Source organism: Pseudomonas sp. Marseille-Q1929 (assembly GCF_017316265.1).
In the GTDB taxonomy this organism is placed as follows: domain Bacteria; phylum Pseudomonadota; class Gammaproteobacteria; order Pseudomonadales; family Pseudomonadaceae; genus Aquipseudomonas.
Genome location: NZ_JAFLWU010000032.1, coordinates 1 through 56,891 on the forward strand (window position 1 = coordinate 1; position 56,891 = coordinate 56,891).

The following is a 56,891-nucleotide window of genomic DNA, read 5'->3' on the forward strand; positions in this document are numbered from 1 at the left end:
GACCCCGGCATGCCAGGCGCGCTGCTCTTCGTTCACCAGGCGGAATACGCGCAGTTCCTCATAACCGGCGGCTCGGTAGCTGGATTCATCCGGGTCGGGCAATAGATAGTGCGCGCTGACGCCGTCGCTCGTCAGGGTGCGCAGGGATGAACCAAAGGGTGCGGCGGTGTAATGCAGGATCAGTTGGCGCACGGCCTCGCCGTTGCGTTCATTGAAATCCTTGGAGGGAAAACTGGTATCGATCACCAACATAAAAGCTGTCCTTTTCAGTCCAGGCCGACTCATTCAGCCCGTTCAAGCGCAAAAAAATTACCGCCATCCTGAAGGGTTGAATTCCAGGTGGGCGGTAACTATGTGGGGCTTGAAAGAAAAGGCTCAGCGCCGCAACGGCATGCCCAACTCAACCCGCAGGCCATCGGCCTGGCTGTCGAACTTCAACGAGCAAGAGCAGCGCTGCACAATCGCCTGCACAATCGCCAGGCCCAGGCCACAGCCTTCGCTGTTGCCATTGCGCCAGAAACGCTGGGTAAGGTATTGCAGGTCTTCGCCGGAGATCTGCTTGCCATGGTCACGCACGCGGAACACCACATGCTCGGCGTCGGCGGACACGTTCAGTTCCACCCGTGTATCAGCGGGCGTGTGGCGCAAGGCGTTGTCCAGCAAGTTGCGCAGCGCCGCGACCGCCAGGCCCACCGGCATTTCCACCGGGGTGTCGACGAGGTTGTCCGCCAGGGTCAGGTCGATGCGCCTGTTGTCGCCGGCGTTGGCGTCCTGGATGGCCAGCCGCGCGACTTGCTCGGCGCTGGATTGCAAACCATCATCGAAGGACAGGCTGCCTTCCACGCGCGCCAGCAACAGCAGTTGCTCCAGGGTACGGTGCAGGCGGTCGGCGCCCTCCTCGGCATGGGCCAGGGACTGGTCGCGCGCCGCGCCGTCGGTCATGCGCGCCACTTGCAGGTGGGTCTTGATCGCCGTCAGCGGGCTGCGCAGTTCATGGGCCGCGTCGCCGGTGAGGCGGCGCTCGCGTTCGATGGTCTTGGCGATGCGCTGCAACAGTTGGTTCTGGGTGTCGAGCAACGGTTTGAGTTCGCTGGGCAACGGGTGGATCTGCAACGGCTCCAGGGAATCAGCACTGCGCCGCATCAGCGCGTCTCGCATGCGGTTGAGCGGCACCAGGCTCTGGCCGATACCCAGCCACAACAGGCACAGGCAACCGAGCATCGCCACGCCCACCGGCACCGAAGCGGCGAGCAGGATCGACAGGTTCAACGCCTCGCGCTCCACCTGGCGGTCAGCGGTGGTGATCAACAAGTCGCCACGGGACAAGGTGAAACTGCGCCACGCCGCGCCATCGATGACCTGGTCACGAAAGCCACTGCGCATGGATTCCAGGCCCTCGTCCGGGGTCGTGTGGCTGCGGGCCAGGACTTCGCCGCGCAACGAACTGACCTGGCAGGCCATGCCGCCCGGCACATTCAGTGGCTTGGCGCCGAAATGCTTGCCCACACTGGAACTGGCCAGGCCCGGCATCTCTTCCATCAGCCCGGCAACCATACGCGCCGAGGCCACCAGGCGCTGGTCGAGGGAGAACATCATCTGGTTGCGCAGATCGTTGAGCATCCAGGCCGCCGCCAGGGCCCAGATCAACACAAAGGCGGCGCCCAGCTTGAACGTCAGGCGCAGGCGCAGGCTTTTCACGACGCGTCCTCTCCACCGTCCGCTGGCCCCAGGCGGTAGCCGAGGCCGCGCACGGTCTCTACGATGCCGTTGCCCAACTTGCGGCGCAGGTGGTGGATATGCACGTTCAGCGCGTTGCTTTCCAATTCGTCATTGAAGCCATAGACGCTGTCCTTGAGCTGCTCGCTGGACAGCACGCGGCCCTTGTTGTGCAGCAGCGCTTGCAACAACGCCTGCTCGCGGCGGGACAGGTCCACCGGTTCGCCGCCCAGAAAGGTCTCGCGGCTGCTTGGGTCGTAGGCCAAGCGGCCATGCTCGATCAGGTTGACGCTGCGTCCGGCCATGCGCCGCAGCAGGGTTTGCAGGCGCGCGGCCAGTTCGCGCAGGTCGAAAGGCTTGAGCAGGTAGTCGTCGGCGCCGGCTTGCAGGCCGTCGACACGGTTGGTCACGGAATCCCGTGCGGTGAGGATCAGCACAGGGATTTCCAAGCCCTGGCTACGCTGTTGTTGCAGCAGCTTGAGGCCATCTTCGTCCGGCAAGCCAAGATCAAGCACCATGATGTCAAACGTCGCCGCCTTGAGCATGGCCCGTGCAGCCGCCGCCGTGCCAACGCGCTCCACGGTAAAACCCTGGGCGGTGAGGCCGGCCACGATGCCGCTGGCGATCAGATCGTCGTCTTCGCAGACCAGTACGTGCATGCTGAACCCTTCATGAAAGATGGCGTGATTAAAAATGCAGCCGATTAAGTGCAGATTATGCCGCTAAAAGATCCATGCTCAGCGATTCCCTACACTCTAGAATAGCGCCGGTTAATCATCGGTTAATCAACGCCACACATTGTGTGCCTCACTTGCATCGAACTAAGGCTTGACCATGCGGCATCTGTTTATCTTTCTGCTGGTGTTGTTCGCGGGGTTCGCCCAGGCCGCGCCGGGCAATCCGTTTGAGACAAAACCCGACTTCCTCCCGGTGGCCAAGGCCTTCACCTTTACCTCCGAGCGCCTGGAAAGCGGCGAGACCCAACTGTATTGGCAGATTGCCGACGGTTACTACCTGTACCAGCAACGCATGAAGTTCGACGGTTTGGCCGAAAAACCCGTGCTGCCCCAGGGTGAAGCCCATAGCGACGAGTTCTTCGGCGAACAGCAAGTGTATCGCCAGGGCCTGGAGGTGAAAATTCCCGCCGGCGTCACCGGCCAGGTCAAGCTGGGCTGGCAGGGCTGTGCCGATGCCGGCCTGTGCTACCCGCCGCAGTCGATGACCGTGGACCTCGGCGGGGCAGCCAAGCCAGCAGTGGCTGGCGGTACGGCCGACGACCAGAAAATCGCCCGATTCCTCAGTGAACGGAATCTGTTCTGGAGCTTGCTGGCAATTTTTGCACTCGGCCTGGGCCTGGCATTTATGCCCTGCTCGTTGCCCATGTTGCCGATTCTCGCTGGCCTGGTGGTGGGCAGTGGGGCCAGCCCGCGACGCGGCTTTGCCCTCGCCGGCAGCTACGTGGTGTGCATGGCCCTGGTGTATGCCGCACTGGGTGTGGTCGCGGCCCTGCTCGGCGCCAACTTGCAAGCGTGGTTGCAGCAACCCTGGGTGCTCGGTTCCATCGCGACGCTGTTTGTGTTGCTGGCGCTGCCCATGTTCGGCTTCTTCGAGCTGCAACTGCCGGCCTTCCTGCGTGATCGCCTGGACAACCTCAGCCGCCAGCAAAGCGGCGGCAGCATGGTCGGGGCCGGCATCCTCGGCGCCCTCTCCGCCCTGGTGGTGGGCCCCTGCATGACGGCCCCCCTGGCGGGCCTGCTGTTGTATATCGGTCAGACCGGCGACGTGGTGTTCGGCGGCCTCGCGCTGTTCACCCTTGGCATCGGCATTGGTGTGCCGCTGCTGCTGCTCGTCACCCTGGGCAACGGCGTGCTGCCCAAGTCCGGCAGTTGGATGAACCTGGTCAAGGGCATCTTCGGCTTCCTGTTCCTCGGCAGCGCCGTGTTGATGATCCGCCCGGTGGTCGATGCCAGCCTGTGGCTCGGCCTGTGGGGCGCACTGGCGCTGGTCATGGCCTACTGCGGCTGGACCCTGGCCCGCGAATACGGCCTGGCCGCCAAGGTGTTTGGCGCCGGCTCCCTGGTCTTGGGCCTGTGGGGCGCCGTGCTGGTGGTGGGCGCAGCCGGTGGCAGCGATGACCTGTGGCAGCCGCTGAAGGTGTATGGCGGCGCGCCGGTGGCAGCTGCGCCCAGCGCCCACGATGCCTTCATGACCATCAGCGACCCAGCCGTGCTGCAAAGCCAGCTCGACAGCGCCAAGGCCCAGGGCCAGTGGGTGCTGGTGGACTACTACGCCGACTGGTGCGTGTCCTGCAAGATCATGGAAAAACAGGTGTTCGGCAAACCCGCCGTGATGGACGCCCTCAAGGACGTGCGCCTGCTGCGCCTGGACGTCACCGCCGACAACGCCGCCAGCCGCGAGCTGCTGGGCCGCTACAAAGTGCCCGGCCCGCCGAGCTTTGTGTGGATCGGCCCCGACGGTGAAGAACGCCGCGCCCAACGCATCACCGGCGAAGTGGATGCCGCCGCCTTCCTGCAACGCTGGACGCAAACCCGAGACGCCCTCTGATGTTGACCTTGACCATCGGCACCTTTGCCATCGCCCTGAATCACATTCTGCTGATCAGCGCGCTGATTCTCGCCACCCTGGTGGGTTGGCGCGTGGCCAAGCGTGGCGGTGAAAACCCGGAATCGGTGCTGTTCAGCCTGTTCCTGCTGGGCATGCTGGTGGCGCGGGTCAGCTTTGTGCTGCTGTACTGGAGCGACTACAGCCACGACTGGCTGCAAATGGTAGACGTGCGCGACGGCGGCTTCCTCGCCTGGCCCGGCATCATCGCCTTGATCCTCGGCGCCCTGGCCTACGGCTGGCGCCGCCCGCCCCTGCGCAAGCCGCTGGGCGCCGGGGTGGTCACCGGCCTGCTGTTCTGGGGCCTGACCAGCCTGTCCCTGAGCCTGTACGACAAAGGCGCACAATTGCCGGAGATTGCCTTGCGCAATGCCAACGGAGAAACCGTGCAACTGGCCGACTACAAAGGCGGCCCACTGGTGATCAACCTGTGGGCCACCTGGTGCCCACCGTGCCGCCGGGAAATGCCGGTGCTGGAACGCGCCCAGCGCCAACGCCCCGACGTGACCTTCCTGTTCGTCAACCAAGCCGAAAGCATGCAGAGCGTCAGCACCTTTCTCGCCACCCAGGGCCTGACCCTCGACAACATGCTGTTCGACGCCAGTGGCCGCCTCGGGCAGGCCGTGGGCTCCATGGCCCTGCCGACCACGTTGTTCTACCAGGCCGACGGACGCCTGATCCACAGCCACCTGGGCGAACTGTCCCAGGCCAGCCTCGCCCGTTCGCTCGAAGCCTTCGACACCGCCCCGACAAGGAAACCCACATGCCAAGCCTCCGCCACCTGCTGACCCTGCTGCCCCTGACGCTGGCGGCCACCCTGGCCCAGGCCGAAGACTGGCCCGCGCCGATCAAACAGATCGAAGCCAAGGGCGCCAAGATCCTCGGCAAGTTCGACGCCCCCAGCGGCCTCACCGGCTACGCCGCGCAATACCAGAACCGCGGCATGGCCCTGTACCTGACCGCCGACGGCAAGAACGTGCTGGCCGGCAACCTGTACGACGCCCAAGGCAACGACCTGAGCAACGCGCCCCTGGAAAAACTGGTGTACGCGCCGATGGCCAAGGAAGTCTGGGCCAAGATGGAAAAAAGCAGCTGGATCCAGGACGGCGACGTCAACGCACCGCGTATCGTCTACCTGTTCAGCGACCCCAACTGCCCGTACTGCAACATGTTCTGGGAACAGGCGCGCCCGTGGGTCAAGGCCGGCAAGGTGCAGTTGCGCCACATCATGGTCGGCATCATCCGCGAAGACAGCGCGGCCAAATCCGCCGCATTGTTTGCCGCCAAAGACCCGCAAAAGGCCCTGGAAGAACACGAAGCCGCCGGCAAGGGCAGCAAGTTGCAGGCGCTGGCAAAGATCCCGGCGAATATCGAGGCCAAACTCGATGGGAATATGAAGTTGATGGATGAGCTGGAACTGTCGGCGACGCCGGCGATTTTTTATCTGGATGACAAGGGTGGGTTGCAGCAACAGCAGGGGGCGCCGTCGCCGGAGAAGCTGGTGAAGATACTTGGGCCAAAATAATAAACGAACAGCTGGGATTAAGGCCCCCAGTATCCGGAGGCCTTTTTTCAACCCTTGATCAAATTTCTTCGACAGTTATTTGAGTTGTATCAAAGTCATTGATTGGATCTCTTCCCATCTGAAGATTATCAAGTGAAAGCCTTGTAGTGGAAGAAGTGACCAAGAAAGTACCCTGGATTAGCTCCCAAGGCCTACCAGGTGCTGTTATCGGAGAAATATCTACCCCTTGGGCGACAAGTACCAATAGAGCCTTTCTGCCAGTTCCCGGAGCGTAAGAATCGCGTATCCAGGCGCTAAACTTGTAAATGCGCCCGATCTCCAGCTGATTGAAGTCTTGGTATAGCTTCACACGCTGGGTGACAGGATCTTGAGTATTGGTGTACCCCCAGTCCTCTACATAGGTCCCGGACGGCGCTCCTGGCACCGCCCCCGTTTTAAGCCTCAGATCTCTGGAGTCGACAGCACCCGGCCCTTTTTGCCAGCCGTTCCAACCTTTCCCGGCTGGATCGAAGTCAGTGTGATGGTAGAACGGTTTACGGAACTGCAGATTCAACGCAGGGAACGCTATCGCCCTAGTCAAAACACCGCCGACATCAGGCGTCACCTTGTACTCGATAACCAAAGACGTTTCGTTACGCAACTTCTCCAGCTCTGCACGCGGGAGTAGTTTTTCCAGGCCATCGGAAAGATCACTTGCGGTGATCGGTTCGGCAATCGCCACATTGATGGTGTGAGGGGATCCACTCGCGTCGGCGGTGCCTATGCATTTGAGCCAACCGATCTGCCCCAACAGCATGAACCACCATTTTTCCACTGTGATACGAGCATCACCGACAAAGGTACGCAGGTCCAAGATCCCGCCTTGAGTGGCGTATGGCGTAGCCTCTGTCACTGCGGGCGTTGGCAAACGCACTGGCACACTGATCTCCAGCTCCAAGTCCGGCGAAGTCTGCTGCTTGCACCGGCTGGAAACACTGAAGCGGATCGGCACCGTTTTACCGATACCGTGAATCACCGCCTCACGCGGGATCAGGAAGTCCACGTAGCCCGGCGTGATATTCCCCGGCTTAGACCCCAGCGCCAGACACACTCCCGCCTGCTCCCAGCACAGCGTGATGGTGTGATGAGGGCTCATGCGGTCATATTCCACCCGCACCGTCACGCCATTCCGGCCATTCCATACCGTCAGATGATTGCCGATTGCCTCGCGCACGCTGGGTGCCAACAGCACCAATTCAGCCTGGATCATTTGCAGCTGCAACGGCCGGAACGCGATGGCTTCAGCCTTGTCTGCCAAACCTTGGAAATTCACCGCAAAATGAATGTCGAAGACCTCGCAGTCCGCCAGCTTTTCCAACTCGGCGCGGGCCAACTCGGTGCTGACACCGTCGGTGACCCACTCAGGCTTGAGGGGCTCGGCCACCAGGATGTCCCGGTAAATGGCAGTACCGTCCTCAGACTTGCCGACGATCCACATCCAGCAGATCTGTCCTGGCGCGATGTAATCCCACTGGGCGACAGTTGCATTGGCAGGGCCCGAAAAGTTGTTGAGGCACAACTTTCCATCAGTTTTTTCCTCGACGTCAATCCCGCTCAAGCCGACAAGCTCAAGGACTTGAACGGTCAATTTCTGCGAGGGCCACAAGTGGTCGCGCAGGACCGTGTAAGAAAGAACAACCGCCCTGCCAAAGTTGGCACTGAACGCCGACGCCGGTACGGGGAACACAAGCTTGGTCTCACCGTCCTGCACGTCCTGACAGACCAGCACCGGCGACCCCTGGCCCGGTGTTCCTTCGAATCTCACACACACATGATCACCAGGCTTCATACGGTCATACGTCACCTCGATATGGCCCCCGTCGACGGTCAAAGCCGGATTGAGAACGTAGCCTTGTCCCTCCACATAGACCGCTTCGCGCAGCTTGGGCGGCAACAAGTTGAGCTCCGGCTCTCCCAGCCGCAGGTTCGCTGTGGCACGGGGTATTTCATGAGCATTCGCCGGGATATGGGAAATGGCAGGATCTTCAGGCGGCGTACCGTGGGCGCCGTCATACGTGACACCTGCATGCACCGTCACTGACGACCAGTCTTGGTTCTCAGCCAACCACTCGCGCAGAATTTCCAACAGGAAGCAGAAACCTTGCTGTGCCTCTTCTTCAGCCACCACATGGTTTTCAAGAATCCAGTAAAAACGCCGTGGCGACAGGTGTTCGTTACCCACCGCCTCGACCCACAATCGCTGCCCGGCTGCAATGAACGGCCAGGCACATAGTTCAACACCGGCATTGCCAGGAAACTTGGCCATGTCCAGCCACCAGGACCCCTGGAAGAACACAAGATCGGTAAAAACCGGCTTTAGCATATCATTGGGGTCAATAACTTCGACCGTCAACTCCAGCCTCAGCGAACTGTCATTCCCGACTTGATACCAAATCGTTAGCGTCTTGGCGATGCAGTAACCCACCACCCAGGCCGGAATCGGTACCTCGACACCCGCACTGCCATTGCCTTGGGCTTTCGTCGTGAATACCGGATTGGCCTCCTGGCCTTTGATCGCCCAGAACACGTTGATTTGCGCGCCGCTGGCGGCCGCTGCGGTAATGATGACAGCTGTGCCGGCCGTCGAACTCATTGGCGGCAACGTGCTGTTGGCCGTGGAGTGGAGCACCTGCGGCAGTGGCAAATTATTGACTGGCGCAATGATCGGCGCATCGCCTTTCGGTTTCGACTGAGGTACCGAGCTCACGTTTTTTTTGGGTGTTTTAGGTTTTGCCATGACCAACGCTCCCATCCAAGGATAGATACCGGCGCACACCGGTGTACCGAATGGTTATTTACTCCTGAGGAAGCATGATTGCCTACTGTGAGAACTGACAGTTCAGACCGAAAGTCCCGGCGGCTGCGGCAGAGATAAATTCACATCTGCTGCACCAGAACCGCGACATAGCCCTGTGCCTGAGCGCCGCCGGCAAGGGCAGCAAGTTACAGGCGCTGGCGAAGATTCCCGCGAATATCGAAGCCAAGCTCGATGGGAATATGAAGTTGATGGATGAGCTGGAGCTGTCGGCGACGCCGGCGATTTTCTATCTGGATGACAAGGGTGGGTTACAGCAACAGCAGGGGGCGCCTTCACCGGAGAAACTAGGCAAGATCATGGGGCCGAAATAAGTTATTCCAAAGGCGAAATACAAGGCCTCCAACGCTCGGAGGCCCTGCACTGGCTACAAGTGGCCATTGCTGATCAAAGTTCCTCCACCGTCATCTGAGTCACATCAAAGTCATTACCTGCTATCCCCATCTGACGGTTTTCAAACGTGAGCAACGCCGAACTTGACGCTGCTGTGAACACGCCTTGGATAAATTCCCAAGCCCTACCCGGCAACGTTACTGGCGAAATATCCACCCCATAGGCCGTAAGCACCAACCGTGGTTTATTGCCCGCCCCACTGTTATCACGCACCCAAGCACTGAACTTGTACTGACGCCCCACCTCCAGCCCAGTGAATGTCTGAAACAGTTGCACACTCTGCGTGGCTGGATCGGTTGTGTTGGCGTAACCCCAGTTAAACAAGAAAATCCCGATAGATTTTCCAGGCACTGGACCTGCTTTTTCAACCAGATCCCTCGGGTCCGTAGCACCCGCCCCTTTTTGCCAGCCGTTCCAACCTTTCCCGGCTGGTTCGAAGTCAGTGTGATGGTAAAAAGCCTTGCGAAACTCCAGATTTAGCACAGGAAACTGGATTGCATTGCTCCTGACACCGGCCACATCAGGAGTCCCCTCGTAAGAAACCACCAAAGCGGTTTTGTTACGCAGTTTCTCCAGCTCCGTACGCAGGAGCTTCATATCCAAACCTGCATTTACTTCTGGCGCAGTAATCGCGTGGCCGGTCGCTACTTTGATGGTATAGGGCAAGCCGTTCTCGTCAGTCCCTCTGCATTCCAACCAGCCATGCTGAGCCAACAAAAGAAACCACCATTTGTTTACGACAACATCGGCATCACCCGCAAAGGTACGCAGGTCGAGGATGCCGCCCTGGATGGCGTAAGGAGTAGCCTGCTTCACAGCAGGTGTTGGCAAGCGTACAGCGACACTGACTTTCAGATTCAGAGGTGGTGAGATCTGCACCTTGCACGCGCTGGTCACGGTATAAGTGATCTTAATGGTTTTGCCCATACTTTCGATGACTGCTTCCCGTGGCACGAAGAAGATCGAGTCACTGCCAGGTTGGGCAGGCAACAACAAGCAACTGCCGTCTGGCTTGGACCAGCACACAGAGATGCTATGGTCCGGATGTTTTCCGACGTAATCAACCTCGACATGCACACCGTCGCGTCCATTCCAGACGGTCAGGTCATCGTCCACTGCTTCGGTCACCGAAGGCTTGAGAAGGTCCAGCGGTTCCTGCTCGACCTTGAAAGCCTGAGCAGGAAACTCGTGAGCGTTCTCCAGCCCGATCACCTCACAAAAGCTCACTGCAAAATGCAGCTCGAACTCGCTGCAATCGGCCAGTTTTTGCAGTTCAGCCCTTGGAATAGGCGCCTCCACACCTTCAGCCTTCCAATCGTCCGGCACAGGTTCATCCCATAAAATGTCGAACCGGTATGCACTGCCGTCCCCGTCCTTTCCCGTGATCCACATCCAACAAAGATTCGAACACTCGGCGTAGGCCCAAACGGGCACTGTGGCCAGTGCGCCCCCTGTGAATGTGCTGAGGTCCACTTTACCGTTAGTTGCTTCTTCAATAGTTGGATGAACGAACCGGGGCACCGATACGCTGACGTCCTGTGCAGGGGATGACTGTTCACTTTCGTTGAATGCAAGGGTGTAGGTCAGCGTCATCGACTTATTGAATAAACAGGCAACGATACAGGCCGATAGTTTGACCGACGCCGGATCCCCGTCGTGTTCAATGGCTACGCAACCTAGCGGTTTCTTCGCGAATCCCGGCCCGTCCACAAAAAAACAGACACGATCGCCCGCGTAGGTATCCAGGCCGGGAACATCGACATCGCCCCCGTCTTTAGTGAGTTCGGGATTAAGGTGCCACCCACCGTTGTAGTCCACAGACTGGCGCAGATGCGGAGGAGGCAAGTCCTGGTGCGGGTCCACCTGCAGCAGCGTGGTGGTACGCAAGTGGAAATCCTGGGCGTTGATAGGCAGTGGGTTTTCAAGAAGAGGGTCGCCTGGATCAGGAAATACAGGCCTGGTTCCATCCCAAATGACACCCAAGTGGGCCGTCAGCGCCGAATAGTCATCCAGCCTGGACATCCATGGGCGTGAAAGAGGAAACCTGAAGACATAACCCGCACGCGCCTCATGGGGCTGTACCACATGATCCAGTGCAACCCAGATGAAGCGATACGGCGGAATGTGCTGGTTACCGGCGACCGTGACAAACAACCGTTGCCCCGGAAAGATTAAGGGCCAGGCCTCGACTTTGACGGTTTCATCACCCGTGAAACTATGCATCCTCAGCCACCAAGTGTTCCACTCATTCTTGGAGTGCTCATACACAGGCCTCGATCCAACCAGATCCTCCTCCCTCAAAAACTGAACTTCCAGCTCCAGCACCAGGGAATCTTCCTCTTTGCCCCCCACAATAGCCGTGTACCACATCAGCACCGTGTGCCCGATCATCAGGCTGAGTAACTGCGGAGAAATCGGTACGACATCATCGCCGTTATCCACAAAGATGGGTTCGAATGCAGGCTCGGCCTGATCCTTGATAGCGATGAAAAATGTGCAGTCCGTCGCCCCCGTAGGTTGCGTCAGCTTGGCCTCAGTCCCATCGATCGCATCCATGGGGTAGAGCACGCTGTTATTGGCTGCGAACTTGACGATAGGAACAGGGAATTGCGCCTTGGGCTTTTTCGGTGGCCGAGGTGCAGTTTTGTCAGGTTGGGAAGATAACGTTTTTTTATGGATTGGTTTTTTAGCCACGATAAGACTCCTATCCAGCGTTAGATAACCGTCGAGGCTGGCCATGCTGGCCAGAGACTTCGGTTATCTAAGGCTTGGATCAGAAGCTTTGCCTACTGTCAGATCTGACAGTTCTTACCAACGGTCCCCTCACATCCCCTCCAACTCCGCCATCAAATCACTCAACCGATCCACCTTCTCCGCACTGATTTCATTGACGGCCAGCCCATCAATGTACTCAGCCAACTCCGCCACCGTGCTGCACTCGAACATCGCCCGCAACGGCACATCGCGCTGCAAGGTTTTCTGCACCCGCGAGGCAATCTGCGTGGCCAGCAACGAGTGCCCGCCCAGTTCGAAGAAGTTGTCCTGCACGCCGACCCGCTCAACCTTCAACACCTCGGCCCAGATCGCAGCCAGGGTGGTTTCCAGTTCGTTGCGTGGCGCCAGGTAATCCTGGCTCTGGAGCTGGCCGATCTCGAGCGAAGGCAACGCCTTGCGGTCGAGTTTGCCGTTGGCGTTCAGCGGCAACCGGTCGAGCCACAGCCAGTGCAGCGGCACCATGTATTCCGGCAATTCGGCGCGCAGGCGCTCCTTGATGCGGTCCAGGCGTTCGCTCGGATTCAGCGTTTCATCGGCAGCGACCAGATAGCCGACCAGATGCTTGCCGTTGACGCCTTCCTGCACGCCCACCGCGCCGTCGCGCACTTCCGGTTGCTCATGCAGGCGCGCTTCGATTTCCCCGAGTTCGATGCGGTAGCCACGAATCTTCACCTGATGGTCGATACGCCCGACGTATTCCAACACCCCATCACTGCGTCGACGTGCAAGGTCGCCGGTGCGATAGAGACGCTCGCCCGCTGTGCCAAACGGGTTCGGCACAAACACCGGCGCGGTGCGCAGCGGGTCGCTGACATAACCACGGCCGACGCCCGTACCGGCCACGCACAATTCACCGACCGCGCCTTGCGGCACCAGCTCCAGTGCGCCATCGAGCAGGTACAAGCGGTTGTTGTCAGTCGGCGTACCAATCGGCAGGTAAGTGCCACGGGTCGATGCAGCATCGACGCGGAAGAACGCCACGTCATCGGAGCATTCCGCCGGGCCATAGGCGTTCACCAGGCCAATCTCGGGATAACGCAGCAACCACTGGTGCGCCAGTTCCGGCGGCATGGCTTCGCCTGTCGGCAGCATCCAGCGCAAGCCATCGAGGCCGATGCGGTCCTGGGCCAACATGCCCTGGATCAGTGACGGCACGCTCTCCAGCACCGTAATGCCTTGCGCCTGGACATGCTCAAGCAACCCTTGCGGATCATGGGCCAGCGCGTTCGGCACGATATCCACCCGCGCACCAAACAACGGCGCGGCGAGGAACTGCCACACGGAAATATCAAAGCTTTGCGAAGCGGTCTGCGCGATCACATCCGCGTCGCTGAGATTCAGGTACGGCACCTTGCTCAACTGGTTGTTGAGCATGCCGCGCTGTTCGACCATCACACCCTTGGGTAGGCCGGTGGAGCCCGAGGTGTAGATCACGTAGGCGAGGTTGTCCGGGCCGCTGTAGATCTCGGGATTCGCCCCACGGGCCGGAACTTCTTCCCACACCAGCAACTGGCAGTCGAAACCTTCGAGCAACGCGATGGCCTGCTCGCGGCACGCCTCGCTGCACACCAGCAACGGCGTGCGACTCAGCTCGATAATGCTGTGTAGACGCTGGCTTGGCAGCCCAGGGTCCAGCGGCAGGTAACCGGCACCGGCCTTGAAGCTGCCGATGATCATGCCCAGCAGGTCGAGGTTACGCTCGCCCAGCAACGCCACCGGTTGATCCAGGCCCACGCCCGCTTCGATCAACGCGTGGCCCAGGCCGTTACTGCGCCGGTTCAGTTCGTCATAGGTCCACTGCTGGTCCAGGCAACTCGCGGCGATACGTTGTGGATGCGCGGCGACCTGAGCTTCAAACAGCTCGACATAGCTGCGCTCCAACGGATAGTCGTGCGCGCTCTGATTGCAGCCCTCTACGAGGAATTCACGCTCCTGCGCGCCAATCAGCGGCAGCTCGGCCATGTCGCCATGGAAGCCCTGCACCAGCGCCAGCAGCAGGCGCTTGAACTCGCCGAGCATGCCTTGCACGGTGGTTTCGTCGAAGTAGCGCTGGTCATAGGACAGGTGCAAACCGAGGTCATCGCCCGGGTAACACACCGCCGTCAGCGGGAAGTTGGTGTGGGTGCGCCCGGAATCCGAAGTGGCATTCAGGCTTTGCGCACGGTCCAGCACCGAGACTTCCACCGGCGCGTTTTCAAACACGAACAGGCTGTCGAACAGCGGCTGGCCCTTGGGCAATTCGCTATGTTCCTGGATCGTCACCAGCGGCAGGTATTCGTACTCGCGCAGTTGCATGTTGCTGTCGAGCAGGCCGCTCAGCCATTGGCGCACGCTGCATTTCTGGTCGTCCTCGGGCAGCTTCACCCGCAGCGCGATGCTGTTGATAAACAGGCCGACAGTGCGTTGCATCTCGGGCATTTCCACCGGGCGACCGGCCACGGTGACGCCAAACAACACGTCACGGTCGCCGCTCAAACGCCGCAGTACCAAGGCCCATGCCGCTTGGGCAAACGTATTGACGGTGAGTTGATGGGCCTGGGCTAGCTCGCGCAATTGCGCACCGTCGCGGGCATCGAGACGGGTGTAGCAATCCCCCACCACCATGCCGCCGTGGCCCGCGTGGTCGCGCATGAATGGGCGGTCACTCGGGATCGGCGTGGTGCGCTCAAACCCTTGCAGGTTCTGCTGCCACCACTGGCGCGCTTCGTCCAGGTTCTGGCGTTGCAGCCAGGCAATGTAGTCGCGGTAGCGCGGCGGCGTGGCCAGTTGCGCGTCGCGGCCTTCGCCGAGGGCCATGTAGATATCGAAGAAGTCATTCATCAGCAGCGAACGGCACCACGCATCGATGAGGATGTGGTGGTTGCTCATCATGAACCAGTAGCGCTCGGCGCCGACGCGGATCAAACGCAGGTGGAACGGCGCCTGGTTGAGCAGATCGAAACCGGCTTCGCGCTCGGCCTTGAGCAAGGCTTGCAGGCGCGGTTCCTGCTCTTCTTCGGCATCGGCGCTCCAGTCCAGGTATTCAATCGGCGTGCTGCCCGGTTTGTGGATCACCTGCAACATGTCTTCGCCCACGTTCCAGCAGAACGACGCACGCAAGGCTTCGTGACGGGCGATCACCGCCTGCCAGGCCTGGGCAAAACGCTCGGGGGCCAACGCGCTGTTGATGCGGTAGCGGTCCTGCATGTAGTAGAGGCCGGTGCCGGGTTCCAGCAGGGTGTGCAGCAGCAGGCCTTCCTGCATCGGGGTCAGCGGGTAGACGTCTTCGATGACGCTGGCCGGCACCGGCAACGCATCCAGTTGCGGCTGGGTCAGGTGCGCCAGCGGGAAGTCCGACGGCGTGAGGCCACCGGCATCGTCCTTGAGGCAATGGGCGATCAGGCTTTGCAGCTCGGCCAGGTACGCCTCGGCCAGTTCGCGGATGGTTTGCGGGTCGTGACGTTCGCGGCTGAAGGTCCAGCGCAGCACCAGTTCACCGCCATACACCTGGCTGTCGACGCTCAACGCATTGGGCAGCGGTGCGTCCGGGTCGTGGGCGAGGCCGGCGGATTCGTCCAGCGGATGGAACAGCGCCTCGCTGCCAAAGCTCTGGTCGAACTGGCCGAGGTAGTTGAAGGTGATCTCGGCGCTCGGCAGTGCGGCCAGGGTGTGCTGGGTCAGGTCGTCCGCAAGATAGCGCAACACGCCATAGCCCAGGCCTTTATGCGGCACGCCGCGCAGTTGTTCCTTGATCGCCTTGATCGAAGCGCCCTGCTCCAACTGCGGCGTCAGGCGCAACGGGTAAGCGCTGGTGAACCAGCCGACGCTGCGGGTCAGGTCGATGTCATCGAACAGGGTTTCGCGGCCGTGGCCTTCCAGTTGGATCAGCGTCGAAGGCTGCCCGCTCCAGCGGCACAGCACACGGGCCAGGGCGGTCAACAGCAGGTCGTTGACCTGGGTGCGATAGGAGCTCGGCGCCTGTTGCAGCAGCTGGCGCGTGTGCTCGGCATCCAGGCGCACGCTGACGGTGTCGGCATCGCGGTTGCGCAGGCTGCCGTGTGGACGGTCCGCCGGCAACGCGAGCGCAGGCCCGGCCAACTGCGCCTGCCACACGCCGAGTTCTTCACGCAGGGATTCGCTGCCGGCATACGCCTGCAAACGCGCGGCCCAGTCACGCAACGCGCTGGTCTTGGCCGGCAGGCTGACGGACTGGCCGTCGCTCAATTGGCGATAAACGTTCTGCAGATCTTCCAGCAACACGCGCCACGACACGCCATCCACCACCAGGTGATGGATCGCGATCAGCAGGCGTTGCTGGCCCTCGGGACCGTCCACCAGCAAGGCGCGCAATAGCGGCCCGTGTTCGAGGTCGAGGCTGCGCTGGGTATCGGTGAACAGCGCGGTGCAATCTTGCATGTCACGCACTTGCGCCTGCATCAGCACGCCGCCTTGAGGCACGGCCAAGTGCTCGGCGTGCCACTGCGCATCGCGCTGGGTGAAGCTCAGGCGCAGCGCGTCGTGGTGTTCCAGTACCGCCAGCAGCGCTTGCTCCAGGCGGTGCGGATCAAGCAGTTGCAGCGGCTTGAGCAGGAGCGCCTGGTTCCAGTGCTGACGCGGGGCAATCTCGGTGTCGAAGAACCAATGCTGGATCGGCGTAAGGCCCGAACTGCCGGTCAACACGCCCTGCTCCGCCGTGACCTGCTCGGAGCGCGTGGCCACGGCGGCCAGGCTTTGTACGGTCTGGTGCTGGAACAGGTCGCGCGGGCTGAAATGAATCCCCGCCTGACGCGCCCGGCTGACCACCTGGATCGACAGGATCGAGTCGCCGCCCAGTTCAAAGAAATTATCGTCGAGGCCGACTTGCTGCACGTTCAACACCGCGCACCAGATCGCCGCCAAGGTACTTTCCAGCTCATTGCGCGGCGCCACGTAGTGTTGGCGATTGGCTTCGGGGTCTGGCTGCGGCAAGGCGCGGCGGTCGAGTTTGCCGTTGGCGGTCAGCGGCATGCTGTCCAGCACGATCAGGTGCGCGGGCACCATGTAGTCCGGCAGTTGCGCCTTGAGGTGAGCTTTCAGCGCATCACGCAGTGGAGCGTGGTCGGCATCGCTGACCAGGTACGCCACCAGCTGTTTGCCGCTCGGCGAGTCCAGCGCCAACACCACCGCTTCGCGCACGGCTTCGTGTTCCAACAGACGGGTTTCGATCTCGCCCAGTTCGATGCGGAAACCACGGATCTTCACCTGATGGTCGATCCGGCCCAGGTACTCCACCAAGCCATCGGCACGTTGGCGCACCAGGTCACCGGTGCGATACAGGCGCCCGCCATTACGGGCAAACGGATCGGCGACAAAACGCTCCGCCGTCATCCCCGGACGCTGGTGATAGCCCTGCGCCAAACCCGCACCGCCGACGTACAACTCGCCGGTCGCACCTTGCGGCACCAAGGCCAGGTCGGCGTCGAGAATGTACGCCACGCGGTCGCCAATAATGCTGCCGATCGGCACGCTGCCAGCGCCCTCTTCCAGTTGCTCGGGCGCAAGGCTGGCCAGCGGCATCACCACGGTTTCGGTTGGGCCGTAGGCGTTGAAGAACACCTCGGGCTGGAACGCCGCACGGATACGCTGCAAATGCTCACCGGTCAGCGCCTCGCCGCCGGTGATACACATGCGCACCGGCAAGGTCTGCTGCTGGGTCGCCAGCCACTGCGCCAACTGGCTGCCGTAGCTCGGCGTGAAGCCGAGGATATTGATGCGATGACGGCGAATCAGCGCGCAGATTTCTTCCGCGTCCCACTGCCCTTGCGCCCGCAAGACCACTTGCGCGCCGCTGAGCAGCGGCACCAGCAGGCGCTCGGTGGCGGCGTCGAAATTGATCGAATAGAAGTGCAGTTCGCAATCGTCCGGGCGCATGCCGAAGCGTTCGATCACGGCCTGGCAATGCATGGCGATTTCACCATGGGCCACCACCACGCCTTTCGGCTTGCCGGTGGAACCCGAGGTGTAGATCAGGTATGCCTGATGCTGCGACAGATTGATAAACGGCAACTCATCCACCGGATAATTGCCGAGCACTGGCAAGTCATCTTCCAGGCACCAGCACGCCACGGTCGCCGGCAACTCGCCGAGGGCTTCGAACATCAAAGCATCGCTGAGCAGCAGGCCGATGTCGCTGTCTTCGATCATGTAGTGCAGGCGGTCCAGCGGGTATTCCGGGTCCAGCGGCACGTAGGCGCCGCCCGCCTTGAGGATCGCCAGCAGGCCGATGACCATCTCCAGGGAACGCGGCAGCGCCAGGCCGACGCGTACCTGCGGGCCGACGCCACGCTCGCGCAGCATCCAGGCCAGGCGGTTGGCGCGCTCGTTCAATTCGCGGTAGCTGAGGGTCACGCCAGCAAAGGTCAGCGCCGGCGCATCACCACGGGCCAGCGCCTGTTGGCTGAACAGTTGATGGATGCACTGGTCAAGGCGGTGCTCGCCCTGCTCTACGCCCAGGCTGTCCTGCAACGCGCGTTGCTCGGCGGAGCTGAGCAATGGCAGTTCGCTGAGACGTTGTTGCGGATCGGCGATCAGTGCTTCCAGCAAGTTGCGCCAATGCTCGGCCATGCGCGCAATACGCGGCTCATCGAACAAGTCGGTGCTGTAGGTCAGGCAGCAACCCAGGCGATGGTCGAGGTCGGTGACTTCCAGGTTGAGGTCGAACTTGGTCGCACGGGCATCGTTGGCCAGGTACTCGACGGTCATGCCCGCCAGTTCGCGGCTCTGCTGGAATTCCCAGCGCTGCACGTTGCACATCACCTGGAACAGCGGGTTATACGCCGCACTGCGCGGGGGTTGCAGGGCTTCGACCAAGTGGTCGAACGGCAGGTCCTGATGGGACTGGCCTTCGATCACGGTGTGGCGCACCTGCTCGAACAATTCGCCGACATTCATCTGCCCACTGAGCTGGCAGCGCAGCACCTGGGTGTTGAGGAACGCACCGATCAGCCCTTCGCTTTCCGGGCGGATGCGGTTGGCCACCGGCGCGCCGATGCGCAGGTCGGTCTGGCCGCTGTAGCGGTAGAGCAACACGGCCAGGGTCGCGGTCATGGTCATGAACAGGGTCAAGCCGCGCTCGGCGTTGAAGGCACGCACGCGGGCGGCCAGGTCATCGCTCAAGTCGAAGCGGTACAACTCGCCCCGGTGGCTTTGCACCGGTGGGCGTGGACGGTCGCCGGGCAGCTCCAGCAACGGATGCTCGTGACCCAGTTGCGCGGTCCAGTAGTCCAGTTGGCGCTGGCGTTCGCCGGATTCCAGCCACTGGCGCTGCCACACGCTGTAGTCGAGGTATTGCACCGCCAGCGGCGCGAGTGGCGAGGCGCGCTCGTCGATGAAGGCTTCGTAGAGCGCGCTGAGTTCACGGGCAAAGATGTCCATGGCCCAGCCTTCGGTGACGATGTGGTGCAGGGTCAGCACCAGGTAGTGCTCGCGTTCGCCGGCCTTGACCACGCAGGCACGCAGCAACGGGCCGGTTTCCAGGTTGAACGGGGTGTGGGCCTCATGGTCGGCCAGCTGTTGCAGGCGTTGTTGGCGCGTGGTTTCGTCCAGCGCCGAGAAATCCTGCCAGTCCATGCGCAGGCCGGTTTGCGCCGCGACCTTCTGGTACGCCACGCCATCGACACTGGGGAAGGTGGTGCGCAGGGTTTCGTGACGCATGATCAAGGCCTGCAACGCCGCCTCGAATCGCCCCACGTCCAGCACGCCACGCAAGCGCGCCATGCCGCCGACGTTGTACGCCGGGCTGTCCGGCTCCATCTGCCAGAGGAACCACATGCGCTGCTGGGAATAGGACAGCGGCACCGGTTGGCTGCGGTCGACCTTGGCGATGGCGGTCTGTTGGTTGCGTTGGCCCGACGCCTGGATCAGCCCGACCTGCGCGGCAAACGCGCCCAGCTCGCTGGCTTCGAACAAGGTGCGCAACGGCAGCTCGACGTCGCACGCCTGGCGAGTGCGCGAGATGATTTGCGTGGCCAGCAGCGAGTGCCCGCCGAGGGCGAAGAAATCATCGCGCAGGCCGATGCGGGGCAGGCCGAGGACTTCGCGCCAGATCGCTGCGATCTGCTGTTGCAGCGGCGTTTCAGGTTCGATGTGCTCGCGGGTTTGCCACACCGGCTCCGGCAGCGCACGGCGATCCAATTTACCGCTGGGGCTCAGGGGCATAGCGTCCAGGCGCATCAGCAGCGCGGGTACCATGTACTCCGGCAGCTCGGCGGCCAGGGCGTTTTTCACGTCCTCTTCGTTCAAATCGGTGTGGGCGGTGTAGTAGCCGATCAACTGCGCATCCCGCACCAGCACCACGGCTTGGGCGATGCCATCGAGGGCGAGCAGGCGCGCTTCGATTTCTTCCGGCTCCACGCGAAAGCCGCGCAGCTTGACCTGTTGGTCGAGACGTCCGAGGTATTCGAGCACGCCATCGGCGTTCCAGCGCACACGGTCACCGGTGCGATACAGACGTGCGCCGGCCGCGCCCAGCGGGTCGGCGATAAAACGTTCGGCGGTCAAACCGGCACGACCCAGATAACCCCGCGCCAGGCCGATGCCACCGATGCACAGTTCACCCGGCACGCCGAGGGGCAGCAGGTTGAGGTGTTCATCCAGTACGCGGCAGATCACATTGCCCAGCGGCCGGCCAATCGGCGAACGCTCGCCGTCTTCCGCGCGGCAGTGCCAGTGAGTGACGTTGATCGCGGTTTCCGTCGGGCCGTAGCGGTTGTGCAACTGCACTGCGGGCAACTGCGCCAACACGCGGTTGCGCAACTCGGCGGGCAAGGCTTCGCCACCGGAAAACAGGCGACGCAGGCTGGTGCATTCGGCCGCCAGCGGTTCGTCGATAAACAGCTGCAACAACGGCGGCACAAAGTGCAGCGTGGTCACGCCGTGCTGCTGCACCAACTGCGCGATACGGTGCGGGTCGCGATGCTCGCCAGGACCGGCCAGCACCAGGCGACAGCCCGTGATCAGCGGCCAGAAGCATTCCCACACCGACACGTCGAAACTGATCGGCGCCTTTTGCATCAGCACATCTGTTTCGTTGAGTTGGTAGGTGGCCTGCATCCACTGCAAGCGCTCGGCCAAGGCCGCATGCGTATTGCCCACGCCCTTGGGCTGGCCGGTGGAGCCGGAGGTGTAGATCACGTAGGCGAGGTTGTCACCGTGCAGGTGCAGGCCTGGTGGCTGGGTGGGCCAACTGTCGAGGTGCAGGCTGTCCATGGCGATCACGCACACGCCTTCGGCGGCGGGCAGTTGCTCCAGCAGTGAGGTCTGGGTCAGCAGCAGTTCGACGCCGCTGTCGTTGAGCATGTAGGCCAGGCGTTCGGCGGGGTAATCCGGGTCCAGCGGCACGTAGGCGCCGCCGGCCTTGATGATGGCGAGCAGGCCGATCAGCAGTTGCGGCGAGCGCTCGGCGGCGATGGCCACGCACACGTCCGGGCCGACGCCTTTGTCGCGCAGGTAGTGGGCCAGGCGATTGGCCTGGGTGTGCAGTTGGGCGAAGCTCAGGCTGCCGTCCTGCCAGACCAGCGCGGTGTTGTCCGAGGCCTGGGTGTTGAGCAAATCGGGCAGCCATTGCTGGGCTGGCGCACACGGCGCTGCGCCCCACGGCTGCGGTTGTTGTTGCATCAGCGGCAGGTCGCCGATGGCCTGTTGCGGTTGCTCGCACACAGCGTGCAGCAGGTTGACGAAATGTTCGGCCAGGCGCTCGATGGTCGCGGTGTCAAACAGTTCGTCGGCGTAGTCGAACGACAGGCTCAGGCGCCCGTTGCGGTCTTCTTCGCTGTGCAATTGCAGGTCGAACTTGGCTTCGCGGCTGTGCCACGCCAGCTCGTCGGCGAGCATCCCCGGCAGGCGGCGCAAGGCGCTGAGGTCGCGTTGCTGGTGGTTGAACATGACCTGGAACAGGCCTTGTTCGCGGGCCTGGGGGAAGGCTTCGAGCAGTTGTTCGAACGGCAGGTCCTGATGGGCCTGGGCGCCCAATGTGCTCTCGCGGGTGGCCGCCAGCAACTGGTTGAACGCCAGCCTCCCATCCAGCTCGGCACGCAAGACCTGGGTGTTGATGAAGAAGCCGATCAGGCCCTGGGTTTCCTGGCGCGGGCGGTTGGCGTTGGGCACGCCGATGCGGATGTCACGCTGGCCGCTGTAGCGGTAGAGCAAGGTCTGGAACGCTGCGAGCAACAGCATGAACGGCGTGGCTTCGTTGGCCTGGGCGGCCTGGCGGATCGCGGCGCTGAGGCGCGCGTCCAGGCGCACGCTGTGGCGCGAGGCGCTGTGAATATGCTGCGACGTGCGCGGGTGGTCGGTGGCCAGGCTGAGCGTTGGATGCTCTTCACCCAACTGGGTTTTCCAGTACGCCAATTGGCGCTGGCCTTCCCCTTCGGCCAGCCATTGACGCTGCCAGCTGCCGTAGTCGGCGTATTGCAGCGCCAGTGGCGGCAGCTCCAATGCCTGGCCTTGGCACGCGGCGGCGTACAGGCGGGAGAACTCGTCGATGAGGATGTTCAGCGACCAGCCATCGGCAATGATGTGGTGCAGGGTCACCAGCAACTGGTGATCTTCATCGTCGAGGCGCACCAGGGTCACCCACAGTAGCGGGCCTTTCTGCAGGTCGAACTGGGTGCGTGCTTCGTCCTCGCGGATCTGCTGTGCACGGGCTTCGCGCTCGGCGGCGGGCAGGTCGCTGAGGTCGATGATTTGCAGGTCGAAAGCGGTGCTGTTATCGACCCGTTGAAAGGCCTGGCCGTCGCGTTCGTAGAAGCGCGTGCGCAGGGCTTCGTGGCGCTGGATCAGTTGCTGGAAGCTTTGGCGCACCGCGTCTTCGTCCAGCTCGCCACGCAGGCGCAGGGCGCCGGGGATGGTGTAGGCGCTGCTGTGGGGGTCCAGTTGCCAGGTGATCCACAGGCGATTTTGCGCCAGGGATTGGGGCAGCTCTTCCTGGCGCGACAGGCGCTGGATGACGCCTTGGGCGACGCCACCGTCGTGCTGCAATTGCGCAACGCTGGCGGCAAAGGTCGACAATGTCGGCGCTTCGAACAGCAGGCGCAGGTTCAGCTCCAGGCCGAGGGTTTCACGCAGGCGGGCAATCACCTGGGTGGCGGTGATGGAGTTGCCGCCGAGCAGGAAGAAGTGATCGTCGGCGGCCACCGTTGCCAGGTTCAGCTGTTCGCACCAGATCGCGGCGATCTGGTTTTGCAGTGCGGACTCCAGCGCCGCGTCATTGGCGGGCGCTTGCAGGTCGGGGAATTGCGCGTAGCTGTCGAGGCTGCCATCGGCATGTCGCAGGCCGCACGCCGCGCGCTGCACCTTGCCGCTGGAGGTCTTGGGCAGTGCGCCGGGATTGAGCAACACCACCACGCAAGGCGCTTCTTGATAAGCCTCGGCGACGGCTTGGCGGATCGCCTTGATCAGCGCTTCGGGCGTGAGGATTTTTTGCACGCTGCGGCTGATTTCCGCCGCGACGCCGATGCCTTCCAGGCCGCCGTCATTCACCGCGAATGCAGCGACACGGCCCTTGCGCACCACCTCCACTTCGCGCTCGATGGTTTGTTCGATGTCCTGGGGGTACAGGTTGTGACCGCGCACGATCAGCAGGTCTTTCAGGCGCCCGGTGATGTACACCTCGCCAAAGCGGATAAAGCCCAGGTCACCGGTGCGCAGCCAGGTGCGGCCAGCGTGTTGCACAAAGGTTTTGGCCGTGGCTTCAGGGTTGCGCCAGTAGCCATGGGCGATGCTGGGGCCGGCGGCCCAGAGTTCACCGACGCAGCTGTCCGGCAGCTCTGTGAGGGTGTGCGGATCGGCGATCAGCACCGCGTGCTCCGGCTGGCTGGTGCCGCAACTCATGATCGCGCTGCCCTGCCCGGGTTCGGCGCGGTTGGCCGCCAGCGCTTGCTCATCGACGCGCAGCGCCGGGATGCCGTGGCCACGTTTGCCGCCGGCGACAAACAAGGTCGCCTCGGCCAACCCGTAGGAGGCGAAGAAGTTGTCTGCGGTGAAACCACACACGGCGAACTTCTCGGCGAAGCGCTCCAGAGTATCGAGACGGATCGGTTCGGAACCGGAATAGGCCACGCGCCATTTGCTCAAGTCCAGGCGTTCGAGGGCCGATTCGCTGACCCGCTCGCTGCACAGGCGGTAGGCGAAATCCGGGCCGCCGCTGATGGTGCCGCCGTACTCGCTGATCGCTTCCAGCCAGCGCAGCGGCCGGCCCAGGAAGTACGCCGGCGACATCAGCACGCACGGCACGCCGCTGAAAATCGGTTGCAGCAGGCCGCCGATCAACCCCATGTCGTGGTACAGCGGCAGCCAGCTGACGATCACGTCGTCGGGGTTGAGGTCGATGCCAAAGCCGCGACGGATCAGCACTTCATTGGCCACCAGGTTGCCGTGGCTGACTTGCACGCCCTTGGGCAAGGCGGTGGAACCGGAGGTGTATTGCAGGAAGGCGATGTCGTCGGGCTGCAGGTCGGGGGCGATCCAGTCGCCCGCATTTTCGAGGCTATCGACGCTTAACACCGGCGGTGCGTTTTCGATCTGCGCCAAGCCCTCGGCGAGGCTGGCGATGGTCAGCAACAGGCGCGGCTCGGCATCGCTGATGATCGACAGCAGGCGTTCCTGGTGATGGCGACGGGTGGACTCCGGCGGATAGGCCGGCACCGCGATCACCCCGGCGTACAGGCAGCCAAAAAACGCCGCGACGTAGTCCGGGCCGCTGGGGAACAACAGCACCGCGCGGTCGCCCAGCTCGGCGTTGGCCTGCAAGGCGGCGGCGATGGTGCGGGCCCGCTGGTCGAGGTCACGGTAACTGAGCACGACGCTGTGCTCGGCGGACTCGGCGAGGAAGCGCAGAGCCACCTGGTCCGGGGTCTGCGCGGCACGACGTTGAAGGGACTGGACCAGGGTACGGGGAAGTTCGAAGGCGTCCATCATGGGGTTCCTGCCTGAAATCGGCTTACGGGAAATTCGGGAAGTCGGGGGCGTTCAGCCGGCGATCAATTGCCGCGCGGCGTCATTGCGCCAGCGGGCCAGGTGTTCGTCGGCATAGCGACGGATGCAGCGCAGCACCGCGTTTTCGTGCTGCACGAGGAAGAAGTGGTGGCCGTCGAACATGTCCAGGGAGAAGCCGCTGGCGGCGTCGTCCTGCCAGTCGAGCAACTGGTCGGCGCGCACGCTGTCTTGCTTGCCGCCGAACACGTGGATCGGCAAGCGCAAGGGCGCGCGCTCGCCGTAGGTGAAGCTGCCGCAGAGCAGAAAGTCTGCGCGCAGGATCGGCAGCATCAGCGCCATCAGTTCGGGGTTGGCCAGGGCTTCTTCAGCGGTGCCTTGCAGTTCGCGCAGGCGGGCGAGCAGTTGGGCGTCAGTCTTTTCGATGGCGTATTCACTGACATCGCGGCGCGCCGGCCCAGCCGTGCCAGAGGCAAACAACGCGAGGGGCGCCGGCAGGTTGCGTGCGCGCAGGGCGTGGGCCAGTTCGAAGGCCAGCAGGCCGCCGAGGCTGTGGCCAAACAAGGCGTAAGGGCCGTTGAGGTCACGGCCGATCTCATCGGCGAGTTGCGCCGCCAGGGCCTTGATATCGCGCTGCAGCGGCTCGTCCATGCGCATGCCACGCCCGGGCAATTCCAGCGGGCACACCTGCAACCACGCCGGCATCGCCCGTCGCCAGCGGGCATACACCATGGCGCTGGCGCCCGAATAGGGCAGGCAAAACAGGCGCAGGGACGTCGGCGTACTCATCCGGCGAGTACTCCAAACTGAAACACGCTGTATGCACGATAAAAACCCATTTCGCCCTCCTGCGGGTGCTGATCCATGGCCGTTTTACGAACGGACCTGTCACCCAAGAGAACGGACGGAGTGGGCAAATAATTAGTCGCAGGCTTTGCGCGAGACGTGGTTCACAGCAAACCAGAAAGCATAAGATTAGTTCGCCTTCTCATTTGACAATCATTATCATTAAGCATAATTTGTTGCCCGATGTGTAGGAGGCCTCAGCAAGGACGCCCTCCCCCAACCTCTTTGCGACAAGGTGATTTTCCATGACGGAACAAGTATCCACAGGCAGGTGCGACTCACCTCTTCTGCAGGCTTTTGTCGACAATCGACTGATCCTGGTGAAGATCGCGGCACGTATTACCGGGTGCCGCTCCCGCGCCGAAGACGTAGTGCAGGACGCCTACTTCCGACTGCAATCGGCGCCGACGATTACCTCATCGTTCAAGGCCCAATTGAGCTATCTGTTTCAGATCGTGCGTAACCTGGCGATCGATCACTATCGCAAGCAGGCCCTGGAGCTCAAATACTCCGGCACGGAAGAGGAAGGCTTGAATGTGGTTATTCACGGCGCTTCACCGGAAACCTCGCACATCAACTTCAGCACCCTGGAAAACATCGCCGACGCCCTGACGGAGCTGCCCCAGCGCACCCGCTACGCGTTCGAGATGTACCGCCTGCACGGCGTGCCGCAAAAGGACATCGCCAAGGAACTGGGCGTGTCGCCGACCCTGGTCAACTTCATGATCCGCGATGCGCTGGTGCATTGCCGCAAGGTGTCGGGCAGCCATAGCGATACGTTTGCGCGCAGGGTCTGAACCCAACACTGCACCCAATGTGGGAGCGGGCTTGTGTGGGAGCGGGCTTGCTCGCGAATGCGGTGGGTCAGCCAACTCATCAAGTGACTGATACACCGCATTCGCGGGCAAGCCCGCTCCCACATTTGGATGTGTGATAACCCGTTCAGGGCGTTGGCATGACGTCGATGCGATACGGCTCGAAAATCTTCAGCATCTCGCCGTTCTCTCGCAAACGCTTGAGCAACCCGGCAAACGCATCGGCGGTGATCGGCGCCTTGGGCCGCAGCAACGCGTAGTGGTGATACACCTGGTCAATGCGCTCCGACACCAAAAACTGCCCCGCCATGTCCGCATTGCGCACCATGAAATCACTCAGGTACGAACGCGTCACCAGCGCGATATCGGCACGCCCGCGCGCGACCATCAGCAAGTTGCTGTCATGGGAATAGGTCAACGTGGCGTTGAAGTGTTCGGCCATGTACTTGGGGTCGGGGTTGAAGTTGGCGAAGGCGTAGTGATAACCGCTGAACACCGCCAGGCGTTTGCCCGCAAGGTCGGCGAAGTAGCCCTGCTCGCGCCCGGGCGCACGCTGGGCGACGAAGACTTCCGCATCCTCCAGGCCCATGTCGACGCTGGCGTGGGCGATCTTCTGCCAGCCCCATGCGGGGTTTTCGAAGATGGCCATGTCGACCCGGCCCTGCTCGAAGTCACGGAAACGGCGCGGAATGGAGGTGGGCACCAGCACAAACTGGTAGTCGCTCTGCGAGGCGTTCAGGGCCTCCACCAGTTGCGGCAGCAAACCGGTGTCGGCGCCTTGCTCAGGGCGTACGGTGTAGGGCGGGAAGTGCGCCGCGCCGATCCTCACCAATTGCGCAGCCGAAGCCGGCGCCCACCACGCGGTGCCCAGTGCCAAAAAGGTAACTCCTGCAGCCAGCCGCCATGGCGAAAACATTGAGGCACACACCGTTGAATACTCTGATGGCGATAAGCTAGGCGTTTTTGTCGGGAGAGACAACTTTCCACCGCCAAATTAATAGCTTGCTCATCAATCGGCTTTAAGCACCATCAGCAGCGCCTCTTCGGCCAACTGCTCCAGGGTCAGGCTGCCTTCGGCGCGAAACCAGGTGGTGGTCCAGGACAACGCCCCGGTGAGAAAGCGCCGGGTGATAAACACATCGCCGCGGATATAGCCGGCGGCCTTGGCCTCGCCCAACACCTGCAACCAGATGGCTTCGTACACATCACGCAGCGCCAGCACCTGCGCCTGGCCTTCGGCCGACAGCGAGCGCCACTCGTACACCAGCACCGCCATGGCCTCGCCGCTGCCGCCCATGATCGATTGCAATTCACAGCGGATCAGCGCCAGCACCCGCTCGCGCACGTTGCGCGCTTCTTCGAGGGAGGCGCGCATCATCGCGGTGTTGTAGTGGATGGTTTCTTCCATCACCGCCCGCAGGATCTCATCCTTGCTCTTGAAGTGATGAAAAATGCTCCCGGACTGAATGCCCACGGCACTCGCCAGGTCACGCACGGTGGTGCGCTCGAAGCCTTTGTTGCGGAACAGGTGCGCCGCCGTTTGCAGCAACTTGCCCCGGGCACTGTCGGGGTCGGTCAACTGGCCGCCCTCGACCATGGTGCGCATCACCCGCAGGGCTTTGTGCTCATCCATGCCACTCTCCTCTACTTCTACTGACGTCTTGGCCGGCAATTTAGGCCGTGGCCGCCACCCAAGCAAGCGCTTGGGCAAAATCTGTATCGGGAGTTTACAGACCAAGCGCTTGCTTGGTAGTCTCGGCAACAGCCATCAGAGGAAGGATTTCTCATGCGTGACACGGTTCGTATCGGCTGCGCCAGCGCCTTCTGGGGCGACACCTGCACCGCCGCCGCCCAGTTGGTGCACGGCGGCGCGCTGGATTACCTGGTGTTCGACTACCTGGCAGAGGTGACCATGTCGATCCTCGCCGGCGCGCGGATGAAAGACCCGCAGGCCGGCTACGCCACGGATTTTGTCGAGGTGCTCACGCCGCTGCTGACCGAGATCCAGCGCCAAGGCATCCGCGTGATCAGCAACGCCGGCGGCATCCACCCCCAAGCCTGTGCCGCCGCCCTGCAAGCGGCCTGTGACAGTGCGCAGATCCCGCTGAAAATCGCCGTGCTGCTGGGCGATGACCTGCAACCCCAGCTCAAGCAACTCCACGGCATCACCGACATGTTCGACGGCGCGCCCCTGCCGCCCGTGTGCGTGTCCGCCAACGCCTACCTCGGCGCGCCGGGCATTGCACACGCGCTTGCACTGGGCGCCGACATCGTCATCACCGGCCGCGTGGTGGACAGCGCCGTGGTCAGCGGGGCCTTGGTGCATGCCTTCAATTGGTCCTGGCACGACTACGACCGCCTCGCCCAAGCCGCCCTGGCCGGGCATATCATCGAATGCGGCGCGCAGTGCACCGGCGGCAACTTCACCGATTGGCGCGACGTGCCGGACTACGCACATATCGGCTTCCCCATCGTTGACGTCAGCGCCGACGGCGCGTTCACCGTGAGCAAAGTCGCGGGCACGGGCGGGCTGATCAGCGAGCTGAGCGTGGGCGAACAACTGCTGTACGAAATTGGCGACCCGCGCGCCTACCTGCTGCCCGATGTGATCTGCGACTTCAGCCAGGTCACCTTGCAGCAGCAGGGCGAAAACCGCGTGCGCCTGCACGGCGCCAAGGGTTTGCCACCGACCGACCAGTACAAGGTCAGCGCCACCTACCCCGACGGTTTCCGCTGCACCGCCAGTTGCCTGATCGCCGGGATCGACGCAGTGGCCAAGGCCGAGCGGGTCAGCCAGGCGATCATCGACAAGACCGCCGAACTGTTCAGCCAACGCGGTTGGGCGCCCTATACCGAAGTGAATATCGAACTGCTTGGCAGCGAAGCCACCTATGGCGCCCACGCACGGCGCCACGATTGCCGCGAAGTGGTGGTGAAGCTCGCGATGCGCCATCCGAACAAACAGGCGCTGGCGCTGTTTGCCCGCGAGATCGCCCAGGCCGCCACGGGCATGGCGCCGGGGCTGACCGGGATCGTAGGTGGGCGGCCCACCGTGTATCCGTTGATTCGCCTGTTTTCATTCCTGGTGGATAAAGCGTTCTGTACACCCGTGATCGACTTTCAGGGCGAGCGCCACGCCGTTGCATTGCCCAGCGCCAACCCACTGCAAACACCGGCGGCGGCAATCGATCCGCCCCAACCCCAAGGCCTTGCCGACGCCAGCGTGCCCCTGGTCAAACTCGCCGTGGCGCGCTCCGGCGACAAGGGCAACCACAGCAATATCGGCGTGATCGCCCGCGCCCCCGAGTACCTGCCGTGGATCGCCGAAGCGCTGACGCCCGCAGTGATCGTCGACTGGATGAGCCACGTGCTCGACCCGTTGCACGGCCGCGTCGAACGCTGGTACCTGCCCGGCAGCCACAGCCTCAACTTCCTCCTGGAAAACGCCCTGGGCGGCGGCGGTATCGCCAGCCTGCGCATCGACCCGCAAGGCAAGGCGTTCGCCCAGCAATTGCTGGAAATCCCCATCGCCGTGCCGCAACACCTCGCCGATCAACTCAACTGACAGGAGCCTTGCTGTGGCCTTCGACTCGATCTTCAAAGCCGACCTGTTCCAGGGGCACACCGTAATTGTCACCGGTGGCGGCAGCGGCATTGGCCGTTGCACCGCCCATGAACTGGCGGCGCTCGGTGCCCAGGTGATTCTGGTGGGGCGCAAACCCGAAAAGCTGCGAACCGTCGCCGCAGAAATTGCCGACGATGGCGGCAGTGCCCACTGGCATAGCTGCGACATTCGCGATGAAGAGGCGGTGAAGGCGCTGGTCGCGCAAATCCTCAGCGACCACGGGCCGATCCACGGCCTGGTGAACAACGCCGGCGGCCAATACCCGTCACCGCTGGCGTCGATCAATCAAAAAGGCTTTGAAACCGTGCTGCGCACCAACCTCGTCGGCGGTTTCCTGATGGCGCGGGAAGTGTTCAACCAGTCGATGAGCAAGCACGGCGGCGCCATCGTCAACATGCTCGCCGACATGTGGGGCGGCATGCCCGGCATGGGTCACTCGGGCGCGGCGCGATCGGGCATGGACAACTTCACCAAGACTGCCGCGTTTGAGTGGGGCTACGCCGGGGTGCGGGTCAACGCGGTGGCGCCGGGCTGGATCGCCTCTAGCGGCATGGACACCTACGAAGGCGCGTTCAAGGCGGTGATTCCTACCCTGCGCGAACATGTGCCGCTCAAGCGCATCGGCACCGAATCGGAAGTCAGCGCCGCCATCGTGTTCCTGCTCAGCCCCGCCGCCGCCTTTATCAGCGGCAGCACCCTGCGCATCGACGGCGCCGCGAGCCTGGGCAGCCGCGCCTGGCCATTGCACAAGGCACAGCCGCCGAGCGAGCCGTTCAACGGCTTTCACCGCGCGTACTTGCCAGATGTGCTCAAGGCGGAGCAATAAACCATGCCGCTGATTGAATCCCTGATCGACCCTCACAGCGCCCAATTCGCGCAAAACCGTGAGGCCATGCTGATCGGCATCCTGCACCTGCGCCAGCTGGAGCAGAACCTGCTGGACAAGGCCGAAGAGGCCCGCGCCAAGTTCGACCAGCGCGGCCAATTGCTGCCCCGTGAACGCCTCAACCTGCTGCTGGACCCCGGTGCGCCGTTCCTCGAACTGGCCAGCCTGGCTGGCTACAAGCTGCACGATGACAAGGACGGCAGCGCCGCCGGCGGTGGCTTGATCGCCGGCATCGGTTACGTCAGCGGTGTACGCATGTTGGTGGTGGCGAACAACAGCGCGATCAAGGGCGGCACGATTTCCCCCAGCGGCCTGAAAAAATCCCTGCGCCTGCAACAGATCGCCCTGGAAAACAAACTGCCGGTGGTGACCCTGGCCGAGAGCGGCGGCGCCAACCTCAACTACGCCGCCGAGATTTTTGTCGAAGGCGCACGCAGCTTTGCCAACCAGGCGCGCATGTCGGCCATGGGCTTGCCGCAGATCACCGTGGTACACGGCTCGGCCACGGCGGGCGGGGCGTATCAGCCGGGGCTGTCGGATTACGTGGTGGTGGTGCGGGGCAAGGCCAAGCTGTTCCTCGCCGGGCCGCCGCTGCTGAAAGCCGCGACCGGCGAAGTGGCGACGGATGAAGCACTGGGTGGCGCTGAGATGCACGCCCAAGTCGCCGGCACCGCTGAGTACCTTGCGGAAAACGACGCCGACGGCGTGCGCATCGCGCGTGAAATCGTCAGCGCCTTGCCGTGGAACGACCGTCTTCCAGCGCCGGTACAGCGAACTTACCGCGAACCGCTATACCCCATCGAAGACCTGCTGGGCCTGATCCCCGACGACCCGAAAAAACCCTATGACGTGCGCGAAATCCTCGCGCGCCTGGCGGACGCGTCGAGCTTCCTCGAATTCAAAAGCGAGTTCGACGCCCACACCGTCTGCGGCCACCTGCACATCCACGGCCGAGCCGTCGGCGTGATCGGCAACAACGGCCCGATCACGCCCAAGGGGGCGAGCAAGGCCGCGCAATTTATCCAACTGTGCGACCAGAGCCGCACGCCGCTGCTGTTCCTGCACAACACCACCGGCTTCATGGTGGGCACCGAATCGGAGCAGCAAGGGGTGATCAAGCACGGCGCGAAGATGATCCAGGCGGTGGCGAATGCGCGGGTGCCTAAACTGACGATTGTGGTCGGCGGCTCCTACGGCGCCGGCAATTATGCGATGTGCGGCCGTGGCCTGGACCCGCGCTTTATCTTCGCCTGGCCCAACAGCCGCACGGCCGTGATGGGCGGCGCGCAAGCGGGCAAGGTGCTGCGGATTGTCACCGAGGCCAAGCAGTTGAAAAACGGTGTGGTGCCCGACCCCAAGGTGCTGGACATGCTGGAGCAGGTCACCGCGCAGAAGCTCGACAGCCAGTCCACGGCGCTGTACGGCAGTGCCAACCTGTGGGATGACGGGCTGATTGACCCACGGGATACGCGGACCTTGCTCGGCTTGTTGCTGGATATCTGCCACGAGGCCGAGGTGCGCGAGTTGCAAGCCAACAGTTTTGGTGTGGCGCGTTTCTAACCGGAGAACAATAAGAATGATCTTTACCCAAGAACACCAGGAACTGCGCCGCACCGTCCGCGCCTTCGTCGACCGCGAGATCAACCCCCATGTGGACGAATGGGAAAAAGCCGGGCGCTTTCCCATCCACGAGATCTTCCGCAAGGCCGGCGACCTCGGCCTGCTGGGCATCTCCAAGCCGGAACAATTCGGCGGCATGGGCTTGGACTACAGCTACTCCATCGTCGCTGCCGAAGAATTCGGCACCATCCGCTGCGGCGGCATCCCCATGGCCATCGGCGTGCAGACCGACATGTGCACCCCCGCCCTCGCCCGCTTCGGCAGCGATGAACTGCGCGACGAATTCCTGCGCCCGGCCATCAGCGGCGAGCAGGTCGGTTGCATTGGCGTCTCGGAAGTCGGTGCCGGTTCCGATGTGGCCGGGCTCAAGACCCATGCGCGCAAGGACGGCGGCGACTACGTGATCAACGGCAGCAAGATGTGGATCACCAACTCCCCCAGCGCCGACTTCATTTGCCTGCTGGCCAACACCTCCGACGACAAGCCCCATATCAACAAGTCACTGATCATGGTGCCGATGAACACGCCGGGCATCAGCGTCAGCCCGCCCCTGGAAAAACTCGGCATGCACAGCTCCGAGACCGCCCAGGTGTTTTTCGACAACGTGCGCGTGCCGCAACGCAACCGCATCGGCCACGAAGGCGCGGGCTTCATGATGCAGATGCTGCAATTCCAGGAAGAACGCCTGTTTGGCGCGGCCAATATGATCAAGGGCCTGGAGTACTGCATCGACAGCACCATCGCCTACTGCAAGGAACGCCAGACCTTCGGCAAGGCGCTGATCGACAACCAGGTCATCCACTTCCGCCTGGCTGAACTTTCCACCGAGATCGAATGCCTGCGCGCGCTGGTGTACCAGGCCACCGAGCAATACATCAAGGGCCAGGACGTGACCCGCCTGGCCTCCATGGCCAAGCTCAAGGCCGGGCGCCTGGGCCGCGAAGTCAGCGACAGTTGCCTGCAATACTGGGGCGGCATGGGCTTTATGTGGGACAACCCGGTGGCGCGCGCCTACCGCGATGTGCGGCTCGTGTCGATTGGCGGCGGCGCCGACGAAATCATGCTGGGCATCATCTGCAAACTGATGGGCACTCTGCCGGGGAAAAAACCATGAACACCTTGCTGCTGGAGCCGCACAACGGCGTGCTGCACATCACCCTCAACCGGCCTGAATGTCGCAATGCGATGAGCCTGGAGATGGTCAACGAACTGCACGGGGTGCTGACGCAGCTGGATGGCCACACGCGAGCCGTGGTAATCAGCGGCGCCGGCGGGCACTTTTGCGCCGGGGCGGATGTGAAGGATCTGGTCACTGCTGGCAACCAATTGCAGGCGCTGAACCGCGCGTTTGGCACCTTGCTGCAAGCTGTCGAGGCGGTGCCCCAGGTGGTGATCGTGGTGCTGCAAGGCGCAGTGCTCGGCGGTGGGTTTGGCTTGGCCTGCGTGAGTGATATTGCGATTGCCGACCACCAGGCGCAGTTCGGCTTGCCGGAAACCAGCCTGGGCTTGCTGCCGGCGCAGATTGCGCCGTTTGTGGTCAAGCGCATCGGGCTGACCCAGGCTCGCCGACTGGCGCTGACGGCGGCGCGGTTTGATGGCGTGGAGGCGGAGCGGCTAGGCGTGGTGCACTTTACCGAGCGTGATCCGCAGGCGTTGGCCGAGCGGTTGGATGAGGTGTTGGGGCAAGTGCTGCGGTGTGCGCCGGGGGCGAATGGGCGGACCAAGGCCTTGTTGCTGGCTAGTGTGGATGAGCCGCTGGCGGTGGTATTGGATCGCGGGGCGCAGTGGTTTGCCGAGGCGGTGCGCGGGGAAGAAGGGATTGAGGGGACGCAGGCGTTTGTGCAGAAGCGCAAGCCTGGGTGGTGCAAATGACGCCATCGCAGGCAAGCCAGCTCCCACACTTGACCGAGTTGCCATGACGAACACGAAACACTGTGGGAGCTGGCTTGCCTGCGATGAGGCCCGAGCAAACACCCCATCACCCGAGGAATAACCCCATGCCCGCATTCAGCAGAATCCTCATCGCCAACCGCGGCGAAATCGCCTGCCGCATCCAGCGCACCGCCCACGCCCAGGGCTACCGCACCGTCGCCGTGTACAGCGACGCCGACGCCCAGGCCCTGCATGTGCAGATGGCCGACGAAGCGGTCAATATCGGCCCCGCGCCCGTGCAGCAGTCCTATCTCAATATCGCGGCGATTCTCGAAGCCGCGCGCATTACCGGCGCCGACGCCATCCACCCCGGCTACGGCTTCCTCTCGGAAAACCCCGACTTCGCCCGCGCCTGCCTGGCGGCCGGCCTGACCTTCATCGGCCCCAGCGTCGAGGCCATCGAGCTGATGGGCAGCAAGCGCCGGTCCAAACTCGCCATGCTCGACGCGGGTGTGCCGTGCATCGCCGGCTACCAGGGCGGCGCGCAGGACGACGTGACCCTGCAACACGAAGCCGAGCGCATCGGCTACCCGCTGATGATCAAGGCCAGCGCTGGCGGCGGTGGCCGCGGCATGCGCCTGGTGCACGCGGCCGACGCCTTGCTGGAGAACCTGCACACGGCCCGCTCCGAAGCCAAGAACGCGTTTGGCAGCGACGAACTGATCCTCGAGCAAGCACTGATCGACCCGCGCCACGTCGAAATCCAGCTGTTCGGCGACAGCCACGGCCAGTTGATCTACCTCGGCGAGCGCGACTGCTCGATCCAGCGCCGTCACCAAAAAATCATCGAAGAAGCGCCCTGCCCGGTGATGACGCCCGAGCTGCGCCAAGCCATGGGCAACGCCGCCCTGCAAGCCGGGCGCGCGGTGCACTACGTGGGCGCGGGCACCGTGGAGTTTTTGCTCGACCGCAACGGCCAGTTCTACTTCCTGGAGATGAACACCCGCTTGCAAGTGGAACACCCGGTCACCGAGCTGATCACCGGCCTGGACCTGGTGGACTGGCAATTGCAGATCGCCGCCGGCCAGCCCCTGCCGCTGACGCAAGCGGACGTGACCCTGAGCGGCCACGCCATGGAAGTGCGCCTGTACGCCGAAGACCCGGCCCAGGGCTTCCTGCCGCAAACCGGCGATGTGCTGCGCTGGCAACCGGCTGCTGGTGTGCGCATTGACCATGGCGTGTGCGAAGGCCAGCCCGTCAGCCCGTTCTACGACCCGATGCTCGGCAAGCTCATCGCCCATGGCGCCACCCGTGAGGACGCGCGACGCAAACTGCTGCGCGCGGTGGAAGACACGCTGTTGCTGGGCGTGACCACCAATCAACGATTCCTGGCGGATGTGCTCAAGCAGGGGGATTTTATCCGTGGCGACTTCAGCACCGGGTTTATCGCCGAACACTTCGACCACATCCCGCGCCAGCCGGTGTCCGCCGAGCAGCTCAGCCTGGCCGCCGCGCTGTTCTATCAACACAGCGCCGACACCCATCCGCAAAGCCTCGCAGGCTGGCGCAACAACGCCAGCGTCGCGGGCACTTACCGCCTGGAGGTCAACGACGAACTCCACAGCGTGCCCCTTGCCCCGCTGGCACTCACCACCGACGGCCGCCACGCCACCCTGGTGCTCAACGGCATCCGCCGCCGCGTCGCCTACCACCTCGACGGCAACCAGTTGTGGCTGCCGGGCTTGCACGTGACCAACCGCACCTACCAAGCCGCGAGCCGTCAGGCCGACGTGCAAAGCGGCACGGTCAAGGCGCCGATGGACGGGGCCATCGTTTCTGTGCGCGTGAGCAAGGGTGAGCGTGTGAGCAAAGGCCAACTGCTGCTGGTGCTCGAAGCGATGAAAATGGAGCATTCACTGAGCGCCGGGATCGACGGGGTGATCAAAGGCGTGCAGGTGATTGCCGGCGATCAGGTGCGCAATCGCCAGGTTTTGCTGGAGATCGAATAACGCCTAGGCGGAACTACGCGGCCGGGCTACGCTCTATCCCCATCAAGAAGGGAAGAGACGGGAACCTGCACGATGCCTCATTGGCTGATTATTGACCTTGAAGCCACGACGGATGACGGCGGTTGGCCCGTGACGGAGATGGAAGTCATCGAGATCGGCGCGAGCCTGGTGAACCGCCAGGGCCGCGAGCTGGATCACTTCCAGCGCTTTGTCCGGCCGTTGCGCCGGCCCTTGCTGACGCCCTTTTGCCGGCAACTGACCCACATCACCCAGGCGAATATCGACGCGGCCGCACCGATCACCGAGGTGTGGCCGCTGTTCGAGCGCTGGCTGGGCCAGCACCACGCGCGCCTGGAAGGCTGGGCCAGTTGGGGCGACTACGACCGCAAGCAGCTGGAACTGGAGTGGCAACGCCATGGCCTGGCCAGCGCCCTGGCACAAACCCCTCATGTGAACCTCAAGCAACGCTTCGCCAAGGCGCGGCGCCTGGACAAGCCGCTGGGGCTCAATGGCGCGCTGCAATTGGCGGGGATGCAGTTCAACGGCCAGCAACATCGGGCGCTGGAGGATGCACGCAACACTGCACGCCTGTTGCCGCTGATTTTGCCGGTCTAGGCAGCTCCCCTGCCCTTGGGCATACTGGCCGACCTTTCCAGACCCTTTTCCGAGGATTCACCCATGTTCAAAGTCAACGAGTACTTCGACGGCACCGTCAAGTCGATCGCTTTCGGCACCGCAGAAGGTCCGGCGACCATCGGCGTGATGGCCCCGGGTGAATACGAATTCGGCACCGCCCAGCGTGAAATCATGCACGTGGTGTCGGGCGCGCTGACCGTCAAGCTGCCAGAAGCCAGCGAGTGGGAAACCTTCGCCGCCGGCAGCCAGTTCCACGTTCCGGCCAACAGCAAGTTCCAGCTGAAAGTCGCCGTCGACACCGCTTACCTGTGCGAATACCGCGGCTAAGTTTCACGCGGTAAAAAAAGGCCCCCAGTCAGCGATTAACGACGGGGGGCATCTAACATATGAAGCGTTATTGGTAACGCGCTTACCAGTCCTGACGTTGCGGCTGGGCCACGCCAATATCAGCCCCCCCCTCTTGTATGACCGACGTGGCTAGCGGCCGCAGGATTCTCCTACCTACAAGGTGAAGTACTGAGCTGGAAAAACCTGGCGTTTTCTGGAGCAACCCTAACAGGGGGTGCAATCCGCAACCGCCGATTTTTCCGGCAGCGCCCCCTGCATTTTCGCTTTTTGCAGCTTCACTCCCAACGGGCTCCATAGTGAGAATGATTACCGCTTGTCCGGTATATGCATGAATGCATAGATTTCTATTGCCTTGAGCAGTGTTTATTTATACAGTAGTTTTACTTCCTGTCTGGTGTCCTTCGTCTGGTGGGTCCCGGTGACTTGAACGGTTAGTTATTGCCCACTTAAAAGGATCGCGCTTTGCTGGACTTTTAAGTGAATGAACTGCCGTTTGGTTTAACTAAAGACCACCAAGAACATTCAAGCAGGAAGGTGTGAAAACACAAAATGATCAATTTTTTATACTTATTGAAAGGAATCGATAATGACCGAAAAAAATATCTTCGTTACTAGTGGCCGGCCTTTTACTCCTCCAAGCAGCGGTGGTGGTGGTGGCAGTGGTAATTACGCAGGCTTACCATCGGAACCAAGTTCCACGCGGCCTACGGCTGGGGTTGAGTTTATGTATCAATCCTTGACCGACCAAGCTGAGGAACTATTGTTTGACTCCAGCATGGCCACTCGGAAATACTACGCAGATGAACAAAAGAAAATACCAGAGCGCGCGAGTAAAAAAATAGCTGATATTGAATCCAAAGTTTCCAGCAGTACTGGAAAGCTGGCTGATAAGGCACAGCTAAGAATCTACAACATCACAAAAATCATGGTGGAAAACTCAAACAGCTATGTAGAAAAAGTCAATGCTGCCAAGGCTTTTGACGGCGCCGACCCAATTCTCGGCTGGCGATATTCTTATGGTGACTATGGTCCTGAGTTTTATCAATCCGTCTTCGTCTGGAAGGATTCTCTTCGGGCCGCCTATGATGCTAAGTTGCTGGTAGAAGAAAATGATATTTTGTACACTCACCTCGTCGCCGCAAACGGGATGCTTGCAACTGCTCAAGCCGCGGATGCTGCCGCGATTGCGGCCAAATCCGAAGCACAGGCAAAGCTTCTGAGGGATGCTGAAGAGCAGGCTCGTCTCGGTCAATATCCTGCTACTCCGCCTGGAGTATCACTTGACCAAAACCTACAAGAAGCGTTAAACCAATATAAACAAAACCCAGGATCTCCGCTTGTTTACACGTGGTTTTATCTCAAAGTTCGAAATAGCGGCCCTTGGGATTACAAGCAGATTGCGCGTCTACACGAAAACTTCGGGAACTTTAACTATGGCGCTACCGGGACAGCAGCAGGCATTCCAGACATTGTACTTTTGAGGGCTGCCGGTGCAGCACAGCGTGTGGCTGGTAGTTCATCGGCAGACTTTGGGAAATGGTGGTCGGAAGAGCCCTACGGGGATGATCCGGTAGATCAAGTATGGATCAAAGCAGGCATTGATTATGCAAAGTCAAAAGGGTACTAAGCTTGGCATATGGATACTTTTGATTATTTGCATTAGCCAAGGAGTATACATCTATTTTTCTGAGCCAAGCAGGCCTGACCCCACAAAGGTTGTTTCAGTCACACATGTGGGTGAAGGTGGTGCTATTTATGAAATATTATACGACTCAGGAGGGGCTACTGTTCCCTTGATCTATAGATATTTCCTCATGGATATTCAGGCAAATGATCAGGAGGCGCTTAAAAAGTCCACGGAACGAGAGCCGTTTCTTGTTACTAAAAGCCCTAATGCGGTTCGTAAAGTCATTGGTGATAGCGTCAAGTTAAAAACCAGCGAGACCATCTATGATTTTCACAACGTATCCATATATAAAAATAACGGTAAAATCAACATCGTAACATTTGATTTGGTTTCTACCGTTAAATAGCAGAGTTATAAATCACGCTTAGTACTTAATGTCAGCCAGCCCGCCTCCCAGGAGACGGGCTTTTTTCATTCCAGGATCGTTACCGGCATCCCCACCGCCAACTGGCCGACACCATCGTTGACCAGGTTCTGGCCAAAAATCGCGCCGCCCTCGGTCTTGCGATACGCCTCCAGCGTCACGAAAGGTTCGCGGTCGGCGCTGCGCTCGCCGGTCTGTGGGTCGATGGTGGTGAGGATGCAACGCGAGCACGGCTTGACCGCACGAAACTCCACATCGCCGATGCGCAGGCGCTTCCAGCCATCTTCGGCAAACGCCTCACTGCCGTCGATCACCAGATTCGGGCGAAAGCGCAGCATTTCCATGGGCCGGCCGACGCGTTGCGACAGGTCGTCCAGGGAGGCCTGGCCGATCACCAGCAACGGGTAACCGTCGGCGAACGCAACCTGGTCATCGTCCTTGCCGTAACCGGCTTCGGTAGTACGCGCACGCTCCAGGGGGATTTGCACCAGGCGTGTGGGCTTGCCGATAAAGTCGCTGACCCAGGCGGCAGCGGCGTCGCCGGCATCCGGCACGCGCAAGGTGTCGCGCCAGATGGTCACGCCGCGCAACTCGGCTTCGCTGCCGGGCAGCGCCACGTCCAGGGCGGGGTAGCCGGCTGAGCTGAGGGTCAGGCCACCGTCGCTATTCCACAGGGCCGACAGCTGGCTCATCTTCGCCACGGCGCGCTGGGTGAGGAAACGCCCGCTGGCCTCGTCCACCAACATCCAGCGTCGATCACCGTCCAACCCGAGCTTATCCAGGCCGATCTGCTGCAAGACCTCGGCCTTGCCGGACTTCAAGGGGTAACGGTACAACGCGCTGAGACGGAGCATGGGCCTGCAATCCTTGGGGGTAAAGACGCTACCCTAAGGTCAAGCGGGCACTTCGTCCAGCATCAGGCGTTCGCGCACCACGTCCACCAGCTTGTCCGGCTGGAACTTGGAGAGGAAGTTGTCGCAGCCGACCTTCTTCACCATCGAGTCGTTGAAGCTGCCCGACAACGAGGTGTGCAACACCACATACAAGCCACGCAGGCGCGGGTCATTGCGGATCTCGGTGGTCAGGCGGTAGCCGTCCATCTCGGGCATTTCGGCATCGGTGAAGACCATCAACAGCTTGTCGGTCATCACCACACCGCTGTCGGCCCAAGCCTTGAGCATGTTCAGCGCCTTGAGGCCGTCGCTGGCGATGTGCATCTTCAGCCCCAACTGGCCGAGGGTGCCGCGCAGTTGCGAGAGGGCCACGTTGGAGTCGTCCACCAGCAGCACTTCGCGGCCACGGGCGCGTTCCAGCACCGGGTCTTCGAGTTTTTCCCGGGAGACCTTGGCGTTGTACGGCACGATTTCGGCGAGGACTTTTTCCACGTCGATGATTTCCACCAACTGGTCATCGACCTTGCTGATGGCCGTGAGGTAATGCTGGCGCCCGGCACTGGTCGGCGGTGGCAGGATCGCTTCCCAGTTCATATTGACGATGCGGTCCACGCCGCCCACCAGAAACGCCTGCACCGAACGGTTGTACTCGGTGACGATAATGGTGCTGTTCGGCCCCGGCACCAGCGGGCGCATGCCGATGGCCTGGGACAGGTCGATCACCGGGAGCGTCTGGCCGCGCAGGTTGACCACACCGCAGACAAACGGATGGCGCTGGGGCATCAGGGTCAGCTTGGGCAGTTGCAGGACTTCCTGCACCTTGAACACGTTGATCGCGAACAGCTGCCGCCCGGCCAGGCGGAACATGAGGATCTCCAGGCGATTCTCACCGACCAGTTGCGTACGTTGATCTACCGTGTCGAGAATGCCGGCCATTAAAAGCTCCTGATGCGCGAAAGGATTGTGCAGCTCATTAAGGTCTGTTATCGGCGGCGAGCGCCAGATCTTGACCCCGGTAAAATGCCACGTAAATCCATTGATGTCACACTGACATCATGCTTTACTGCCCTGCCTCTTCATATGGCATTACAGCGACGTTGCGCGACATTCAAAGCGACGCAAGGTTCCGCTGCGTAAGGGATTCCCCTAGTAGCAATCAGGCCCAACCTGATATTCGCAATATCTAATAGCCATTAATGTGACGCCATTCTCATTGCATGAATGGAGTCAGGCTTTTGTTTGCGATGCCCAGCCCACGACCCACGGGTCTTCCAGCGCTTCATATGTGCGCCCACACGATGCGGGTCATGCACGGCTATCGCGATCATTACAATAAACTTCCTACTAAAAGTTCAGATGTGAACTACAGATCTCCGTCATATTTCAGCGGTAGTTTTACGCCATTCACCCGACGCAGCATCTCATCACCCGACCTGACGTTGTGGAGACTTGCATGATGAATAGCGCAAACGAATGGCAAACCGCACTTCCCGAGTTCCTGCTGGAAGCTGAAACCTTGTTGGCGAAGTCGGAAGAATGCCTGAGCCACCTGCATCTGATTCGCAATGACAGCGATGCCATTGAGTGCATGACCATCAGCCTCACCCGGCTCGCCGAAAAGGCCGATAACCTGGCCCTGCAGGCCATCAGCGAATTTTCCCGGCATATCCAGTACCTGATCGCTAATGCGGTCAACCCGCTGCAATTGCATGACCAGGCCCTGGATGCCCTGCACGCGTGCCTCACGTTGCTGGCCTGGCAGTTGGAACTGATCGACACACGCACCGGCGAACTGGGCCTGGATGAAAGTGAGCAAACCACCTTGATTGCCACGGTGACCTTGCAGATCCCCCAAAAGAACTTCAGCTATAAACCTGAGCAGCGCCTGCATCGAGCGTCATGAATGCCGCTGGGTGAGGTGGTCGCTTTTAATCCGCTACTTGTCCATAAACGACAGGGGCAACTTACGCGCGCGCGTCAGTTATATGCAGGTGAAGTACGCGCCGTTATAACTTCCCCGAACAGGGAAACTGCGCGATTGACATCTGGCGACCAGCGGTAATCAAAGTGTTACCATGCCGCCCTCGAAGTGACTCAACTTCATGATGCATACAACGTGAAAAGCATCCGCTATGTACGCCAGCCTCAGGTCACTCCTCGTCAAATCCATCTCCCGCAGCCATGCACGCCGAATCATTCTCGCGCTGTGCCTGTGTTCGCTGCTGGTCAGCCTGTGGGCCTACGTCGTTGCCGCGCCGGTGCCACTGCTGCTGTTGATCCTCAACCTGGGCACGCTGGCCGTGGTTGCGCTGCAACAATGGGTTTCACGCAAATCCATCAAGTTCCAACCCCAGGAACTGGCCGACCGCCTGCTGCAAGTCCAGGAAAACGAGCGCCACCGCCTGAGCCGGGAACTGCACGACGATATCGGCCAACTGCTCACCGCCGCCAAGTTGCAAAGCGAATGGCTGCAGCGCCGCTTGCCCCAGGAGCTGCAAGGCCAATGCTCGGTGCTCGGCAACACCCTGAGTGAAACCCTGGCCAAGGTGCGCGATGTCTCTGCCATCCTCAACCCGCGCCAATTGAGCAGCCTGGGCCTGGAAGCGAGCCTGCGCGCGCACTTGCTCAAGACCCTGGAAAACAGCCCCACGCACTGGAGCCTGGAATGCCAGCAACGGCTGACCGGCATCCCCGAGGAAATGGCCGTGGCCGCGTTTCGCATCACCCAGGAAGCGGTGACCAACATGCAACGCCATGCCCAGGCACGCAACCTGGTGGTGCGCCTGCAACGCCTGCCCGAAGGCCTGTCACTGACGATCTACGACGATGGCCAAGGCTTTTCACCCGCCCTTGACCCGGGCCGCGAAGGTCAACGGGGCATGGCCGGCATGTCCGAGCGCATCGATCAACTGGGCGGCTCCCTGTCCGTCGTCAGCCATCCGGGCAAAGGCACGCGGATCGACGCGCTTTTCCCCTGGGCGCCACGCGCCCTCGAACGGGCCAGCGCGCCTAAGGCTCTCGAGTGACCTGTAATTTATTGCTGGTGGATGATCATGCGTTGATCAGGGCTGGCGTGCGCGCGCTGATCCTTGATATTCCCGGCTACGCGGTGGTCGGCGAAGCCAGCGACGGCGCGCAGTTGCTCGCGCAGTTCAACGCCCTGCAACCGGATATCGTGCTGTTGGACCTGTCGATGAAACACACCGGTGGCCTCGACGCCTTGCAGCAACTCAAGAGCGCCCACCCCAAGAGCAAGGTACTGATCCTGTCGATGCACACCGACCCGGAACTGATCATGCGTGCCCTGGAGTGCGGCGCCCACGGCTACCTGCTCAAGGACACCAGCGCCAGCGAGCTGGAACACGCCCTGTTGGCGCTGCGCAACAACGAACGCTACCTGAGCCCGGCGATTGCCCACACGGTGATCAACCAGGCGCTGGTGCGCAACCAGGGCCCGGCCTCCCCCGTGGTCCACAGCCACAACCTCACGGCGCGCCAGCTGGAGATCCTGCGCTTGATCGTACGCGGCAAGTCCACCCGGGAAATCGCCCACGGCCTCGGCTTGAGCATCAAGACCGTGGAAGCGCACCGCTCGCAGATCATGAAGCGCCTGCAGATTTTCGACGTGGCGGGCCTGGTGTTATTCGCGGTGCGCGAGCAAATCATCAGCCTCGACGACTAGCGGCGAACCCACCGGCAAGTGCACGCGCAAGGCCTTGGGCAAGGCGACAAAGCGCAGGTCATCGCCCTTCAATGGCTCGCCATCCAGATTGATGTACAACCCGTCGGCGACCTTGATCTCGACCCACGGCAGACGCGCGCGCACAAACATATTGTCCAGCCCGCCGTCGCTCATCAGCGTCAGCAAGGTGCCGACCACTTCCTGCGGGGCCGGCAGGATGCTGATGTCGAGCAAACCATCATCCACCACTGCGCCCGGGCACAGCACATGCCCGCCGCCCGCCTGGCGGCCGTTGCCGATGCCCAGCGCGAGCAGGTCGCCCTTCCAGTGGAAGCCCGGGCCTTCCAGCTCACCGTAAGCCGCCTTCAATTCACTGAAGCGGGTCAGGCCGGTGAACAGGTAGGCGGCGCCGCCCAACACCTTCTTCAAGTCTTCGGAGGTGTTGGCCGTGACCTGGCTGCCGAAGCCGCCGGTGGCCATGTTGAGGAAGATCTGCCCGCCGGCCTGGCCGAGGTCGATGGCCCTTGGCGGCACATCCAGCAGCGCCAGCGCCTGGGCCGGCTCCAGCGGCACGCCGGCGGCGCGGGCGAAGTCATTGGCGGTGCCCAGGGGCATCAGCACCAGGCTGGCGTCGGTCTTGGCCTGCGCCATCGCTTCGGCGACGTCACGCAACGTGCCGTCGCCACCGCCTGCGATCAGGTGGGTGTAGCCCGCGTCCAACGCTTCATGCACCAGGCGCTCGGCGTCGCCGCCCTCCCACGTGACCCGTACCGCCAGCTCCCAGCCCTGCTCACGCCGGGCCTGCACGGCCGCGCGCACGTCCTCGTTGAAGGCTTGCTTGCCGTGGAGGATCAACAGTGCCTTGGGGCTGGTCATAGCGGGCTTACTCCTGGTTGCAAAGGTGCATGAAGGATGTGGACCTTTGCCGGCGGGAAAATAGCCATGGTGACGCAAATTAATTGCGCCGGTCAGAAATTATCCATCGCGTTGCACATCGGGACCTTGCTCACTGGCGTCGGTTCGATCCGCTGCCATTGCTTGCCGTCCACCGGCAACTCGTCAAGCAGGAACGAACAATCCGCCGACATTGACGCCTGCACCATGTAGTCGCGCCCGGGCTTGGGCACGAACGTCATGGTCTTGGCGCATTGGCGAGGGTATTGCAGCCGCCCCAGGTAATGGAATGCGATGGGCTTGTTGGCTGGCACCACCAGCTCCGACGTGACCGCACCCGCCCACGAATAGATTGGCCCAGGCATGCCGAGGCTGGCGCCGTTGTGGTCCGGGAAGCCGGCTTTGACCGACGCCATCACGCCTGCGCCGGGCACGCTCCAGTCCAGGCAATCACGCCCCGGCACCGCACGTACCAGGCCATCGGTGACCAGGCGCACGCGGGCGGTCTCGCCGCTTTGCGGCGGCACGTAGCCGGTGGACAGCGAACGGATGTTCGCCACCTGGCCGCAACCGCCGAGCGCCAACAGCAGCACGGCGGGGATAACAGGCAACAGTCTCATCGGGCATCGACTCGCAGGGGGGACATCAAGGCTGGCGGCAGTTCTGGTTGACCGACAAGTTCGGCGCCGGCTCATAGCTCACGCGCTGCAAGCCATCGGCGCCCTGGAACAGGAAGTACTTGGCGCGGCAGTCCTTGAACATCGGCGAATACCCTTCGGCTCGGAAGCCCTGGCCATCGACCTGCTTGGTCACGGTGTTGTTGCGGCTGACCACGGCGAGGACCTTCTGATAACTGTCACCCATGTTCACCCCGGGCTCGCCGGTGATGGCCGCCGACGAGGCGCAACCGCCCAGGGTGATTGCCGCCAGCACCAGTGCGGCGCCATACAGTCCATTGCGTAACGTATTCATTCCGTGTGTCCTTTGGGTGATGGGTTAACGGCGGCCATCGCATACCGGTGATTCGCCGATGCGGCCGAGCTTGCACATGTCCACGTTATCCTTGCGCTTGAAGCCTGAGTCTTTCATGCAATAGAAATTTGTCAGTCTCACATCGATTGGCGACCTGTCTCCCGCCCCATCAATATTGGTATACCCGCACGCACGCATCGCACTCTTGATGCCGGCTTGGGATACACCCTCCTTGTACCACTTGGTGTAATCCGGAGGCGGCGGTTGAAACGGCGTGCAGCCAGCGACAATCAGCATGCCCAGGCCGAACAGTAGTGCACGTTTGAACATGCTTGCATTCCTTAAGGTTGAGGTTTGACTTTGACGAACTCTGATCGTCCTTCTTTGGAACCCTCCCAATATTTAGCACATCCCGCTGAGGCGCTGAGATAGCAGTTATGGACACTTTCATCGGCAAAAAACACCTTGACCCACTCCCACAGCGGGTTACTGCCCTTCGGGATCGTACCGCCGGTCCCGGGGTTGAAACCTACGCCCAGCGACCGAGCCACGGGATCGTAATTATGATTCTGGTAAGCCAACGTCATCGCTTCGCGCTGCGACTCAGAGCTGAGCGCCGAGCGGTTCTGCAAGACTCCCAACAACGTATCGGCTTTTTGCACGCCGTACGCGGCCCCGAAAAAGTTCATCGACGTATCGCCTAACACGCCAACATTTGCCGGATCACGGGCCAATGATTCCATGGCATTGCCCGTGGTCATTGTGCCCCGGCTATGCCCGTCGATATGCAGCCCACTCTGGCCGAACTGGACCATGTATTCCTTGGTCTGCACAGTCGCGTTGGACAGCCCCCAGAAATCGTTCTCAAGGTTTTTCTGATACGCAGCGATCATTATCTCGGACGTGAAGTTATTGGCCTTCTCAAAGTGGATCAGGTACTGCGGACCGGTGTCCGCCGAACTGTGCTGATCGGCATACCTGGCCGCACCGTCGGCGTCGTTGAAAATACCGTTGTTGGCGATATGCACCTTGCCGTCCGGCCCCGGCTTGAGGTGCTGCTTTTCTTCGTCGCTCAACTCGCGATAGCGAACCTTGTCATTCTCGTCCCGCAACGCCTTGCCATCCTCACCCTTCAGCACCTCATACACCCGCGCTTTCTCAAGGAAGATCTTGCGATAGGCCTCATCCGCCAACATCGACACTTGGTTATAGAACTCTCGCTTGATCTCCTGCTCCGCCTCAACCTTGCGCCCCATTTCCGCCACGTCCAGGCGCTCCACGGCAGCGTGGGCGGCCTCGGTATTGCGGTTGAGGGTGGCAATCGTCTGGTCGACGCTCATGCCCGCGACCACACGCTGGCGCTCGGCATTGGTGATGACCAGGGTGCCGGCGCTGATGGCGCTGCGGGTGTCGCTGGCGGCGGAGTCGGAGTCCGAACCGTTGGCGAGGCTGTTGGCGAGCAGCGCCTTGGCCGTGCCGAGCTTGCCGTCGAGCATGTCCGAACTGAGCTCCACCCCGGAAGTCTTGACGCTGGCTTCGGAGGTGTTGTGGATGTCGGCCACGGTCAGCGTGCCGGTGGTCAGGCTGTTCTTGCCGTCGGCGATGGCCTTGTCGGTGCTGGAAATCACGCCGCCCTTGAGGTCGGTGTTGCCGCGCACGTTGAGGTCGAAACCGCCATCGCCGGCGCGAATCCCCGATTGCTCGATGACACTGGCAAAGTTGGACTTCTGCTTGGTGTTGCTGGAGCTGAAGCTGGCGGTCGCGGCACCGGCGCAGACCGGCGGGATGCAGATGCTGATGCCGGCGCTCATGCTCTTCTGCTCGGAGGCAAATTTGCTGGTGTCTTGCAGGCTCTCGATGTTCAAGTCACCGCCGACGTCGGCCTTGACCTTGTCAGCCGAGACCACCGCGCCGCGCAGGGTGGTGTCCTTGCCGGACACCAGCGTGGCCTTGTTGCCCGCCGTCACATGGGTATTGCTCCAGACCAGGTCATTGCCATCCGCATTGCCGCGGCTTTGGGACGCCGACGCGTTGAAGCTCAGGCCATTCTTCTCGCTGCCAAAGGAGATGCCGATCCCCAGGCTGCCGTTCACGCTTTTGTTGGTGCTGTGTTGCTCGATGGTGTTCTCAGCACCCGCCAGCAGGATATTGCCGTCGGCTTTCAACAGCGCATCGTTACCCGCCGTGATCTGGCTGCCCTGCACCGTCAGGTCGTTATTGCGCTTGCCGCCGGTGGCCACAATCGACACATCGTGCCCAGCCGCTACCGTCGAGCCGGCCGCCGTGTTGGAGGTCTGCTCGCTTTTGTTCTCGCTCTTGTTCATGCCCAGGGCGATGCTCAAGTTGATCCCGCCTGCTGCAGCCGGGTCAGCCATCACTTGGGTATACGCTTCGTTGGTGGCCCACACGGTGTTCAGCGCGGCCAGGGTTTTCATGCGTTTGTCGTCGGTGCGCTCGGCGGCCTTGTTCATGCGCTGGCCGGTTTGCACGGCGTTGACGATCGGGTTGGTCAGGGTCAGGCTCACGCCGGTCTGCTTGAAGCGTTGCTCCTGCTGCTGCGCGGCGAGGTTGCGCGCTTCGAGGATATTCACCTCGGACGCCTCGATCGACACATCGCCCTTCGGCGCGCTGACATTGCTGCCGACCTGGCGGTATTCGCCACCGGAGCTGATCAGCACATTGCCGTCGGTGGAACCCACACTGCTGGCCGCCGCCGTGGTCTGCTGGCTGCTGTCCTTGTTGGTCTGTTGCTGCGAGCCGATGGTGACGGCAATCGCACCGCCGCTGAACATGCCGCTGGTCTTCACGTCCTTGGTGTGTTTTTCGTCGAGGGTTTCGGTGGCCGCCAAGACCTTGATGTCATTGCCCGCCACCAGCGCCGTGCCCGAGGTCGAGACCACGTTGCTGCCGGTGATGGTGATGTTGTTGCCGGCCTGCATCACCGCCTGCTCGCCGCTGAAGGTCGAGCCTTGCGCGGTGGTCTGCGCCACCGTGTCGCGGGTGGTGGTGGTCTTGCTGGAGAACATGCCGTTGCTGCCCTTGACCTTGTGCGCCTCGTCCGCCGTGCTGAAGCGCTCGCTGGCCTCGACGTTGATATCGCGGTTGGCGCTGACAGCCACGGCACCGGCGTCACTGTTGACCAGCGCGCCGCGTGCCTGCACATCACGCCCGGCACCGAGGCGGATATCGCCCGTGGCCTGCACTGAACTGCCGACTTCGCTGCGCCCGGCTTCCTTGCGCCAGTTATCGCCGTCCCATTGGTTGGATTGGGTGAAGGACTCGTTCACCGTGCTCAAGGTGATGTCGTTGCCCGCCACCAGCGCCGTCTTGCCGCCGACGCCGGTGTTGCTGACCTGGGCCGCTTGCAGGTTGATGTTGTTGCCAGCGCTGGCAATCAGGTTGGCCGCCGGTGCCGACACATACAGCCCCGCCACCCGCGACAAGGCCGTGCGGGTGCCCTGCGCGCTCTCGCTGTCGGTGGTGATCGAGCGCACGTTGATGTCGTTGCCGGCATTCAGGGCCAGGCGACTGTTGGCGCTGATCAGGCCGCCGATGTTGTTCAGGTCCTGGCTGGCATTCAACGACACGTCGTTGCCCTGGATGCGCCCGCCGAGGTTGTTGAGGTTCTGCACGCTGACGTTCACGCCATCGCGCCCAGAGAGGCTGCCGCTGTTGACCAGGTCACCGCGCACGTCGAGGTTCAAGGTGCGCCCGGCCATCAGCGCGCCGGAGCCGTCGATGTCACCTTCACGCACCCGCACATACACCTGCGGCACCAGCACCTTGCGCACTTCGCCGCTGGCCAGGGTCACGTCCTTGGACACCAGCCACACGATATCGCTGGTCAACTGCGCCATTTGCGCGGCGGTCAGCGCCACGCCCGGGATCAGCTTCCACTGATCGGCCAGGGTCACGGCGCTGTCGATCATGCCGCGATACTGCGCTTCGTCGCTGGCGTAGCCGTCGACAAAGCGGCGCCCAGTGAGTTGGGCGACTTGTTCGCGGACCAGCTTCTGCTCGTAGAAGCCGTCGCCGAGGCGCTGCTGGGTGCCGGCCGGGTCGAGGTTCAGGCGTTCGAGCATGTAATCCGACGACAGCCACTTGCCGTAGTTGGCGAAGCGCGGGTCGGTCTCCACCAGGTAACCGGCGGTGCTGTTGGGGTTGATCTGGTACAGGCTGCTGTTGGGCAGGTCGGGGTTGAAGCCGCCGGTGCGGATCTGCTCCACCGCGCCGCCGGCATTCTGCTGGGTCAGCGCTTGCACTTCGCTGATCGGGCTGACCGCATAGGTGCGCACGGCACCGGCCAGATCACCCGTGCCGGCCGCGCTGTCGGTGACCTTGGCCAAGACCAGCGCGCCCACCTGGGTGCCCGTGCCGTTGATGGCCGCGTACTCGGTAAACACCGTCGGTTTCAGCGAGATCTGCTCGATCAAGGGCGCCGGGGTGTACGCCGTGACACCCATGCCCTGGCGGTCACGGCCCTTACGCTGGATGCGGTAGTAGTTGGTCAGGGTGCCGCTGTCGGTGGTGACCTTCTGGCCGGTCAGTTCGGTGTTGATTATCGTGCCCACGCTGGCATTCAGCGCCTGGCCGGCGATGATCCGGCTCTTGTCGTTGAACACCTGGTCGGCAATCAGGTTGATGTTGCCACCGGCGAGGATCTGCGCCGGGTCCGAGGCGACGATCTGCGTCTCGGTGACGGTGCGGTTGTAGTCGTAGCGGTTCCAGCGCGTGCCGTAGCCTTCCGGCGTCACCAGGTGCAGCACTTCATCGTTGTACAGCGAGATCTGCCCCGGCAGGTAGCGGTTGGTCGAACCCGACAGCAGGTACTCCTGCAACGCCTGGGTGGACACCTGCACTTGCTGGGTGGCGAAGTGTTCGTTGGTGTTGTTGATCTGCCTGGCGTTGACGCTGAGGCTGCCCAGCGCTTCGACGGTGGCACTGGCGTTGTTCAGCACCTGCGCCTGGCCCGTGGCCTGGTCATTGGCATCCAGGGCGCCGCCGATCAGCAGGTTGCCGGTGCTGAAGATCAAGCCGTGCTCACGGTTGTTGATGACCTGCGCGCCGATATCCAGGCGGTTGCGTGCGGCAATCGTCGCGGCCGATGCGCCTTCAAGGGTGTTGTTCAGGGTGCCGGCGGAGATGCCGAGCAGGTCGCCATAGATGCGCCCGGTGCCGAGGTTGTTCAGGGTCGCGGTGGTCAACCGTGTGGTCTCGCCGTCGATCAGGCCACGGTTGTCCAGTTGCGTGGCCGCGTTGACCTGCACTTTGGGCGCACTGATCACGCCGCTGGCGGTGTTGTCGACAACGTTGGCGTCCAAGCGCAGCAGGTTGCCGGCCTGCAGCGCGCCCAGGTTGGTCAGGCGCCCGCTGGTGGCCAGGGACACGTTGCCGTTGGCCTGGAACAGGCCGTTGTTGACGAAGTCCTGGGTCAGGCGGAAGGTCAGGTCACCCAGGCTGAGGACCTTGCCGTTGCCGCTGTAGTTGGCGCTGTCGAGCAGCAGCGATTGCCCGGCAATCAAGGTGCCCGCGCCGTTATTGATGGCCTGGCGTTTTTGCGCGAGGTCGCGATCGGCCACGGTCAGCGTGCTGCCGGCCGAGACGATCCCCTGTTCGTTGTCCAGGGTGCCGCTGCCGGTGACGCTCAGCGTCGTGTCGGAGACGATCGAACCGCTGCGGTTGCTGACGTTGTCCACGTCCATCGCGACGGACTGGCCCTTGATGCCCTGGTTGGCGCCTTGGGTGCTGCTGTTATCCACACTGGCGGCGGTCAACAGCAGGTGCCCGTCGGCCCGCAACAGGCCGGCCTGGTTGCTCAGGTGCTGGGCGTTGACGTCGAGGGTGGCGGCGCTACCGATAAAACCCTGGTCGTTGAGCAACTGGCCCGCACGCACGATGACGTCTCGCTGGCCGAGGATGCCACCGGTGCTGCCGGAATTGCGGTTGCTCAGTTGCTGGCCGTGGGTGTCGATCTTCAGGCTCGACTTGGCCTGCACGATGCCGCCGTCGTTGTTCAGTACGCCGCTGTCAACGGTCAGCGTATCGCTGGCATTCAGGGTGCCCTGGGCGTTGTTCAGTTGCTGGCCTTGGGTATTGAGCAACAATTGCGCGCCGGTGATCACCCCGCTGCTGTTGTTCAAGCCTTGTGCGTTGACGGTCAACGCCTTCGCGGCTTCCAGACGCCCGCCGGTGTTGTCGAGCGCCGTTGCGTCGCTGTTGAGCAGCAGGTCGCCCGCCACCGAACCCAGGGTGCCGCCCTGGTTCAATACGCTGCCGGCCTTGACCGTCAGCGTCTGCGTGGCCGCGACGGTGCCCTTGGCGTTGTTCAATTGCGCGGCGGTGACTCCCAGCGCGCCGCCAGCGGTGATCTGCCCGTTGCTGTTATCCAGGTTGCCGCCGTTGAGGGTCAGTTGCGCGGCGCTCACCAGCTTGCCGTTGCCGTTGGCCAGGTGCTGGCGTGCGCTGACGGACAAGTCGCCAAGCGCACCGGACTGCACCAGGCCGCCGCCGTTGTTCAGGCTGTCGGCACTGACGTCGAGGCCGCCGCCGCTGGCAAGGATGCCGCTGCTGTTGTCGAGGTTGCGCGTGACGGTCACACGCATGCCGGCAGTGCCGGTCTGCACCCATTTGCCGCCGACGTTGGACAGGTCCAGCGCGGTGACGCCGATCTGCGCCGCGCCGACCTGGGCAGCATCGCTGAGCAATGCCTGATTGGCGTTGGCGGTCAGGGCCTGGCTGGCGGTGACGCGGCTGCGGCGCAGGTCCAGGTTGCCAGCGGTGCTGGTCAGGTCGACGGTCTGGGCCGAGGTCTGGCTGTCACTCAGGTCAACCTGCGCGGCGCTGGCGGTGAGCTTTTGCGCCGCAAGGTTCTGCCCCTTGGCCGTGATCGTGCCGGCCGAAGTCAGGGTCAACGAGCCGCTGTCACCCAGCTTGCCGGCGCTGTCGACGCCCGCCGCGAGTGCGGAACCGGCCTGGCTGCGGATCGCGCCCTTGGCGGTCAGGCGGGCATCGCCCTGGGCGGACGCAATGCCCTTGTTGTCGATATCGGCGGCGCTCTTGAGGTCCAGATTGCCTTGGGCGTATAGCGTGCCGCTGTTGTCGATGCCCTTGTCAGCGGTGGCCGTCAGTTGGGTGGCGCTGCTGATCTGGCCACGGTTTTCGATACGCCCATCACTGCCAATCACCACTTCGCCGGCACTGGAGCCGATCTGCCCGGCGTTGCGCACGCCCACGCCAGCACCGTTGCCCACCAGGGTGATCTTGCCGGCATACATGCCGCCCAGTTGCGCCACGTCGATGGCCACGGCAGGCGTGTCAGCGGGCGCGGTACCGGTGGTGCCGGCCTTGATGGTCAAGTCCTTGGACCAGATGCCCGCGTTCACTTCGACCGTGCGCGCAATGATCTCGGTGTAGTCGGCGCGGCTGCTGTCCATGCCTTCGCCTCCGATGCTGATCTTGCCGCCCGAGACCTGATAGCCACTGATCAGTCCGTTCTCGAACTGCGCGCGCCCGGTGGTCAGCGTGGCGCGGTCGGCGTTGATAAAGCCGCAACCTTCACAGGCGATGCCCGACGGGTTGGCAATCACCACCTGGGCCTTGGAACCGGCCACTTCGACAAACCCACGCAGCTGGCTCGGGTTGCTCGAATTGACTTCGTTGAGAATCACCCGCGCACTGCCGTTGGCCAGCGCGCGGTTGCCTTCGATCCAGCCGGCCAGTTGGGTCTGGCTGTTGGTCGCGGCGTTGTTGAGGATCACCCCGCGCTTGTCCACGTCGAACTGCGAATAGGTGTTGCGCGACACGCCCGCGTCGCTCGGGCGGGTGATGTCCACCACCGGCGCGCCATTGCCAGCGGCACCGATGGTCGGGCGCTGGCCCGCCGGTGCCGAGCCATCGGCCACGACCTGGGCCTGCACCGGCGCCACCAGGGTGACCCAGCCCATGCCCACCATCAACGCAAAGCGCAGCGGCGTGAGGGTTGCGGTGACCGGGCTTACCTGGGACACGCCGCGCGTGGTGCCGGGGGCCTTGCAGGCGCTCTTGACGTTCTCGGCCACCACCATCAGCAGGCCGCGGGCCTTGTTGAATACAACTCGAAACAGATGCTTATTCATGCAGATCCTTTGCGCGGTGGCTGATCAGAGCGCGTCGCTGGGTAACGGGTGAGTGGCAAACCAGGCTTGCGCCTCCAGGTCCAGGACGGCGATGCCCTGGAAATTCAAGACGCGCAAGCCGCGCTCTTCGCCTTTGTGGTGCAGCGCGCGGAACACCTTGCCGGGCCATAATCGGCGGCGCAGCAAGCTGCTGATGCGCCGGGTGTGGCCAAACGGCGCGACCCAGTCGTTGATCCACAACCGCTCGCCGCTGTCCCAATCCTCCGCTGGCAGGCACACCGCCGGCGTGCGTAGGTAGCGCGCCTCGGCGTCGGCACTGAGGTTGAGCCACGAGAGGAAAAACACCGGCCGCCCGCCTTCGCTGATCAAGATGAACTGGCGCCGCTTGATCGCCGGCAGCAACAGCGTGGACAGGCTGTGCAACGGCGCATCGCGATGGGCCGCCGAGTGCATCCACAGCCACACCGCCGAGCCCAGCACCTGGGCTTCGTCGATGGGGCTGTCGGCCCGCTCGGGGGCGAGCACCTCCAGGGTGTCGTGGTGCATCGTGGCCTCCTTCAAAATGACCAGTTGGCGCTGAAGCCACTGGTCACGTCGGCGGTCTGGAAACCCTTGGGTTTTTCCAGGGGCTTGCCGGTGTAGATGTCATAGGAAAACTGCTTGTAGCCGCCGCGCAGGCCCACCACCGCGCCGGCCAGGCGTCGGCCCGAGAGGTACTGGGTGGAATGCCCGCCGACTTCGCCATAGTCCACGCCCAGGTAGAGTTCCTGGCCGGTGTTGGCCAGGCTCAGGCCGAGGTCGTTGCTGAAGGTCCAGCCGCGTTCGGCCGAGAGGATCTGCTCGCCGTCAAAGCCGCGCACGGTGTAGCGCCCGCCAATCGAAAAGCGGTCCTGGGGGATCAGCGGCGTACGGTTCCACTGCCCGCGCCAGCCGGCGATGTAGCGCAGGCGCTGGTCCGCCAGAGTGAACGGCAGCTGCAATTGGGCGTTGGCAGTAATGATCTGCGAGCGCGAGGTGCCTTCGCCGTTTTCCTCTTCAGGCGCGCGCAATGCATCACGGGCGCCGGTGCCACGGCGATAGCCGACACCGAGGTCGAGGGTGCTCGCGCCGATGAATTCACGGTGGTTGATCCCGGCCTGCCAACCGGCCATGCGCCGGCGTTGCAGTTCGATCTCGGTGTCTTCGATGTAGTTGCTGGAGGTGCGGCTCCAACCGCCGACCGACACGGTGGTCTTGCGCACTGCATCGCGGTAGATCACCCGCGACAGCTGCACCTCATTGGTCCGGCTGCGGCCACTGTAGGAATACGCCTGGTTCACCCCGGCAATCGTCTGGTGGTAGTCGTACTCGCTGGACGTCAGGCTCAACTGCCAATAGTCGTAGGGCACCGAGTAGTGCACGGTATGGCCCTTGGACCCACGGTCGCCACTTTGGCCACCGCCCAAATCATGGTTGAAGCTGATGTAGAACAGATCGTTGAGGCTGGCCAGGTTGTCCAGCGACAGCGCGACATTGCCCTGGTACTTGCCGGTCTGCTTGCTGCCGGAGTCGTCCACCGACAGGCTGACGCGTACCGGGATCGCCTGCTTCCAGGCAATCACCACATCACTTTCACCCGGCTGCGCATCCGCGCCTTCGGCCGGGGTGATCTGCACGTCGGCTTCGGCGGTGGGCACGCGCTTGAAGTTCTCCAGCGCCTGCTCGATGTCGCGCAGGTTCAGCACATCACCCGGCGATGCGGGCATGGCGTTCCAATAATTGGCGCGGGCGGAGGTGCCTTCGGCAAAGCGGATGTGCTTGATCCGCCCTGGCACCAGCACCAGCGACAGCGTGCCCTGATTCAAATCCTGGGCCTCGGCGAGGACGCGGGTGGTGATAAAGCCTTTGGCGATGATCGCGTTTTGAATGCGCTTCATCGTCAGGTTGATACCGGCGGAGCCCACGCAACGGCCTTGCACCGGATCATCTGCCGGGTTGGCGGCGCGTAGGGCCCACTGGAAGTCTTCGGCCTGGTCGCCGCTGAGCACCACGCGGTCGATCTTGAAGCAAGGCGTTTCATTGCGCGGCAAACGCAAGTTGCCGGCGCTGTCCAGCGGCGCTTCGAGACGGACGTCGGGGGATTGCTCCAACTGCTCGCGCTGGGCGCGTTCACGTTGTTGCTGCAGGAGTAATTGTTGGGCAGGCGCTTGCGGCTCAGCCGCCAAAGCCGCTGCGCTGGTCAGGAAACCGACAAGGGAACAGGTGGCGACGCAAGACTGCAGCAAAACAGACGGTTTTGTTCTAGGTAAAGCGTCGAAAGACATTTCGCATCCTTGTGAGTGAAACTTCCTACATTCGCAGGCTTGGTCACCACAAAGACATAAAAGTGCCATGGGGATGTATGGCCCTGTGACACATTTCGCAAAAACGAGGGGTTGGGGAAGGCTTGGTTTTTTTGGTTGAATGCTCTATCTCAAGGCCTGTAGCTGATTTAAGCGAATTCGACAATAATTCAACTTTTGTACAGGTTTGTGTCCTGATGCCATGAAACTTGCTGATCGTTCCCACGCTCTGCGTGGGAATGCCGCCGATGACGCTCTGCGTCACGCCTTCAAGAGCGGACGCAGAGCGTCCAGGGATGCATTCCCACGCGGAGCGTGGGAACGATCAAGCGGTGAACGACACGAGCAATACCGGTCGGCTTTAAGGCCGCCGCGCTCTGGCTTTTGATCTGGGGTCGCCCCGTCAAACACGCTGGCCGAACGCAGGCTTGAATCCGTGGGCAACCCGGCAGGACGCCGGGTTAGCCGCCCCGC

General features: G+C 62.3%; 35 protein-coding genes and 1 pseudogene. 18 read left to right on the forward strand and 18 right to left on the reverse strand.

Annotation, left to right across the window (positions count from 1 at the left end; genetic code table 11):
- The 3 genes from J1G37_RS24965 to J1G37_RS24975 all read right to left on the reverse strand — a co-directional run.
- Nucleotides 1-252 (reverse strand): N-acetylmuramoyl-L-alanine amidase (locus J1G37_RS24965; protein ID WP_207046034.1); only part of this gene is annotated, 252 nt, incomplete at its 3' end.
- 123 nt (nucleotides 253-375) lie between these two features.
- Complete coding sequence (locus J1G37_RS24970; RefSeq protein ID WP_207046036.1) at nucleotides 376-1,698, reverse strand: ATP-binding protein; 1,323 nt, start codon at nucleotides 1,696-1,698, stop codon at nucleotides 376-378.
- Nucleotides 1,695-2,375 carry a response regulator gene (locus J1G37_RS24975; protein ID WP_124526470.1) on the reverse strand — a complete coding sequence of 227 codons (681 nt, stop codon included), beginning with the start codon at nucleotides 2,373-2,375 and terminating at the stop codon, nucleotides 1,695-1,697. The genes J1G37_RS24970 and J1G37_RS24975 overlap by 4 nt, the downstream gene beginning before the upstream one ends.
- Before the next feature lie 175 nt (nucleotides 2,376-2,550).
- On the opposite strand from J1G37_RS24975, the gene dsbD reads away from it, so the two are divergent.
- Genes dsbD through dsbG form a run of 3 tightly spaced genes read left to right on the forward strand, consistent with a single transcriptional unit; the run spans nucleotide 2,551 to nucleotide 5,863 of the window.
- Complete coding sequence (gene dsbD, locus J1G37_RS24980) at nucleotides 2,551-4,281, forward strand: protein-disulfide reductase DsbD (RefSeq protein ID WP_207046038.1); 1,731 nt, start codon at nucleotides 2,551-2,553, stop codon at nucleotides 4,279-4,281.
- Nucleotides 4,281-5,126 carry a TlpA disulfide reductase family protein gene (locus J1G37_RS24985; RefSeq protein WP_207046040.1) on the forward strand — a complete coding sequence of 282 codons (846 nt, stop codon included), beginning with the start codon at nucleotides 4,281-4,283 and terminating at the stop codon, nucleotides 5,124-5,126. The genes dsbD and J1G37_RS24985 overlap by 1 nt, the downstream gene beginning before the upstream one ends.
- A complete protein-coding gene (gene dsbG, locus J1G37_RS24990) occupies nucleotides 5,102-5,863 on the forward strand; it encodes a thiol:disulfide interchange protein DsbG (protein WP_207046042.1) in 762 nt (253 codons plus the stop codon). Before J1G37_RS24985 ends, dsbG begins: the two co-directional genes overlap by 25 nt.
- A 58-nt stretch (nucleotides 5,864-5,921) precedes the next feature.
- Here the strand turns inward: dsbG and J1G37_RS24995 are convergent, their stop codons facing one another.
- Entirely contained in the window at nucleotides 5,922-8,639 is a 2,718-nt protein-coding gene (locus tag J1G37_RS24995) for a hypothetical protein (RefSeq protein WP_207046044.1), read from the reverse strand.
- Nucleotides 8,640-8,824: 185 nt separating this feature from the next.
- Here J1G37_RS24995 and J1G37_RS25000 point away from each other — a divergent pair.
- Nucleotides 8,825-9,031 (forward strand): annotated as a pseudogene (locus tag J1G37_RS25000) (thiol:disulfide interchange protein DsbG); the annotation flags it as partial.
- Nucleotides 9,032-9,104: 73 nt separating this feature from the next.
- Here J1G37_RS25000 and J1G37_RS25005 read toward each other — a convergent pair.
- From J1G37_RS25005 to J1G37_RS25015, 3 genes are all read right to left on the reverse strand, one after another.
- Complete coding sequence (locus J1G37_RS25005; RefSeq protein ID WP_207046046.1) at nucleotides 9,105-11,804, reverse strand: hypothetical protein; 2,700 nt, start codon at nucleotides 11,802-11,804, stop codon at nucleotides 9,105-9,107.
- 129 nt (nucleotides 11,805-11,933) lie between these two features.
- Nucleotides 11,934-24,818 carry a non-ribosomal peptide synthetase gene (locus J1G37_RS25010; protein WP_207046047.1) on the reverse strand — a complete coding sequence of 4,295 codons (12,885 nt, stop codon included), beginning with the start codon at nucleotides 24,816-24,818 and terminating at the stop codon, nucleotides 11,934-11,936.
- A gap of 51 nt (nucleotides 24,819-24,869) precedes the next feature.
- A complete protein-coding gene (locus tag J1G37_RS25015) occupies nucleotides 24,870-25,622 on the reverse strand; it encodes an alpha/beta fold hydrolase (protein WP_207046048.1) in 753 nt (250 codons plus the stop codon).
- Between the two features lie 302 nt (nucleotides 25,623-25,924).
- Here J1G37_RS25015 and J1G37_RS25020 point away from each other — a divergent pair, with 302 nt between their 5' ends.
- A complete protein-coding gene (locus tag J1G37_RS25020; RefSeq protein WP_026136875.1) occupies nucleotides 25,925-26,476 on the forward strand; it encodes an RNA polymerase factor sigma-70 in 552 nt (183 codons plus the stop codon).
- 145 nt (nucleotides 26,477-26,621) lie between these two features.
- Here J1G37_RS25020 and J1G37_RS25025 read toward each other — a convergent pair whose 3' ends face one another.
- Together J1G37_RS25025 and J1G37_RS25030 are read right to left on the reverse strand one after the other, a co-directional pair.
- Nucleotides 26,622-27,410, reverse strand: a complete 789-nt coding sequence (locus tag J1G37_RS25025) for a transporter substrate-binding domain-containing protein (protein ID WP_207046049.1) — start codon at nucleotides 27,408-27,410, stop codon at nucleotides 26,622-26,624.
- A 93-nt stretch (nucleotides 27,411-27,503) separates the two neighbouring features.
- A complete protein-coding gene (locus tag J1G37_RS25030; protein WP_207046050.1) occupies nucleotides 27,504-28,127 on the reverse strand; it encodes a TetR/AcrR family transcriptional regulator in 624 nt (207 codons plus the stop codon).
- Nucleotides 28,128-28,280: 153 nt separating this feature from the next.
- Here J1G37_RS25030 and J1G37_RS25035 point away from each other — a divergent pair, with 153 nt between their 5' ends.
- The 10 genes from J1G37_RS25035 to J1G37_RS25080 all read left to right on the forward strand — a co-directional run bounded on the left by J1G37_RS25035 (nucleotide 28,281) and on the right by J1G37_RS25080 (nucleotide 39,523).
- Nucleotides 28,281-30,059 (forward strand): acyclic terpene utilization AtuA family protein, encoded by a 1,779-nt coding sequence (locus J1G37_RS25035; protein WP_207046051.1) that lies wholly within the window; start codon nucleotides 28,281-28,283, stop codon nucleotides 30,057-30,059.
- Between the two features lie 13 nt (nucleotides 30,060-30,072).
- Nucleotides 30,073-30,945 (forward strand): SDR family oxidoreductase, encoded by an 873-nt coding sequence (locus J1G37_RS25040; RefSeq protein WP_207046052.1) that lies wholly within the window; start codon nucleotides 30,073-30,075, stop codon nucleotides 30,943-30,945.
- A 3-nt stretch (nucleotides 30,946-30,948) separates the two neighbouring features.
- On the forward strand, nucleotides 30,949-32,565 hold the full coding sequence (gene atuC, locus J1G37_RS25045) for a geranyl-CoA carboxylase subunit beta (RefSeq protein WP_207046054.1): 1,617 nt from the start codon (nucleotides 30,949-30,951) through the stop codon (nucleotides 32,563-32,565).
- 16 nt (nucleotides 32,566-32,581) lie between these two features.
- The gene (gene atuD / locus J1G37_RS25050; RefSeq protein ID WP_207046056.1) at nucleotides 32,582-33,739 is read left to right on the forward strand and encodes a citronellyl-CoA dehydrogenase; all 1,158 of its coding nucleotides are present in this window, start codon (nucleotides 32,582-32,584) and stop codon (nucleotides 33,737-33,739) included.
- On the forward strand, nucleotides 33,736-34,497 hold the full coding sequence (locus J1G37_RS25055; protein ID WP_207046058.1) for an enoyl-CoA hydratase-related protein: 762 nt from the start codon (nucleotides 33,736-33,738) through the stop codon (nucleotides 34,495-34,497). The genes atuD and J1G37_RS25055 overlap by 4 nt, the downstream gene beginning before the upstream one ends.
- 125 nt (nucleotides 34,498-34,622) lie before the next feature.
- The gene (locus tag J1G37_RS25060) at nucleotides 34,623-36,506 is read left to right on the forward strand and encodes an acetyl/propionyl/methylcrotonyl-CoA carboxylase subunit alpha (RefSeq protein WP_207046060.1); all 1,884 of its coding nucleotides are present in this window, start codon (nucleotides 34,623-34,625) and stop codon (nucleotides 36,504-36,506) included.
- 72 nt (nucleotides 36,507-36,578) lie between these two features.
- Nucleotides 36,579-37,121 carry an exonuclease domain-containing protein gene (locus tag J1G37_RS25065; RefSeq protein WP_017735248.1) on the forward strand — a complete coding sequence of 181 codons (543 nt, stop codon included), beginning with the start codon at nucleotides 36,579-36,581 and terminating at the stop codon, nucleotides 37,119-37,121.
- 63 nt (nucleotides 37,122-37,184) lie between these two features.
- Nucleotides 37,185-37,469: a pyrimidine/purine nucleoside phosphorylase gene (locus J1G37_RS25070; RefSeq protein ID WP_207046062.1), complete on the forward strand. Its 285-nt coding sequence runs from the start codon at nucleotides 37,185-37,187 to the stop codon at nucleotides 37,467-37,469.
- A gap of 607 nt (nucleotides 37,470-38,076) precedes the next feature.
- On the forward strand, nucleotides 38,077-39,117 hold the full coding sequence (locus tag J1G37_RS29190; protein ID WP_347402355.1) for a polymorphic toxin type 44 domain-containing protein: 1,041 nt from the start codon (nucleotides 38,077-38,079) through the stop codon (nucleotides 39,115-39,117).
- The gene (locus J1G37_RS25080) at nucleotides 39,095-39,523 is read left to right on the forward strand and encodes a hypothetical protein (protein ID WP_207046064.1); all 429 of its coding nucleotides are present in this window, start codon (nucleotides 39,095-39,097) and stop codon (nucleotides 39,521-39,523) included. The genes J1G37_RS29190 and J1G37_RS25080 overlap by 23 nt, the downstream gene beginning before the upstream one ends.
- A 65-nt stretch (nucleotides 39,524-39,588) precedes the next feature.
- Here the strand turns inward: J1G37_RS25080 and J1G37_RS25085 are convergent, their stop codons facing one another.
- Nucleotides 39,589-40,395: an MOSC domain-containing protein gene (locus J1G37_RS25085; protein WP_207046065.1), complete on the reverse strand. Its 807-nt coding sequence runs from the start codon at nucleotides 40,393-40,395 to the stop codon at nucleotides 39,589-39,591.
- Between the two features lie 39 nt (nucleotides 40,396-40,434).
- Entirely contained in the window at nucleotides 40,435-41,370 is a 936-nt protein-coding gene (locus J1G37_RS25090) for a chemotaxis protein CheV (protein WP_017735246.1), read from the reverse strand.
- A 517-nt stretch (nucleotides 41,371-41,887) separates the two neighbouring features.
- Here J1G37_RS25090 and J1G37_RS25095 point away from each other — a divergent pair.
- The 3 genes from J1G37_RS25095 (at nucleotide 41,888) to J1G37_RS25105 (ending at nucleotide 44,116) form a co-directional block, all read left to right on the forward strand.
- Nucleotides 41,888-42,337, forward strand: a complete 450-nt coding sequence (locus J1G37_RS25095) for a hypothetical protein (protein ID WP_207046067.1) — start codon at nucleotides 41,888-41,890, stop codon at nucleotides 42,335-42,337.
- A 229-nt stretch (nucleotides 42,338-42,566) separates the two neighbouring features.
- Nucleotides 42,567-43,460, forward strand: coding sequence for a sensor histidine kinase (locus J1G37_RS25100; protein WP_207046069.1), 894 nt, complete (start codon nucleotides 42,567-42,569; stop codon nucleotides 43,458-43,460).
- The gene (locus tag J1G37_RS25105; RefSeq protein ID WP_207046070.1) at nucleotides 43,457-44,116 is read left to right on the forward strand and encodes a response regulator transcription factor; all 660 of its coding nucleotides are present in this window, start codon (nucleotides 43,457-43,459) and stop codon (nucleotides 44,114-44,116) included. The genes J1G37_RS25100 and J1G37_RS25105 overlap by 4 nt, the downstream gene beginning before the upstream one ends.
- Here the strand turns inward: J1G37_RS25105 and yegS are convergent.
- The 7 genes from yegS to J1G37_RS25140 all read right to left on the reverse strand — a co-directional run bounded on the left by yegS (nucleotide 44,075) and on the right by J1G37_RS25140 (nucleotide 56,399).
- Entirely contained in the window at nucleotides 44,075-44,992 is a 918-nt protein-coding gene (gene yegS / locus J1G37_RS25110) for a lipid kinase YegS (protein ID WP_207046072.1), read from the reverse strand. The genes J1G37_RS25105 and yegS overlap by 42 nt on opposite strands.
- Nucleotides 44,993-45,084: 92 nt before the next feature.
- Nucleotides 45,085-45,630, reverse strand: coding sequence for a hypothetical protein (locus J1G37_RS25115; protein WP_207046074.1), 546 nt, complete (start codon nucleotides 45,628-45,630; stop codon nucleotides 45,085-45,087).
- 25 nt (nucleotides 45,631-45,655) lie between these two features.
- Entirely contained in the window at nucleotides 45,656-45,982 is a 327-nt protein-coding gene (locus J1G37_RS25120) for a hypothetical protein (protein ID WP_017735240.1), read from the reverse strand.
- 24 nt (nucleotides 45,983-46,006) lie between these two features.
- Nucleotides 46,007-46,312 carry a hypothetical protein gene (locus J1G37_RS25125; protein WP_207046076.1) on the reverse strand — a complete coding sequence of 102 codons (306 nt, stop codon included), beginning with the start codon at nucleotides 46,310-46,312 and terminating at the stop codon, nucleotides 46,007-46,009.
- Nucleotides 46,313-46,323: 11 nt separating this feature from the next.
- Nucleotides 46,324-54,096, reverse strand: coding sequence for a hemagglutinin repeat-containing protein (locus tag J1G37_RS25130; RefSeq protein WP_207046079.1), 7,773 nt, complete (start codon nucleotides 54,094-54,096; stop codon nucleotides 46,324-46,326).
- A 24-nt stretch (nucleotides 54,097-54,120) separates the two neighbouring features.
- A complete protein-coding gene (locus J1G37_RS25135; RefSeq protein ID WP_207046081.1) occupies nucleotides 54,121-54,642 on the reverse strand; it encodes a toxin-activating lysine-acyltransferase in 522 nt (173 codons plus the stop codon).
- Between the two features lie 11 nt (nucleotides 54,643-54,653).
- Nucleotides 54,654-56,399 carry a ShlB/FhaC/HecB family hemolysin secretion/activation protein gene (locus tag J1G37_RS25140; protein WP_242551724.1) on the reverse strand — a complete coding sequence of 582 codons (1,746 nt, stop codon included), beginning with the start codon at nucleotides 56,397-56,399 and terminating at the stop codon, nucleotides 54,654-54,656.
- Nucleotides 56,400-56,891: the final 492 nt, after the last annotated feature.

Bases quoted from the DNA above. Each gene is read 5' to 3' on its own strand.
- J1G37_RS24975 (WP_124526470.1), bottom strand. From the start codon at position 2,375: ATGCACGTACTGGTCTGCGAAGACGACGATCTGATCGCCAGCGGCATC.
- dsbD (WP_207046038.1), top strand. From the start codon at position 2,551: ATGCGGCATCTGTTTATCTTTCTGCTGGTGTTGTTCGCGGGGTTCGCC.
- J1G37_RS24985 (WP_207046040.1), top strand. From the start codon at position 4,281: ATGTTGACCTTGACCATCGGCACCTTTGCCATCGCCCTGAATCACATT.
- dsbG (WP_207046042.1), top strand. From the start codon at position 5,102: ATGCCAAGCCTCCGCCACCTGCTGACCCTGCTGCCCCTGACGCTGGCG.
- J1G37_RS24995 (WP_207046044.1), bottom strand. From the start codon at position 8,639: ATGGCAAAACCTAAAACACCCAAAAAAAACGTGAGCTCGGTACCTCAG.
- J1G37_RS25010 (WP_207046047.1), bottom strand. From the start codon at position 24,818: ATGATGGACGCCTTCGAACTTCCCCGTACCCTGGTCCAGTCCCTTCAA.
- J1G37_RS25015 (WP_207046048.1), bottom strand. From the start codon at position 25,622: ATGAGTACGCCGACGTCCCTGCGCCTGTTTTGCCTGCCCTATTCGGGC.
- J1G37_RS25020 (WP_026136875.1), top strand. From the start codon at position 25,925: ATGACGGAACAAGTATCCACAGGCAGGTGCGACTCACCTCTTCTGCAG.
- J1G37_RS25025 (WP_207046049.1), bottom strand. From the start codon at position 27,410: ATGTTTTCGCCATGGCGGCTGGCTGCAGGAGTTACCTTTTTGGCACTG.
- J1G37_RS25030 (WP_207046050.1), bottom strand. From the start codon at position 28,127: ATGGATGAGCACAAAGCCCTGCGGGTGATGCGCACCATGGTCGAGGGC.
- J1G37_RS25035 (WP_207046051.1), top strand. From the start codon at position 28,281: ATGCGTGACACGGTTCGTATCGGCTGCGCCAGCGCCTTCTGGGGCGAC.
- atuC (WP_207046054.1), top strand. From the start codon at position 30,949: ATGCCGCTGATTGAATCCCTGATCGACCCTCACAGCGCCCAATTCGCG.
- atuD (WP_207046056.1), top strand. From the start codon at position 32,582: ATGATCTTTACCCAAGAACACCAGGAACTGCGCCGCACCGTCCGCGCC.
- J1G37_RS25055 (WP_207046058.1), top strand. From the start codon at position 33,736: ATGAACACCTTGCTGCTGGAGCCGCACAACGGCGTGCTGCACATCACC.
- J1G37_RS25060 (WP_207046060.1), top strand. From the start codon at position 34,623: ATGCCCGCATTCAGCAGAATCCTCATCGCCAACCGCGGCGAAATCGCC.
- J1G37_RS25065 (WP_017735248.1), top strand. From the start codon at position 36,579: ATGCCTCATTGGCTGATTATTGACCTTGAAGCCACGACGGATGACGGC.
- J1G37_RS25070 (WP_207046062.1), top strand. From the start codon at position 37,185: ATGTTCAAAGTCAACGAGTACTTCGACGGCACCGTCAAGTCGATCGCT.
- J1G37_RS29190 (WP_347402355.1), top strand. From the start codon at position 38,077: ATGACCGAAAAAAATATCTTCGTTACTAGTGGCCGGCCTTTTACTCCT.
- J1G37_RS25080 (WP_207046064.1), top strand. From the start codon at position 39,095: ATGCAAAGTCAAAAGGGTACTAAGCTTGGCATATGGATACTTTTGATT.
- J1G37_RS25085 (WP_207046065.1), bottom strand. From the start codon at position 40,395: ATGCTCCGTCTCAGCGCGTTGTACCGTTACCCCTTGAAGTCCGGCAAG.
- J1G37_RS25090 (WP_017735246.1), bottom strand. From the start codon at position 41,370: ATGGCCGGCATTCTCGACACGGTAGATCAACGTACGCAACTGGTCGGT.
- J1G37_RS25095 (WP_207046067.1), top strand. From the start codon at position 41,888: ATGATGAATAGCGCAAACGAATGGCAAACCGCACTTCCCGAGTTCCTG.
- J1G37_RS25100 (WP_207046069.1), top strand. From the start codon at position 42,567: ATGTACGCCAGCCTCAGGTCACTCCTCGTCAAATCCATCTCCCGCAGC.
- yegS (WP_207046072.1), bottom strand. From the start codon at position 44,992: ATGACCAGCCCCAAGGCACTGTTGATCCTCCACGGCAAGCAAGCCTTC.
- J1G37_RS25115 (WP_207046074.1), bottom strand. From the start codon at position 45,630: ATGAGACTGTTGCCTGTTATCCCCGCCGTGCTGCTGTTGGCGCTCGGC.
- J1G37_RS25120 (WP_017735240.1), bottom strand. From the start codon at position 45,982: ATGAATACGTTACGCAATGGACTGTATGGCGCCGCACTGGTGCTGGCG.
- J1G37_RS25125 (WP_207046076.1), bottom strand. From the start codon at position 46,312: ATGTTCAAACGTGCACTACTGTTCGGCCTGGGCATGCTGATTGTCGCT.
- J1G37_RS25130 (WP_207046079.1), bottom strand. From the start codon at position 54,096: ATGAATAAGCATCTGTTTCGAGTTGTATTCAACAAGGCCCGCGGCCTG.
- J1G37_RS25135 (WP_207046081.1), bottom strand. From the start codon at position 54,642: ATGCACCACGACACCCTGGAGGTGCTCGCCCCCGAGCGGGCCGACAGC.
- J1G37_RS25140 (WP_242551724.1), bottom strand. From the start codon at position 56,399: ATGTCTTTCGACGCTTTACCTAGAACAAAACCGTCTGTTTTGCTGCAG.